The sequence below is a fragment of the Crocosphaera sp. genome (assembly GCF_030064895.1).
Classification (GTDB): domain Bacteria; phylum Cyanobacteriota; class Cyanobacteriia; order Cyanobacteriales; family Microcystaceae; genus Crocosphaera.
This window is the reverse complement of record NZ_JASJEB010000001.1, coordinates 1-57,671: the sequence shown is the minus strand read 5'-3', so window position 1 is coordinate 57,671 and position 57,671 is coordinate 1. Positions and strand designations below refer to the sequence as shown.

Sequence of the window (57,671 nt, the reverse complement as noted above, 5' to 3'; positions counted from 1 at the left end):
TGATACCTCTAGCAATAAAAACCAAGAAGCCTTAGCCCACGGGACGGCCAATATTATCACTGGATTTTTAGGCGGTATGGCTGGATCTGCCATGATTGGTCAATCGGTTATTAATATTAGGTCTGGGGGGCGCGCTCGCCTTTCTACCCTCAGTGCCGGTATTTTTCTACTTATTTTTATTATTGTCTTTGGAAAATGGGTTGCACAAATTCCTATGGCGGCTTTAGTGGCAGTGATGATTATGGTTTCTATTAGTACCTTTAACTGGGGTTCTATTATGAATATTGGCAAGTTCCCTAAGAATGAAACCGCCGTGATGATAACCACTGTATTCATCACAGTTTTAACCCGTAATTTAGCTATTGGGGTGTTGATTGGGGTAGCAATGAGTGCTATTTTCTTTAGTCGGAAAATTGCCAATCTTATTCATGTTGATTCTTACTTAAAAGAAGAAAATAATGAGCGTATTTATAGTGTCAATGGCCAAGTGTTTTTTGTGTCTGTGGATAGCTTTTTAAGTGCCTTTGATTTCCGTGAAAAATTAGATAAAGTTACTGTAGACCTAAGCTATGCCCATTTATGGGATCATTCAGCAGTAGATGCCGTAGATAAAGTCGTCTTACGTTATCGTAAACGAGGGGTAGAAGTGCAAATAATTGGTTTAAATGAAGCCAGTGCCACCCTTTTAGAAAGACTAGCGACTCACGATCAAGACGATGCTTTGGAGGAGATAGCTAGTCATTAGATTTTTTTGTAGAGGCCATTGCCTCTACAATTAAGGTTAAGCACTGTATTGCCATTCTTGGGTTTTTTGTCTAACTTTTTCTAACTGATATACTAAGAGTTCTTGAATTTCTTGATAACTTTCTAGTTCAGTTAAATGGGGTTGTCCTTGTAATAATTGACTACGTTGTTCTAGTTTTTCTAGTCTTTGAGTCGTTTGGGCAATAATTTGATTAGCTAGAGCCAATTTTTCTGATAATTGGTTTTCATTTCCAGAAATCACAATAGGCGCATCTAAGAGGTTAATCACCTTCTTAATTTCTCTTAAACTAAGAGAAAGTTGTTCTTGATAATAGTTGAAAATGGCTTGTATGGTTTTATTGTGGTCAGTTGATAAATTATTCATGAAATTTAATCCTAACTAGACAACTTCTACAAAATAATCGGACTCGATACTAACACTGCTTTTTGATCCAAGATAGTATTTTTAGATATTTTTAAGAATTGCTGTTAGTAAAAAAGTTGACCTTAATCGAATTCAGATTCAGGCATCAGTTGTAAGATTCCCATAGCCAGGGCTTTTGGTTCAAGATATTGAGCTTCAAAGACAGCCAACATATCCTTGAGATTAGGATTACCCCGAGAACTACCAGTCACTCCCATCGCTACCACCAAACCGCAGTATCCCCCTGTTTGCTGACAACGTTGTTCCCATTTTTGCCTAGCTTGTTGATGTTCGGGATCATCCTGCATAAATTCGCCGAAAATAAATAAAGAATTATCTCCTGTTTGTAAAATGCCCAAATCGTAGATTAATTCTTCCCAAGGATCTTCACCTGGGTTAAAACAAACCCCCTGAACATTACCCGCTTGCTGGAGAGTTTCGATCAATTGTTTGGCTTTAGGGCGAGAAGTTTGTACAACAACCACAGGCATTCCCTCTCCTTTTGGGGTTGCTTGCTGCAAGGGATAATAGGTTTTCGGGTTATTTTGTAATTCCTCAAGAACACTCCAGGGAATCATCCCTAAACTTAAGAAAGAATTGTCGGGAATCAGATCATCGACTATAGGAAATCTGAGTCTGTCATTTTCATCATCATCCTCATCGTCTTCTAACCCTTCTAATAATTCTGCTGTCAGTTCAGGGAGAGTAGAAACCTTGAATTGAATGGTGTTGCTGGGATTGTCTTCTGAGAAATAAGTGAAGCGATGATATCTTTCGATCTTATCAATAATATCTTCACCTAATGACAATTGATTGCGTTTAAAGAATCTTAAGAAAGCTTGTATGGCAAAGGAAATAATTTTAGCTTCGTCTTCATCCAGAAAAGGACGGATACCTTCGTAGGGGTGAATACTGCCGTATCTAGGTAGGCTCAACTCCCCTTCAAGGTCTTCTTCATCGAAATCATATTCAGGAAATTCTTCTTCCAAATTATCAGGAAATTCAAAATTCAAAAACCAACAATCTTGAGCTAAAAAAGCTTGTTCAAGCTGATCGGTCGACTTTTCCTCCAGAGCGGCTCGACGAAACTTTTTAAGAGACTCCAAAGAGCGATAGAGAATGAGACCATATTCTTCTCCAGCCATTCCCATCACACAAAAATAAATCGTCTCAACTCCCCAACGATTCAATTCAACGGAAATAATATCGTGATCAGCTAGGAAATCCCAAGGAGCAGCTTGAGCCACATCATGAGCGACTTGTAACAATTCCGCTTCGTAATTTTCAGGCAAAGCCGGGGGACGAGTATCTTCAATTGTTTCAAAACTACGGAACAGTTGGTCAATTAATGGTAAATCTGGGGCATAATCAACGACAATATCTAAACTTTGTAAAGCACCTCGTAGGAAAAACTGTAATTCTCGGCTACGCACCACAATCTTTTGTGGTCGGCCCGGTTGGGAAGGAGTATGAGGGGACTCGATCGCTCGCAGGAGAGTTCTGACTACCGCTTCAGGCCCTGCCTCCGGGGCTGCTACATCCATAGCCCTAACGACACCTTGAGAACCATCAACCCAGATAATACATTCTTCTTCTGCATAGTTGCCAGAAACTCTACCTCTGAGACCAGCGACACAACGGCGATCGCCTTCCCAAACACTGGGAATTTGAGGGATTTTTTGTAGCCGACGTAGCGTGGTTTGAGGCAAATTATTCATAAAAATTGATACATACAGTGAAGTTATAGGAGCCAGCCGAGAAACCGAAAGTTAGATTTTTAGTAGTCGTAACCTTTCACACTCATTCTACCCTAAAAGGCAAGTGGCATAGGGAAACAGTCAAAATGTTATGTTTTTTAGATCACTTGATAGATAAAGCTTAAAGTTGACCAAGCTCGAACGTCAAGAATATAACTATCAGGGTTAGGCTCAAGGATCGTGTTAGTTGCGCTACTAGCAGAGGCCAAGTCTTTAAGGAGAGCTTGAGCTACTGCTAAAGGATTATCTAGAGTAAGAATTTGCTGTTTATCGGGTTTAAATTCTGGGATTTTTTGGAGGACTTTTAGGGTTTCCTCAAAAGGGGCGATCGCTGCGATCGCTAAAATTTGTTCCCATCCTTGGCTACTAGATGTTGTCAAAGTGAGTCCAGTAGAAGTGGGGGGAACAAAATTCTTTTTCCCTGGTTGAATCAAAGGCTGTTCATTGGGGTTAGCCTTTCTTTCTTGTTCGTAAGGAGGGATATAAGCGATGGCTTGCCCATTACTATTAATACCCAAAACTAGATAATAAAGGGGTTTTTGTCCAAGATTTTCTAATTGACAACGTAACCGAGTTCCTCTAGGTACTTGAGGGATATCTGGAACATTGGGGACTGGGGTTACACTATCGTTATTGTTTTCGCCGGTTGGCAGTTGTGCTGTGGTTGATGTTCCTCGAGTGGTTTGCCGTTGTTCGATGGCATAAGGTTCAGGATCGAGTGCTTCGAGAGTGATACGACAAGGGAGTTGAGAAGAGGCTTCATTAAGGGTTAGGCCCCATAATTTTAGGGCTAGGAGTTTTTCTAAAAAGGGACGTAATCGCCCAACGGCGGATTTAATGGCTTCTCCTGAGTTTCCGGTACTATTGGGTAGTTGGAACCCTCCGGGGAGAAAGAGGGCATAAGTTGCGCTTTCTTGGGGTTGATCTGATGGGGTTGCTACGGATGAGCGTAACCCTAAAATACAATCCACTGGTTCTTCTCCTTCGCTCAGCACATCAGAAACAATATCAATGGCTGAAAAAGCACTGGTGGCATCAACTCGTTCAATGCGTTGTAATTCAGGATCGAGAGCAACGGTTAGACCCATGCTGCTGGGGAGGCAACGAAGGGACTCTTGTAAGAGTTGTCCCACTTTTAAAGGGGGGTTCGGGCTTTGTTCTGGAGACAGTTGCCTTACTGTGGCCTTGAGACCATTGCGAGAACGCAGTTGTAAGGGAACTGAAGACAATGATTGGTCAGTTATGGCGTTAAAGACCGAGTTTATCCCATAATGTCGCAGAATATTGATGGGAAAACCTGTTAGGGTAATAGTCGCTGTATCTGCATCCTTAACCCCACTAATAAAAGCTTCTGCTCCTTGATTCGTGGTGGGCAAAAGATAATAGGTAAAAAGAGGTTGAGGGGGACTATTTTCTTGTTGGGGTTGTTGTTCTCCTCCCATAATAAGGAGTATTTGTTCTGCGGTTTTGTTGAGAGTGATATTGATAGAACTTGCCGGTGCTTTCGACCATAAATGTTGGGTCAAAGCATAAGTAAACAGTCCTGCACTAAAACCATTCCCTTTCATTTCCGTGGCTACTTGTTGTGGTCCAGCAGCAGTGAGGATAATACCTGGTTCCATTGAGGCTTTATTTTTGGGGAGTGTTTCGCTCAGTTTTGCCTGAAAGGTTAATTCTTCTGGGTCTATGCTATCGCTTGAGTATGGAAAAGAGCGAATTCTTAGATTACCTTGAAGGGTTTGACCGCTACTATGGTAACTGGTATCAAAGACCATAGTTACTTTCTCTGTAGAAAGCGATCGCCCTAATAACCTAATGGTTTCCTCGCAAATATTGTTAGTGCTGGGCTTTCCTATTCTTAATTTAATTCCATCTTGAGGAATAATTCCTGCTAGTTGTTTAGTCGGGGTAGCCATCAACTCAGAGGGAACGTTAACGTAATTCCCATAACCACTAAAGTGAAAGATGACCACATCCCCTGCTTTGGCCTGTTTGATTAAATGTTCCACAAAGGCCGTTTTAATGCCTTGAGTGGTGGCTTCTTTATCGGTCAAGGTCAGAATATCTTGGGGGTTAAACCCAAAGCGATGAATCAGTAAATCTTTTTGTAGTTCAACATCAGTGATACAGCCTTTGAGGTTGTATCTTTGTCCATAATTATTTATCCCCACCAATAAAGCTAATTTTCGATGGGTGGGTTCTGCTAAGGTTTGATAGTATTTTTGGACTTTTTGGTTTGGATATAGCCATTTCAGGCTTTCTTGAGCGACCCCCCAGGTGAGTAAGGTCTGTAAAAAAGTGCGCCGATCCCATTTCATTGTTTCTGTTTGCTCTCTTGGGAAGATACCGCTATCACCATTATGCAGGTTTCATTAATTCTATTACAAATTTGCTGTTTACGGGGAGTGGGGAGTGTGGGAAGAATTGGAAGTGTCAGTAGATCACAAAGTCAGTTTGAGACAAGCAGGGGGGGCAGAGGGGGAAGTACTCTTTGCCTCACTTAACTGGTTAACTGGAGTGTTTAGAGCAAAACCTACGAAGTATTGCCAGTCTCCCATTGCCCCAGTCTCCCCCTTCTTCTAATTAACTCTGCATGGCTTTAATTAACTCGGCGGCGACTTCAGGACGAGAAAACTGAGGGGGTGGCATTTCTCCTCGTCTTAACATTTCTCGAACTTTAGTCCCTGATAGATGAATACGTTCTTCTTTAGCACTGGGACTGGTTTTACTGGTGGCCATTTGTCCAGTGCGTTTACAGTAGAAGGCGTGTTCAAATTTCATTGGCACAATACCCAATGCTTCGGCATCAAATTCATCAAAAATATGTTGTGCGTCGTAGGTTCCGTAATAGTCTCCTACACCGGCGTGATCCCGTCCCACGATAAAATGAGTACAACCATAATTTTTACGGACGATGGCGTGGAAAATGGCTTCTCTGGGGCCAGCATAGCGCATGGCTGAGGGGTTAATGGCTAAAATTACCCGATTTTGGGGAAAATAACTATCCATCATAATTTCATAACAACGCATCCGCACATCGGCAGGAATATCGTCGCTTTTGGTGGCACCGACTAGGGGATGTAAGAAGAGTCCATCTACCACTTCTAAGGCACATTTTTGGATATATTCGTGGGCGCGGTGGATGGGGTTACGGGTTTGAAAGCCAACAACGGTGGACCATCCTCTTTCTTGAAATGATTTGCGCGACTCGGCTGGATCAATTTGATATTTGGGGAATAATGGGTGATCGTCCCGTTGTAATAACCAAACGGGCCCTGCTAAATTAACTGCCCCTTGCTCGTAAACGACTTTAACTCCGGGGTGTTTGCTTTCGTCGGTTTTATAGACGTTGACGGCTTCGTGGGTTTTATTGTAGTGATATTTCTGGGTTAGTTCGAGAACTCCGATAAAGTTACCGTTGGGATCGTCTAATCTTACCCAGTTTCCTTCTTTGAGGGAGTCGGCTACTTCTTCGCTTACGGATAGGGTGACAGGAATGGACCAGGGTACCCCGTTGCTTAAGTGCATTTCTTCGACTACGGTTTCGTAGTCGCCCCTTTCCATAAACCCTTTAAGAGGACTAAAGCCACCAATAGCAATCATCACTAAATCAGAGGTAGCTCGTTCATCTAGTGTAATTCTGGGTAATTTGTCGGCTTGGGCTAAAAATTCCTCTTTTTCTGCTGGCGTGGCGATACGGTTAATTAAATGACCCCCATGAGGGGCAATACCATCTGTATGTGTCATCTTAATTATATGTTTATAGTAGCTGTCAGGATTTATCGTACCAGGGTCTGGGAATTTTGGATTAACGAACCTAATTAATCGTCGAAAGAAGGCTTTAATGCTAAGATCTAAGCACTTATGTCTAAGTTGATCCTATAAATTAACAGTAAAGTTGTTAGCGGTGGAATCTTTGATTAGTCAGAAAAAATTTTCAGGAATTGTGCCATGAATATAATGGTGGTTGATGATGAACAAGATATTACTCTCTTGTTCAAACAAAAGTTTAGAAGGGAAATTCGACACAAAAAGCTAGATTTCTCTTTTGTTTTTTCTGCTGAAGATGCTTTAAAGACTCTTGAGCAAACTGAAAATCATTTAATTCTCATCTTAGCTGATATTAATATGCCCGGAATGAATGGCTTAGAATTGTTGAAAATAATTAAAGAAGATTATCCTACAATCAAGGTATTTATGGTGACTGCTTATGGCGATGATTACAATTATGATACTGCTATACAATATGGGGCTGATGATTATCTAACTAAACCGATTCAATTTGAACATCTCAAAGAAAAAATAAGTGAATTATTTTAAGTGAAAACTAAGTTCTATGGAAATTCCTAAAATTTTGGTCGTTGATGATGAATTAGATTTAGAACGACTAATGAGACAAAAATTTAGAAAAAAATTAAGGCAAAAAGAAATTGATTTTGTCTTCGCTCATAATGGACGAGAAGCGTTAGAATATATCGAAATTCATGGGAACATTGATATAGTGATAACTGATATTTATATGCCCGAAATGGATGGGATAACTCTCTTAACTAAACTACAAGAAATTGACCCTATTCTTAAAGCAATTATTATTTCTGCTTACGGTGATCTGGATAATATTAGGGCAGCTATGAATTGTGGTGCTTTTGATTTTATAACGAAACCAATTAATTTCAAAGATTTAGAAATAACTACTACTAAAACTTTAAATCATGTTCAACAGATTAAAACGGCTTTAGCACAAGAAGAAAAGGCAAAATTGGCTCAACAAAAGTCTTTTAAAGAGTTAAAACTAGAGATTGAAAAGCGAAAAGAAGTAGAGGCAGCACTACGAAATAATGAAAAGCAACTGGCTCAGTTTTTAGCAGGTATTCCTGTAGGAATTTTTATTATTAATGCTCAGAATAACTGCCCTTATTATGCAAATAATGAAGCTCAAAAAATGTTTGGTGATAAATTAAGAACTGATATAACTTATGATGAATTAATTGAAATTTATCAACCTTATTGTTTTGAAACTGGGGAGAAATATCCCATCGAGCAATTGCCAATTAAAAGAGCTTTAAGAGGAGAAAATAATACTATTTCGGATATCGAAATTCGTCATAAAGAAAAGCGTATACCTCTAGCAATTTCTGCTCAACCTATTTATGATGAAAAAGGTAATATTTCTTATGTGATTGCAGCTTTTCAAGATATTACTCAAAGGAAAAAAGCCGAAGCTGAAAGAGCCCATTTTACTCAAGAACTAGCTCAAAAAAATTTAGATTTACAAAAGGCTAAAGATCAATTGTCTAATTATAATGCTACCCTAGAAAAAAAAGTTATTGAAAGAACCCAAGAACTAACAGAAACCTTGGAAATTCTCAAAGCAACTCAAGCAGATTTAATGATAGAAAATGCTCTATTAAGGAGTGCTGAAAATGAAAAAAAATATGATTATCAAGTGGGAGGAAGTTTACCAATAGATGCACCTAGTTATGTAGTTCGTTCTGCCGATCGCTATCTTTATAAAGCCTTAAAATCAGGAGAATATTGTTATGTTTTAAATGCGAGACAAATGGGTAAATCTAGTTTACGGGTTCAAATTATGAAACGATTACAAGCAGAAAACTTTGCTTGTGTTGCTATAGATTTATCAGAAATTGGTAATCGAGAACTAAACATAAAACAATGGTATGCAGGATTCATTTATATATTATTAAGTGGTTTAGACTTATTAGATAAGTTTAATTTTAGACAATGGTTAAAAGAACATAATTTTTTATCTCCTGTACAGTGTTTAGGAGAATTGATATATCAGATAATTTTGCCTAATGTTGGTCAAAATATTGTTATTTTTATTGATGAAATTGACAGTGTTTTAAGCTTAAATTTTTCTCTGGATGATTTTTTTATTTTTTTGAGGAGTTGTTACAATAAAAGGGCTGATAATCCTGATTATAAAAGAATTAATTTTGCTTTGTTTGGGGTAGCTAGTCCTTGTCAATTATTAGAAGATAAACAAAGAACTCCTTTTAATATTGGGCAAGCAATTCATTTACAAGGATTTCAATTCCACGAAGCACAACCTTTACTACAAGGATTAAAATCTAAAGTTAATCGTCCCCAAGCTGTCTTAAAAGCTGTTTTGTTTTGGACAAATGGTCAACCGTTTTTAACCCAAAAAATTTGTCAATTAATTCATAAATCTCAAACAGAAATTATGAAAAATCAAGAAAATAAATGGGTCGCTAATTTAGTGCGATCACAGATTATAGAAAATTGGGAATCCCAAGACGATCCCCAACATTTAAGAACCATTCGCGATCGTATTTTACAAACATCTCTGGATAAAAAACAACTCTTACAAACATATCAAACCATATTACATCAACCGAATTATCCTATCTGTGATGATGAGGAAATAAAAGAATTAATTTTATCAGGATTAATTATTAAAGAGAAACAGTATTTAAAAGTTCACAATCCAATCTATGCAGAAATTTTCAATAATAACTGGATAGAATGTATGAAGAATAAATATCAGTAAAAAGTAAATAGTGAATAGTGGAAAATAAATTTAACTGATAACTGGTAACTGCTAACTGGTAACTGATCCAAAAAATCGTTAAAATTAAGAATAATGACAAAAAAAATCGAGACTTTATGATTCCAACCGTTATTGAAACCTCTGGCCGTGGGGAACGGGCCTTTGATATTTACTCTCGTCTCTTAAGAGAACGTATTGTGTTCCTTGGACAAGAGGTAAGAGATGAAAATTCCAATTTAATCGTTGCTCAGTTGTTATTCCTCGAAGCAGAGGACCCAGACAAAGATATTTACCTCTATATCAACTCTCCTGGGGGTTCTGTATCGGCAGGTTTAGGTATTTTTGATACCATGAATCAGATACGTCCTGATGTTTGTACCATTTGTATTGGGTTAGCTGCTAGTATGGGAGCATTTCTCCTCAGCGCAGGAGCAAAGGGTAAGCGCATGAGTCTTCCTAACTCTCGGATTATGATTCACCAACCTCTTGGTGGGGCCCAAGGCCAAGCAACAGATATCGAAATTCAAGCTAAGGAAATTTTGTATCTTAAGGGATTATTGAATAACCATTTAGCAAGTCATACTGGAAAACCCTTAGATACAATTGCTGAAGATACAGAAAGAGATTTCTTTATGTCCGCAGAAGAAGCTCAAGAGTATGGGTTAATTGACCAGGTGATTAACCGTCGTCCTTCAGCAAGTAACCCTCCTGTTATTGCTGGATAAGAGACGATTTCATTCTCGTTCATAGTTCGGTTGTGGTGGGCAATGTTGAACATATTTTGATTAACTATTCGATTATTCCATTTGCCCACCCTACTGGCTCAATCAAATATCTGGGTTTTAGGACTTGTTGTGATCGTGATTTCAACATCTTGATTGAGCCAACTCAAAATCACAATAAGTGGGTCCATGGTTTCATCAATTAGATGACGTTTAAGAAAATAACAAGTTAATCTAATGTATATTTTTTAAAAATATCTCCTCTTACGACTCTAGCTTTTCTATGGTTGGTTCCCGAACACATACATCTGTAATATTCACCAAATTCATTGTCTTTATGTTTATTATCCATAATATTTTGTTCTAATGCTTCTAATTTGCTGGCTAAATTTTGACAAATATTTGCTCCAACTTTTGCTATTTCTACTACCATTGTAAAAAAGTTAGATTTTCGATACCAAATCGAATCATCAGCAAGTTGAAAGTCTTTAATAATAGCAAAAGTTTTAATTAACAAAGCTTTAACATGGTTTTTATTGGAATACTCGTCATTAAATTTGACAATGTAGGGTTCTATTTCTTTGTCTTGAGGAAAATAACCCTCTTCTTCCAAGGTTGACATAACTAATAAAATAAAGTACAAGTCTGCCATGCGAGTAAATTCTGATTCACGAAACACAGGAAAATTACTTAAATCAATATTTTCTAATATATCTTTACCTGTTTGAATAAATTCACCATCATAAACAGCATTATGAATCTCTATATCTTCAAGTTTGAATTTAGTTAAATTAATTCTCCTAAATACTTCTTTAATATCACTTTCATTCACTTTACCGATATCTCTAACTACAACTTGGTAGGATAAAAAATCTGACCTTTCGTCATCAGTTAACTCCTCAAATTTTGTGATTTTTTTTAAAAGTTTATCATGTTTTCCATCAATATACTTTTTAATTGTTGTTAATCTTTGTTGTCCATCTATTACCCATTCTGTTGTTCGCATTTTTTTTGTATCCACTTCCCCTTTACAAACGTAAATTTCTGGAAAAGGATACCCTTTTAAGATAGTATCAATAAATTCTTCTTGATGATCATGAGTCCAAACAAACTTGCGCTGAAAATCTGGTCTAAGAATTAATTTACCGCTTTCTATATTTTGGTAAATATCAGCTATAGTGGGGTTGGTTACTGATGATTTAATTTGTGTTTGCATTTTATCTTATTCGTGTTTGTGAGTTGATAATTCGTTTTAAACTACTGATTGTATATCGTTCAAAATAAGAATAACTTTTGAACACTCCAGCAGAGACTTTATAGTTCCCCACTTCTGATCTACCATAAGAAATGGATTTAAAGAAATCAAACCATGAATCTTTTAAGATTCCTACATCAAAAGAGAAAGGAAGTTTATCAGGTCGAATCCAACCAATTGCTGTATATTCAAGAAAAGAGTGATATTTTTCTAATTCTCTTATGGTTATACTTTTTCTTGCTTTTCTCAATTCCATTTGATATTCGTAAATAGGTTCTAACATTTTTTCGTATAATTGAGGGGAAATGATAGCAACATCAATATCTGAATCATCATCAAATTTCTTTTCTTTAAAAGGACTAAATCCTAATTTTGCTGAACCTGTAATATAGATTTCATAGAAGTTAATGTCAAATTGATTGGCGATTCTTTTTCTAAATTCATAATAGTTATCTTGGTTATCAGTAAATATATAGGGAATTCCATGTATTAAATATTTACGGCAAAAATCAGTTATTTCCTCTTCATTTTTAAGTTGTCTTACGTTGTCGAAGAATGTTTTTAACTCTTTCATCAGAGAAAGTTATCGGATTTTTAAACCATTATATAGCATTTCTCAGTCTAGTGAGGTACAATAACAACAATGAATAAACCAGTTACGAATATCATCTCCAGAGATTTGGTTTAAGGCATATTCAATAGCGTTTGCTAAATCAGGATATGTTCTTGCACCAATCTGACGTAAAATACTTTTAAGCTTTGACGAACAATTCTCGATGGGATTGAAATCGGGAGAATAAGTAGGAAGATAGAGTAACTTAGCTCCGGCCTCTTCAATTAAAGACCTAATTTTTTCTCCTTTGTGAATAGAACAATTATCCATGATTACACAAGCTCCTTTCCACAGTTTGGGGACTGATTTTTGAGAAATAAATGCCTCAAAAGTGAGTGCATCAGTTCCTCCCATTAGACTAGATTGAGCAACAATACCATTTAAAGTCATTGCACCTATAATAGATACATTCATCCCTCGTTTTGATGGTCTTTGTCCATAAGCTCTTTGTCCTTTCTCAGACCTTGCACATAAACGAATTAAAGCTAAATTAACTCCCGATTCATCTAGAAAAACCAGGTCTTTAGCTAGTATTTTCTGAATAGTTTCCCAGAATTCTAATCTTTGCTGTTGGACTTTTTCACTCCCTTTTTCGGTTGGATGCAGTGTTTTTTTTTGAAAGTTAAATTAAAACGATGCAACATTCTATCTACTGTTGAACGACTAATGATAATACCTGTTGTGGCTATGAATTGGTCACGAAGTTCTTCTAGAGTCGCATCATTATTATTTTTGACTAACTCTTCAAGAACTTTTAATTGTGTTAAATTAAGTTTTGTTGGTGTTTGTTTCTTTCGTTTAAGTGGAGCAATATTTCCTGTTTCTCGATATTGTTTAAGCAACTTTTGGACAAAGCTTTTGGCTACATGGAATTGTTTGGCTAATTGACGTTGAGATAGATTACCTTCATTATAAACATCAATAATTTTTTGTCTGAGGTCAACAGAATAGGCTTTCATCTCAAAGTATATTGAATAAACAGGGAATTCGGCGATCGCTCACAGATATTTTCCCGTAAGGGCTATTCAATTGTACCTCACTAGCCTGGGAAATGCTATATAGCCTTTCTCGGACTCATGAGGTACACCTAATACCTAACTCCGAACTCCGAACTCCGAACTCCGAACTCCTAAAACTAGAAAACTCTGTACCTCACAAGTATGAGAAGTGCTATAGCATTATTTCTAGTAAAAAAAGCTTTAAAATGCAAGGTGGGCAATGGACATTAAAAATCTATAAACATTATCCAGAAACCACTTTAAAGCAGTTTTCATAGTTTCTAGGTTAATCATTCTCTAAACGAACTAAGCAATTTTCTCGTTGATAGGTTGCTGATAAAGCAACTTGCCAAGGAAAGGTAAATGATTGAAAAGACTCAGGACTGATTAAATCTTTATCTAAATCAACAATCACTTCATTTAACATAGCTAAAAGTTGCCCTCTTATCTTTCTTAACTGCTGTAAATCTTCAGTTTCTTGAATGTGATCGATGATTTTTAGTAACTGTAAATTATATAAATCTGCTCTATTTTTTTGTTTTCCTGTGAACCAGGAACGCATTTGCCACACCCCAGATATTAATAACATTGAAACCGATAAAACTAAGCCGATCGCTTCTGCATATTCTACCAAAAAACTAGGATTACCCTGATTATAATAATCCAATGCACCCGGATGAAATGTAAACCCTAAATGTGGGTTTTCATCCCAGGGTTCAATCATAGAAGCTTGGATAAATTCTTGCACCAATTCGTTCCTTGCTTCGTATAATATTCTCGTAATTTCAAAAATAATTTCTCGATTAATCTTTTTATTAGTAATTAATACCGCTCGCACTCCTACTGCTGGCAAATCTTCTGAGGGAGTGGGACTAGCACCATTATAACTTCCTTTCGGAATTGACATCACTTCTAATGCAGGAAGTTCTAGTTGTAAAGCGGCTCCTTGATCGATAGGAATTAGTTTGATTTGAGGATTGTTGAGTAATTGAACAACGGCACGACTTTCTAAGGAAACAACCCGAAATAACCCATCTACTTCTCCATTTTCTAATGCTTGATGTGCTTCGGTAATTGGCAAAGGAATAGTTTTGATTTTATCAATATCTAATTGATAGTGTTCTTGCAATCTCCAAAACATATTATACGAACCACTGCCTTCTGACATCAAAGCAATACGTTTTCCCTCAAGATCACTAATATCATCTATTTGAGAATCTTGACGAACTATTAAATGGAATACTTCGGGAAAAAGAAAAGCAACTGCTTTGGTAGAATTATTGATTATTGCATCACTTTGAACTAAGGCTAGTTGTGCATCTTTATTTTGTAATAATTCAAGATTTTCTTGAGATCCATTACTCTCTATAACTTTGATATTTATCCGATTATTATGATTATTTACAACCTTAGATAATGCTTGACCAAAAGCATGATATTGACCTTCTTTTTGCCCCGTTGCTAATACTAAAGTGTGAACTTTTCTGTGATCTTCAAATAATAAAAATGCAAAAGTAATTACTAGCAATACACTGCCTAAAGCCGCAACAATAGCTGATTTTCTGAAAATACTCTCTTTCATAGCATATTTATTTACATTTAAACTAAGCGATCGCCAGTGGATAAATTTTGACGAATATAAGGGGAATCACTTTCATCATAAATTTCTCCCACTAATTCTTCTAAAATGTCTTCTAAGGTCAGTAACCCTACAGTTCCCCCATATTCATCAACAACAATAGCAATATGAAATCGCTGTTGCAGCATTTCTTTTAATAAACTAGGAGCGCGCTTAGTTTCGGGAACATAGATGGGGTTATCCATTGCTTCTGTTACTTTAATTTGAGAGCGTCTTTCTTTAGGAACAGATTGCAAAGTTTGTAAGGCTTTTTTCAGATTAACAATACCCACAATATGATCTTTAGATTCTCCTTGCACGGGAATACGAGAATAGCCGGTTTGTAAGGATAAGTTAATTAATTCTTGCAAACTTAATTCATGGGCAATGGTAATCATTTCTAGGCGAGGTTTAACCACATCTTTAGCCATTAATTGATCTAACCTCAACGCTTTATTTAATAGTTGATGTTTATATAAATCAAGTTTTCCTTTACCTCCCAAAATTTCGATCATTAATTGTAGATCGGTCAATGATTCTCCTACCGGGATATTTTTGTCTGATTTTCCTTCAAATAACTGAATTGTTTTTTGGGTAATTCTCTCGAAAATCTGAACAATTCTCAGAAATGATAATACTTTAGATAACCAAAAAATGGGACGAATACACCAACGAAAAAACGCACGAGTATTGAGAATAGCTAAAGATTTAGGGGTAATTTCTCCAAAAATCAAGACAATAATTGTAACCACCGCCGTAGCAACTCCTAAACCAGCACTTCCCAACCACATGGCAAATAAATTACTGGTAAGAATAGCTGAAAAATTATTGACCAAATTATTACCAATCAATAAGCTAGTAATAAAGCGGCGACGATTTTCCAAGACTAAACGATAAACTCCAGACGAATCGCCCTCCTTGTCGATTAGTCCCCGTAACTTGAAATTATCAAAGGCCGTAATGGCTGTTTCTGAGCCAGAAAAAAAGGCCGATAGCAGCAACATAATAATAATTACTGCTAAGTCAAGCCAAACCTGCCCCAGTAAAGGAGTGGGTTTGGCGATCGTTAGGAAATTAGCGTTTAAGCTTAACAAAATTTTATTGTTAGTAAGAAACTATCAAGAAAACTTAACCAACGGTATAGGCCGTTTTCAAGGCCCAGATAATGAGAGCAGTAATAGCACCGAGAACTAAAAAGGCTGAAACAGCTACCAAGAAAGGTTTATCAGCCCCTTCAAACTTCATAATGCCACGATTTAAGTCCGACATAGCATTGATCCTGATTAACGAATAACAAAGGCTTGATTAGCCTCTTTCCCTATCTAGGTTAGCGAACATTTCACCCTAATGAGTCTAAGAAATTGTAACAAAATTCTAATGTTTCCAGGAATATGATCCCAATCAATGAACCTTTCAAATATTGTCATCGTCTAAACGAATGAGCTAAAATACAAACAAGTTAAAGTCATACCGACTTCACCTTGTAGCTTTTCTTTCTAGTCTTTCTGTATTAACAAAGACAATTTATGCGAAAGATAAGTTTAGCAACAGACTTTATAAGCAGGTTTAAAGGAGTCATATAGTACCAATGCCCACTGCTAACGTTAACACCAAAACCAAACAGCCCATGTATTCAGCAGATATGGTGCGGACTTATCTGCATGAGATCGGGCGGGTACCTCTGTTAACCCATGAACAAGAAATTATTTATGGCAAACAAGTCCAAAAAATGATGAATTTTTTGGAGAAAAAAGAGGAATTAGCTCAAAGCTTAGAGAAAGAACCCACAGTCAAACAATGGGCTAAAGAGCTAGATGTAGACGAAAAAGCTCTTAAAAAAGCCTTAGAACAGGGTGAACGGGCTAAGAGAAAGATGATTGAAGCCAATTTGCGCCTAGTGGTTGCCATTGCCAAGAAATATCAAAAGCGCAACATGGAATTTCTGGATCTTATTCAAGAAGGAAGTTTAGGACTGGAAAGAGGTGTGGAGAAATTTGACCCCACCAAAGGCTATAAATTTTCTACTTATGCTTACTGGTGGATTCGCCAAGCCATCACACGGGCGATCGCTCAACAGGCGCGCACCATCCGTCTCCCGATTCATATTACCGAAAAACTGAACAAAATCAAGAAAACCCAGAGAGAACTCTCTCAAACCTTAGGAAGAAGTGCCACACCGGCCGAAATTGCCCAAGAATTAGAAATTGAACCAGCACAAATTCGGGAGTTTCTCAGTATTGCCCGTCAACCCATTTCTTTAGATGTGAGAGTGGGGGATAACCAAGATACGGAACTTTCGGAATTATTGGAAGATCAAGGAGTATCTCCTGATATTTACATTACCCAAGAATTATTGCGTCAGGATTTGAGTAATTTAATGGCGGAGTTAACTCCCCAACAAAGAACTGTCTTGACCTTACGTTTTGGTCTAGAAGATGGCAAAGAACTGTCCTTAGCCAAAATTGGTAAACGCATGAACATTAGTCGGGAACGGGTTCGTCAATTAGAACATCAAGCTTTAGCCCAACTGCGGAGAAGACGGGCTAACGTGAAAGAATATTTAGCTGCTAGTTAGCACAAAAACCGAGGATAAGCACAATTAGAACGCTTATCCTTTTTTTATGGGCGACCAGGCAGAAAACCCCACAGTTGCTGAGTCTGCTTAGAAAGTAATCTAAAAAAAGTAAGAATATCCCGTTACTTAACAGATTGTAACAAGAGTAGGTGAAATGGTAAGGTTGTTGGAGATCCTTTCTGAACTGAGAATTATTCTCAGACAGAATAAGGATACATAATAAAGGCTTACTGCCTTAAATCTTTCAACAAGTTCACCTAATTTACCTTAAATATGTTGGTCAAAAAAAGAATCGATTACTATCCTGTCACTGTAATTTTGCTAGTTTTAGGGATAGATTTGTTTATATTTTTCTTTAGTCATTCTCTGTGGCCACTGCTTATTTGGATGCCCCTCAGTCTTAATATTAAAGGATGGATTTGTTGTTGGAATCATCATCATCAACACTATAATTTCTTTACTGTACCTTGGGCTAATCGTCTCATTGAACTCATCATGGGTATGCAAACAGGAATTGTCGGAGAAGCATGGGTTTTGCACCATACCCTAGGCCATCATCTTAATTATTTAGATCAATCCCTCGATGAATCAGCTTGGAAAACTCCTCAAGGTCGCTTGATGTCGCGTCTTGAATATACATTTAAGGTAACTTTGATGTCATATCCTAAAGCATTTAAGGTGGGACAAAGACATACTAAATCTCGCAATAAACTGATTCAAAATTTGTTGTTAACAGCCTTAGTTTTGGGTGTATTATGTTACATCGATTGGGTTAAAACATTAATCATGTTTATTATCCCAATGGTCTTTTTGTTATTTATGTCTGTCCATGAAACCTATGACCATCATGCCGGTTTAGATGAAGAAGATCCCCATAAAGCAACCTACAACATTATGGATCGCTGGTACAACTTGTGTACCTGTAATTTAGGTTATCATACTGCTCATCACATTCAATGTGGTCGCCATTGGAGTGAATTACCTCAGTTACACGAAGAAATTAAACATAAAATTCCGGCTCATTTATACCGAGAAGGAACTTTCCCTTTTAATTTAATGACAAAAATGGAGCAGCAATTTTTAGAACTTCGACACCAACGCGGTTAGAAGTATGGGGTGGGCATTGCCCACCCTAGGATGTGAAGAAATATAACAAGATTACCAAACATTGAACATTGAACATTGAACATTTTGGTTTCAAGCCTCTCCCGTCCCGGAGAAAGAAGTTTGGGAGAGGTTTCAAGTAGGGGCGAGGTTACCTCGCCCCTACTTCCAAACGAATGATAAATGATAAATGATAAATGATAAATGATAAAGAGGAATGCTCTTGACATAAATGTAATTTCCGCTACACTGGCAAGTGTCAAAGAGTTTTAGGAAATTATTTAACTTAAATAGTCTCTTGATTAAGCTTTTGTCATTTTTTAACCTTTTTTTAACCTAATAGGAGTTTTTTTCATGCGAAAAGCCATGAAAGCAGGGATTTGTATGCTACTTTCCCTGTTGTTTGTGCTTTGACACTCCCCGACCTAAAGGTACGGGGATTCTTCAATCAACGACTCGTCTTGCTGATGCAGGATTACTCCAACAACAGTAGAGGAAAAATCTCCTGAAGCGTTCTGATCTAAGATCCAGGTTCCTGTATGCCCTACAGTACCCAAGGCTCGATTAAGAATATTTATGGCTGCGTTTTCATCCCGATCTAATTGACATCCACAAGCACAAACATGAGTCCTTGTAGATAGAGATTTTTTAACAACAGCACCACAATTAGAACAAATTTGGCTTGTATAAGCAGGATTAACTGCAACAGTTACTCTGCCCATTTTTTTGCCAAAATACTCTAACCATCTTCTAAATTGATACCAACCAGCATCATTAATAGACTTGGCTAAACAATGGTTTTTAACTAAATTTTTAATCCTCAAGTCTTCGTAGGCTACCAAATCGTTAGATTGGATTACGCAACGGGCAAGTCTCTTTGCGTGTTCTTCACGTTGCCTACTTATTTTGAGATGTTTACGACCAAGTTTATTAATGGCTTTTTTACGGTTAGTTGAGCCTTTCTTTTTACGAGAAACACGACGTTGATGAAACTTTAATCTTTTTTCTCCTTGACGATAAAATCTAGGGTTGGGTTCAGTTTGTCCCATTGAGTCAGTATAGAATTCCTTTAAACCAACATCTAAACCAATGGTTTTATGAGTTGGATGTAATTCCTCTTTGACATCAACAGAGATGCAGAATTGACAGTAATAACCATCTGCTCTACGCACCAACCTAACTCGTTTAATTGTATCTTCAGGATAAAAAGCCAAATCCCAAGTTCCAATCAACCCATTGGTTCTTGGGAAACAGCACTGATTCACCAGATTCTGGACCCCTTGAGTCCCTGGCACCCACGTTAATCATTTGGGCCCCCCAATAGAATTCGTCATTAAAAGTAGGGGTCAATTCACCGATTAATGTGCCATTAAGTAACACTTTGGTAGGCTCAACAAGCCCCTGAACACTTACCATTAATATTGAAGGCTTAGAAGTATTTGGAGGAAGGTCTTGGTCAAATTGAAACCCGCCTTGATATGGACTAGAATCAAGTTTATGGGGAATGTCCCCTAACAATACAATGAATGAAGCAGACATAGTTTCTCCTGATTTATTCAAGTAAACAATCTTTGATTACCAGAATACATTGTACATTGAATTAGAATCAAAAATTATCTTCAATCTTCACAAGAATATAAGCTATTGAATGTACCTATAATCTTAGTTGATTACTTCTCAAGAATAACTCTGTAGGGTGGGCATTGCCCACCAAACTATTTAAGCTTTAAACTGCTCTGTAATGCGTTTCATGGCTTCTTCTACGTTTTCCCGACTGTTGAAGGCAGAAATACGAAAATAACCTTCTCCGGCTGCTCCAAAACCAGATCCAGGGGTTCCTACCACATTGGTAGTTTGTAAGAGTTTATCGAAGAAATCCCAACTAGAGAGGTTATGGGGGGTTTTTAACCAGATATAAGGTGCATTTATCCCACCATACACCTCAAAACCTGCGCTAGTAAGCTTGTCACAGATGATTTTGGCATTTTCGAGGTAAAAGTCAACTAATGCCTTGATTTGGGCTTTTCCTGCTTCGGAATAGACTGCTTCTGCACCCCGTTGCACAATGTAGGAAACGCCGTTAAATTTGGTGGACTGGCGACGGTTCCACAGTTTCCATAATTCTACCTCAGATCCGTCGGCTGCTTTGGCGGTTAACTGTTTGGGAACGACAGTGAACGCGCAACGAGTACCGGTAAACCCTGCATTTTTGGAAAAGGAACGGAACTCGATGGCACAGTCTTTGGCTCCTTCTATTTCGTAGATAGAATGGGGTAAACTGTCATCGGTGATAAAGGCTTCGTAGGCAGCGTCAAAAAAGATAATGGAGTCGTTGGCTTTGGCGTAGTCTACCCAAGCTTTGAGATACTCTTTTGTTGCTGTGGCACCGGTGGGGTTGTTGGGGAAACAGAGATAAATGAGGTCAACTTTTTCTGTGGGGATGTCTGCAAGAAAGTTGTTATCTGCACTGATGGGCAAATACACTAAACCTTCATATTCTCCGTCCTTGTTTTCCCCTGTATGGCCGGCCATAACATTGGTATCTACATAAACGGGGTATACAGGGTCAGTTACAGCAATTTTGTTATTTTTGCCAAAAATGTCGAGAATGTTGCCTGAGTCGCATTTTGCACCGTCTGAGACGAATATTTCGGAGGCATCTATATCACAGCCTCTAGCTTGGAAGTCTTGGGTTGCGATTTTTTCCCGTAACCAACCGTAACCTTGTTCTGGACCGTAGCCTTTGAAGCTACTGCGATCGCCCATATCTTCTACGGCTTTGATCATAGCAGTGCGACAAGCTTCGGGCAAGGGTTCGGTGACATCCCCAATACCTAGTTTAATGATTTTGGCATCGGGGTTACTTTCGACAAAGGTGTTTACCCGTCTTGCTATTTCGGGGAAGAGGTATCCTGCTTTTAGTTTGAGATAGTTATCGTTAATGGTTGCCATATTTTGTGTCGTTACAACTGCCTTTATTTAGCTTACTCTGGTTTGTGGCCTGAATTTTTAAGATTAACTAAAATCTTCTCTGCAACGATGAAGCAATGCTAATGAAAATTTCTTGCTGCTATGGTTATAGAAAAAATGTCTATACTCATCAGTGATTTAGTTAATAAGTTTGATTATGATTGCATTATCCTAATGAGAATAGTGAGTTAATCAATGAAAACAAAAATCAGACAAGAAATTCTTGAAATATTAAACATCGATATTGATTTATTTATAAAGAAATTAAATGAAATCACTGATTCAGGAGTATTTGATGAATTTCGTGAGGATATTATTGGTTTATATTTATTAGGAAATTCCCGTAAAGAAGTAGCTCAAATTTTGTTAGGTCATACCCGTCAAAAAATAAAAGACAAAGCTAAAAGAGAAAAAAAATTATCCCAAGATATTGCTGATCCTCTTTCTAAGAATATTTATCCTAGAATAGCAAAATTAATGGGTGTTTATCAAGAAGAAATTGCTGGAGAGTGGGCTAAAATATTAAACTTTTTACTTGATCCTCAGAACAATTATAAACTTAATCCTCCTCCTCAACTGAATTATGATAATTTTCAAGGTAGTATAGGTAATCAATTTTTTATCTTTTCAGGAAGTCAAGATATAGTTCAGGATAAAATTGATGCAACAAACTTTTATCAAAGGGGTTTATTTTATCAAGCATTTCACTGTTTTGTATCAGCTTGGAATATAGAGAGAGAAAGTTATGGTTCAGGTAATCCAGAAACTTTGATTTACTTAAATAATTGCTTAATTGAAAAATATAAAAACAACTTAGAAGAACAAAAAATTAAAGTTTCTACATTAGCTGTTGTTGTTCCTTTTTATCATAATCAAGGTAAAGTTGCTACTGAAATTTTAAGAGGAATTTCTCAAATACAGTCCTATGTCAATTATTCCATCTATCAACAATTACCAGACTTAGAATATATATATGAATTTGAGGAATCATTTTTTAGACTCAATAATAATCACCAAAAAATAGTTATTAAAATTCTGATTGTTAATGAACAAAATAACATCCATTTCCCTACTAATAGAACAGCAGAAAGATTATGTGAATTATCTTCAGAATTAAATATTATTGCTGTGTTAGGTCATTATTCTTCAGAAATGACAAGACAAGCAATAACTATCTATGCAAATCATGGCATGGTATTACTGAATTTTAGTAGTACATCTAATGAACTTTCTAATTTCTCAACAGCAGAACAATTAAGCTTTTATCGACTAACAACTCAAGATAGTATTGCTGCTAGAAACTTAGTCGATCATTTGACTACAATTTATACAAATAGTGTCCCTCAAAATAGTTCTATTATTTATAATCAAAATAGTAGCTATAGTTTGTCTTATAAACAGACAATTGAAGATGCTTTACAACAAAATAAAGGTATATTTAACCACGTAGATGATTATCCTAATTTGGGGAATAGTCATAATCAAATTCGCCCCTATTTAACTGAAATAACAGAAAATAATGTTAATATTATCTTTCTGATTCCTGATGGTGGAATTGAACCTAATTCGCTGAAGAATACGGGATTTATTAGCAGGCTAAATGTCAATCATTGTTTGATTGCAGGTTCAGCAACTTTTTATCAAGAAAATGTTATTAATTGGATTGATGAACTCCATCAACTAGAATTAATTGAAAATCAAAACAGAAATATTATTGCTTGTATACCTTGGCATTTTAATAGTAATAGTAATGGTATTAATAGTAATAATCATATAGCACAAAACTTTTGTATACTTGGAAGCAACCTATGGGGAGAAAATAACTTAACTTGGAGAAGTGCGACTGCTTTTGATGCTGTGTTAACTGTTTTTAGAACTTTAGAAAGATACCCCATTAATAATCATCAAGAATTAGCAACAAATATGAATAATTTTTTGAAGATAAATCAAGAAATAATTAATGGAGTAACTGGTCAAATACAATTTTCAGAAAATGGCGATCGCCTTAATCCTCCTACAGAAATTGTTAAAATTAACTTTAATCAAAACAGACAAGAATGGGAATGGAATATTGTTTAACTATATTTATAGTTAATATTCCCTATAGTTATAGCAGACAAGTCTTTGAAGACTTGTTACTCTAACAATATGAACCAAATTCAAAGAGTAAACATCAATGAATAGTTTTCCAAATCAAACATCAACACCCCAGGAAGTTCGTGAACTGTTTAGAACAGGAGAAATTGTCAGACCTACCACTGGTTTATGTGATAACTATTTACAAGCTAATCTGGTTATTCTTCCTGAAAAATTAGCCTTCAATTTTTTACTTTTTTGTCAAAGAAATCCTAAACCTTGTCCTGTTTTGGATGTAACCGATGTAGGCAGTTCAGAACCAAAAATCGTCGCTCCAGGAGCAGATTTAAGGACAGACTTACCTCTATATCGTATTTTTAAAAATGGGGAATTAGTGGAAGAAGTAACTGATCTTCTCAACTATTGGCAGGATGATTTTGTTGCTTTTTTGCTTGGTTGTAGTTTCAGTTTTGAAGCACCAATGATAGCAGCAAATTTACCAGTCAGACACATTGAAGAAGGCAGAAATGTTCCCATGTATATTACTAATATTCCTTGTGAACCTGCTGAAAATTTTGCAGGAAATTTAGTTGTTTCTATGCGTCCTTTAACTCCAATTCAAGCAATTCAAGCGGTGGAAATTACCAGTAAATTTTCTAATGCTCATGGCGCACCCATTCATTTTGGATCTCCTGAAACAATTGGGATTAGTGACATTAATCAGCCTGATTTTGGGGATACTGTTAGCATTAATGATGACGAAGTACCAGTATTTTGGGCGTGCGGAGTAACACCACAAGTAGCTATTAGGAATAGTGGGGTTGAGTTTGCTATTACTCACTCACCAGGACATATGTTTATTACAGATATCAAAGCAAATTAGCCAATTTTTTCAACACCAATAGAAGTTATTTTAGTGTCAATTCAAAGAGAATCAATCAAGAAAATGAGTAAATTTTTTGTAGATCGTGGTGGAACTTTTACCGATATTATTGCGCTGATTAATGATGCAGAAATCATCAAAAAACTATCCCAAAAAACAGAACAATATTTAATTGTTACTTTGCCTAAAAAACAATCGATAGTTGTCTATAAATTACTTTCAGAAAATCCAGAAAGGTATCAAGATGCTGTCATTCAAGGGATTAGAAATATACTCTGTCTTGCTGATAATCAACCCATCCCAACCGAAACAATAGAAGTAGTAAAAATGGGGACAACTGTTGCTACAAATGCGTTACTAGAAAGGAAAGGCGATCGCACGGTTTTATTAATAACAAAGGGATTTAAAGACGCACTGAGAATCGGTTATCAAAACCGCCCTAATATTTTCGCTCGTCAAATAATTTTACCTTCAATGTTGTATGAATCAGTGATTGAAGTAGAAGAAAGATATGACAGTAATGGGAATGAGTTAATTACTGTAAACTTAGAAAAAGTTAGACAAGATTTACAACAAATTTATGACCAAGGAATAAGAAGCTGTGCCATTGTTTTGATGCACAGTTATCGTTATCCGAAACATGAAAATCAAGTGGCAGAAGTCGCTAAAAATATCGGTTTTACTCAAGTTTCTATTTCCCATAAAGTTAGTCCTTTAATGAAACTTGTTTCTAGAGGAGACACAACCGTAGTTGATGCTTATTTATCTCCCATTTTAAGGCGATATGTCGATCAAGTTTCTAGTCAATTACCTAACACAAAATTGATGTTCATGAAATCAGATGGAGGATTAATTGATGCTCATAAATTCCAAGGGAAAGACAGTATTTTATCTGGCCCTGCTGGTGGAATTGTTGGTGCAGTACAAACCAGTTTAAGAGCAGGTTTCAAAGAAATTGTTACCTTTGATATGGGAGGAACTTCTACCGATGTAGCACATTTTAAAGGGGAATATGAACGACAACTAGATAATGAAATAGCTGGTGCGAGAATGCGAGTTCCAGTATTAAGTATTCACACCGTTGCTGCCGGTGGTGGTTCTATTTTAAAGTTTGATGGTGCTACTTTTAAAGTAGGGCCAGAGTCCGCAGGAGCAAACCCAGGCCCTTCTTGTTACCGTCGGGGTGGTCCTTTAGCTGTCACTGATGCTAACGTTATGCTAGGAAAAATTCAGCCTCAATATTTCCCTCATATTTTCGGAAAAGAGGGTAATTTACCGTTAGATAAAAAGATAGTTAATGCTAAGTTTATCAAACTATCTCAAGAAATTTATCAAGGTACTAATCAGCAAAATACACCTGAAAAAATTGCAGCAGGTTTTATTAAAATTGCTGTAGAAAGTATGGCTAATGCTATCAAAAAAATTAGCCTACAACGAGGTTATGATGTCACTAATTATGCCTTATGTACCTTTGGAGGAGCAGGGGGTCAAGTTGCTTGTTTAATTGCTGATACTTTGGGAATTAAAACCGTATTTCTTCATCCTTATGCTGGTGGTTTAAGTGCTTATGGAATGGGTTTAGCTGATATCAGAGTTATTAAAGAAAGTGCCATTGAAAAACCTTTGAATCAAGACTTAGTTTCTGAGTTAAAATCAGTCATTAATATATTAGAAAATCAAGCTAGAAAAGAACTCGATGAACATGAATCTATTAAAGGAGAAAAAATTGTCCTTAAAGTCAGTTTAAAATATCAAGGAACTGACTCCACTTTATCAGTAGACTTTGCCGATGATGTTACAGTGATGCAAAAAAGTTTTGCAGAAGAACATCAGTTAAGATATGGTTTCACTCAACCCCAAAAAATGCTTATTTTAGAATCAATTTCTGTAGAGATTATTCAAATTATGGATAGTCCGGATGAACCTTTAATAACTCGTACTCGTCCCTTAAATGAGCTACCAAAACCCATAGAAATAGTTCCAGTATTTACAGATAATAAATGGCAAGATACTCCAATTTTTCAACGAGAAGAATTACAACCTCAAGACAATATTGAAGGGCCAGCTATTATTGTTGAAAAGATTAGTACCATTATGGTTGAACCCCATTGGAATGCAAAGTTAACTGAGTATAATCATTTAATTCTTAGTAAAAAAGATGATTATTAAGTGTGATCTTTTATTTTAGGGATTTAGTTTGGTGATAAATGTTTGTCACCAAACTATTTTTTGATTGGTTTAATTTCTTAATTTTATCCTTATAAAGTTAATCAGAGAATGGTTTGACATAGTTTGGCCATATCAAGCAGATAAGATTTGTCCTGATTCATAGATAATAGTAGTAGTTTCCAAAATGTTTTTACGACGAATCCAGTTATGACTATTTTCAATAGACCGTTTTTCAATTAGGTCTACTTTTCGTCTAATTTTTTCCTCTAGTTTGTATTGAATACCGACTAAATCAATTAAGCTTAGTTTAATTTGCGTATCGAAGACTACAAGGAAATCAATATCGCTTGTTTTGGTAAAATCTTCTCTGAGAACAGAACCAAATACCAATAATTGAAGGATATGGTTTTCTTGACAGAAATTAGTCAGTTCTAACGGTGAAATATTTAGTCTATTGAATATTTGTTTATCCATACTTTTTTCATGTGTTATATAATAGTAAATATCGTCATATATAATTATAGATTTCTATATGAATGAAGTTCCAACATACGACTCAATGATTTTACCTACCCTTGAAGCTTTACATACTTTAGGTGGCTCTGGTACTAACAAGGAAATTTACGAGCAAGTTGTACAACTTCTAAACATACCAGACGATATTCTAGAAATCTCTCATGGAAATACATCACAAAGTGAGGTTGAATATAGACTTGCATGGAGTCGAACCTATTTAAAACAATACGGACTATTAGAAAATTCATCTCGTGGTGTATGGTCTTTAGTATCAACACCTATTAATCTTAATGATATGGATGTAAAAGAGATTGTTAGGACAGTTCAAGATACCTATAAAAGTACAGATATCTCTCCAAAAACAGTAAATCATATTACCACTTTAGAAACTTTAGAAGAAGAAGAGCTTTCATGGCATCAGCAAATTCACAAAAAATTACTATCTTTAGAACCATCTGCTTTTGAACGTTTAACCCAACGTTTATTACGTGAATCTGGTTTTATTCAAGTACAAGTTACAGGTAAATCTGGTGATGGAGGAATTGATGGAGTTGGTATTGCTCGAATCAATGGCTTTTTAAGTTTTCATGTTCTCTTTCAATGTAAACGTTATCAAGGTTCAGTCTCGGCAAGTCAAATTAGAGATTTTCGAGGTGCTATGCAAGGACGGACTGATAAAGGTTTATTTATAACAACTGGAAGGTTTACTAAAGATGCTATTAAAGAGGCAACAAGAGACGGCGCACCACCCATTGATTTAATAGATGGTGAGCAATTGGTTCAACGTTTAAAAGAGTTGGGTCTTGGTGTTAAAATAACAATGATTGAGTCTATTGAAGTTGATCTAGATTGGTTTACAAATATTTAATTTTTTAAGTTATTAATGAAAACTCAAACTAAAATTATTCATGAAGGAGAATATATGGCTGAAGTTGAAGTCATGATGACTTACAGTGATGATGAATGGTCGCCTTATTTATCTATTGAAGATGCAGAAAAATTAGATGCCGTTCGTTTAGCTTTATGTCAAAATGACTTGGAAACTGCTTCTAAGCTGGCAAAAATTTATCGCCTAACACCGATTAATTGTTAGTTTAAATTCTGGATTAGGGAGTTGCAAAATCTGTAAATTGTCGATTAAACGGAGAACGAAATCCTAAAACAATATTCTCTTTAGACACTCCTAATTTTAATAACTGACTAGCAATTCCCTGTTCTGTCAAATCTCGTTGAATCCAAAACTTATTATCTTTAATATCAACATGAATAGCACAACCATAAATCTGTTTTTCCCCTTGCCATCCCACGTATAATACTAAATAATGATTGTTAATAGTATCACAAATTATCTGTGTTTCAATTTCATCATCTTGAGGATGTTTATTGGCATAATCTTGAATGATATCTTTAATTAATTGTTTATAAGTGATGGTTTCCATAAGATAATCTCTCCTTGTTGTGGATTAATTATTAGTGATTTAATAGAATAATTATCAATTACTTTTTGAATAAAGATGTCTTGAAAAAAGTTATGATAGATATCATCTCTAACAATCCCATGAACAATATCTTTAGCAGACATTAAAATTGATAGTAAACTCCATATTTAATATAGCATAGTTAAAACTATAGGTATAGAAAAATCTAATATAATTATAGTAGAGTCTTACTTCAAAATAGTATTAAACTGACAATAATCATTCAAATCTATGATTCACTATGTTAAATCTATCCCAACCAGACCCCATTTACCTCGAAATCTTCAAAAATCTCTATCAGTTTATCGCCGAACAAATGGGAATTACTCTACAAAATACAGCTTCTTCAGTTAATATTAAAGAACGTTTAGACTTCTCCTGTGCTATTTTTGATAAAAAAGGATTATTAGTCGCAAATGCACCCCATATTCCTGTACATTTAGGGAGTATGAGTGAAAGTGTTAAAAGTCTTATTCAAGATAAGAGAAATAAGCTAAAATCTGGAGATGTTTATCTATCCAACAATCCCTATAATGGGGGAACTCATTTACCTGATGTAACCGCTATTACCCCTGTTTTTGATGATAAGAATCAAGAGATTTTGTTCTATGTTGCATCTCGTGGTCATCAAGCAGATATTGGTGGAATAACACCCGGTTCTATGCCTCCTAATTCTACCTCAATTTTAGAAGAAGGTATCTTATTTGATAACTTTTTATTGGTGAAAAAAGGACAGTTTCGAGAAGAAGAAGTCAGAGATATTTTAGCGAATAATTGCTATCCTGCGAGAAACCCTGATCAAAATATTGCCGACTTCCAGGCACAAATTGCAGCCAATAAAAAAGGAGTACAAGAACTAAAAAAAATGGTCAATCAATATGGATTAGAAACGGTACAAGCTTATATGAAATTTGTTCAAAATAATGCAGAAGAATGTGTTAGAAAAGCAATTGATGTTCTAACTGATGGAGCATTTAGTTACAAAATGGATCAGGGTTCGATAATTAAGATTAAAGTAACTATTGATAATGAAAATCGGAGCGCAACGATTGACTTTACGGGAACATCTGAACAATTAAAGAGTAATTTTAATGCCCCAAAAGCTGTTACTCAGGCTGCTGTTTTATATGTGTTTCGTACCCTAGTTAATGATAGTATTCCTCTCAATGCTGGATGTTTAAAACCTCTACATTTAATCATCCCTGAAGGAAGTATGTTAAACCCTCAATATCCTGCTGCTGTGGTAGCAGGAAATGTGGAAACATCTCAAGTTATTGTTGATACTTTATATGGTGCATTGGGGGTGTTAGCTGCTTCCCAAGGAACCATGAATAACTTCACTTTTGGTAACGAAAAATATCAATACTATGAAACAATTTGTGGTGGTTCTGGTGCCGGTATTAACTTTAATGGAACTGATGCAGTACAAACCCACATGACTAACTCCCGTTTAACAGATCCAGAAGTATTAGAATTTCGTTATCCTGTGTTAGTAGAAGAATTTAAAATTAGAGAAAATAGTGGAGGAAAAGGTCAATATTCTGGAGGAAATGGTGTTATCAGAAACATAAAATTTTTAGAACCTATGACTGCTAATATTTTGTCTAGTAATCGGGTTATTTCTCCCTTTGGTTTAGCTGGTGGAGAACCAGGAAAAGTAGGAAAAAATTGGGCAAAACGGAAGGATAGAAGGGAAGAAATATTAAATAGTACCGCAAGCGTAGAAATGGACTCAGGAGATAATTTTATTATTGAAACCCCCGGAGGTGGAGGGTTTGGATCTTCTGATTTATAATAACAAAACTTTTGTGATTGTGCGCCGTTTAAGGTGGGGAAACTCCACCCCTACTTTTTCCGTAAAACCTTATTGAGATGAGCTTATCCTGCCTCTAACATAACCTAAAAACATTTCATAATCACCCTATCAAAGTCAGAATAGTCCTTCTTTTCTTATCATATTTACCTTTAAATTCAACTCTTGCTAATGAACAAATTAATGTTAGTCCTCAAATCTGGTTTATCAAAGGAAGAATTATGTGAAATCTTCGACCCAAAATTTCCTTTCATTTTAATTGAAAGTTTTGAACCAAAAGGTCTTAGTAAATGGTGGCAAACTGATCTAAAATTTCTAGGAACTAAATTTAAAAATCTATCTATTCGCCATATGATATTTGATATTCAAACTGATTTAGAAGGATTTAAAAAAATCTTTCAATTAAATACTCCACATTATTTATCTATCTACCAGTTTGACAAACCAATTCCTGACACCTTAGTACCTAGATTTTTGCCAGATAATAATAAGGAACGAATCCTCAAACAAAATGGTCTTAAACATCATTATTTGTTCAACTTTGAGTTTTTAACCATCACCAGTTTTGAAGAAGAATTTTTAACAGAAATCAAAATGAATGAAGAGAAATTTGGTGTAATAGGATAATCAAAGTTGGGAGTTTCAGTCTTGAGTTTTATCAAGAAGAGCATATAGTATAACCTTTATCAGAAATCACCTAAGTTCTTTTTTGATGATATAATTTTCTTCTACTTCTAACATGATTTTACCAGGAAAAGAAGAAGTCCGAGACTTTCTGGGTGCATCAATTAAATTAACAGTTTCTTCTATTTGTTCAAAATTTGGTTTTGTTACCATAATTTTAGCTAAAAATTGGCGTATAACTCTTCTTTGTAAAGCTAAGGGAATACCTTTTAAAAAATCTCTATTTAACTTAGAATTATTGTTATTTAATGCTCCTAATAAAATCTTCTTTGCTTCTGCTTCTAAATAGTCAGATTCTACCTTTAAAACTTCTGATGTTTGGGATAAAGTTGTTTCTACATTGGGGTTAAAATTTTCTTTTAAATAAGGTAGTAATTCCTGACGAATACGGTTACGCGCATAATCTAAATTAGCATTCGCTGCATCTTCCCAAATAGGTAAAGTAAACTGTTGACAAAACTCTAAAGTTTCCCCCCGAGAAACCTTTAATAAAGGACGCACTAAATTAATATTATTGCTTAAAGGACGTTTCCAAGTTAATGCACCCAGTCCATTACTACCAGCACCTCTAATTAAATTATATAATAATGTTTCACTGCGATCGCTTAAAGTATGACCAGTTACTATTTCCCTAAACTCATGTTCTTCTGCTATTTCAACTAAACTTTTATATCGCCATTCTCTTGCTACTGCTTCTGTTTCTTTCATTGCCTGAGTTACTTTTAAATAAAAAGGAATATTCCAATTATTAGCTAATTCTTGTACATGGTCAGCAATTCCTAAATCAGAAGACCAACCATGATCACAATGAGCAATAGCAATTTTCCAGCCCCATTTTGATTGTAAATCTATCATCAATTTGAGTAAACAAAGAGAATCTTGTCCCCCCGAAACCGCAATCAATAAGTTACTTCTTTGAGGCAAAATTAAACTATCTTTTAGGGTTTGATGTACCCTAGCATGAAGAGATGTCCACATTTTTAATAATTAATCAATTCTCATACTTAAATCTAACCAACTTGAGCGAGTAATGGTCGCACTACTAGAAATATAATCAACTCCAGTTAAAGCAACTTGTCGAAGATTATCTAGAGTAATATTCCCTGATGCTTCAATTTTTATCTGTTTATTTTCCCCCCGAATATAATCAACAGATTCTTTCATTAATGCTATATTCATGTTATCTAACATGATAATATCTGCCCCATACTTTAAAGCTTCTTTTACCTCCTCAAACTTCGTTGTTTCTACTTCAATGGTAAGAGGATAGGGAATAGTTTGACTAATAGTTTGGATGGCCTCTTGAATACTGCCAGCAGCCTTGATATGATTATCCTTTATCATCACCCCATCATCTAAACCCATACGGTGATTTTTTGCCCCTCCTACCTGGATAGCGTACTTTTCAAGTATCCGTAACCCTGGAGTTGTTTTGCGAGTGTCTACCAACTGGGTTGGTAAATCAGCTATAATTTCTGTATATTGTCGGGTCATGGTAGCAATACCGCTTAATCTCATGGCTAGGTTTAAAGCCACTCTTTCCCCCGTTAATAACCCATTTAATGGGCCGTTTAACTTAGCCACAACTTGACCAACTTTAACCCTTTGTCCCTCTTCTATGGTTGGTTTAAATTTGATATTGGGATTTAATAATTGAAAAACTCTCTCAGCAATTGGTAAACCCGCCATAACCCCTTCAGCCTTAGCAACCCAGTGGCCCGATCCAGTTTCCTCCAATCCTAAGCCATCCGTTGTGCGATCGCCTCGGCCAATGTCTTCTTGCAACCAAGACTTTAATAAAGGATCAATAATCAATGATGAAGGTATCACAATTGTTGTATTTTTTCAAGTTATTTTCTGTTTTTCATCATACCCTAGTAATTGATAACTAAATTATAAAATTGTTATAAAAGTATATAGAGCATTACAAAAATAAACAAAACAACTATCCGTCCTGCACAAAGTGCATTTTGTCTGTATTATACTTAACAATTTTCTCCCATAAATAACGATGATAACGATTATTCTCTGGGATTATTATTCATAATAATCATGGATGGTTGCATTATTAGAATAAAACCAAGTTATAAATTGATAACACGAACAGAAAAAAGAACACAATTCTAGTAGAATGTTCGTGGTAAACATAAGCCCAAACATTCCTTAAATATCATAACAATAGTTAGAAGCGTTACATCACAAACTAGCACAATACCAGTGAATTCATAGTAAATGTATAGACATTTTACTATGTAAAAGATTGATAAATACTATCAAGATCGAATTTTTGTTGTGTGAGAGATAAATCAAATATTGTGCTGAAAATGCTTGAGCAGAGAACAATTATTAGGTGAATAATTTAATCTAATAATTGCTAAATATAGTCATAGTTTGCTTCATTTGTCACTCTTCATAAACCATCATGTCTTATACAATTTCTGATAGTTGTCCAACCTGTAATAATTGTCGAATTGAATGTCCAACCGATGCCATTAAAACAGAAAATGGAGAATATTGGATCGATCAAGAAAAATGTAATAGTTGCGAAGGTTATTATGAAGAACCGCAGTGTGTTATCCAATGTCCAATTAGTAGTCCAACCCCCACCCAAGCCAAAAAAGGAAGATATAAAAACGTCACGAGAATACCCACATCTCCTGAAGTATTTATCAACGGAAAAAATACACCTTTTGCCTCATCAATGATCATCTGGGAAGCTTGTACAGTCTTAACTTGTGCCTCAGTGCTTCCTTGGGAAAAAGACAGCGAAGGAAACCTTTATTATGAACGGCCAGTAAAACAAGGACAAGGAACAATTATCTTTCGATTAGACGATAATTTAGACACACAATTATCAGAAGAAGTTAACTATTTATCCGATCCTATTAAACTAGAATGTATTGATATTCGAGCAGCTTGCTTACATCTTTTATTTGCTGGATATGCAACAACATTAGAAAAACCTTGGGAGGAAAAATTTGTTATTAGCGATCAACAAATTGAACAATATTTAGGACTAGATAAAAGAAAAGACCTAAGTAAAGCCTCGAAATTAAGCCTAATTAAACTATTAATCCAACAAACCTGTCAAATATTAGCCACAATTGACTGGCCGCAACAAGGAAAAGTGAAAGAGTTTACCGTCCCAGAAAGTCGCATTTGGGAACTATCAGAAATCAAACATCACTTCCAAGAAGATGATTTAGGCTGTCAACATTTAATCGGTTTAACCTTTACCTTACAACCAGGAATATGGGCAAAATACTTCTTAAATAAACAAGGATATAGTAAGAGAGTCGCCTTCTATCAATATGGATCTTTACCCCAATTTTTGTTAAGTAGTGTCATGAGTATTTGGCAACAACATCCGGGGGCAGTAAGAATGATGCTCTGGTTACTATTTAAGAGTAAAATGGGGCGCAAACAATGTATTACCATCCCTACCCTAATGCGTGTAGCTTATGGTCAACAAAGGATCGCCCAAGCAGACATTCAACGAGAGCAACGAAAACGGCTTATACGCACCTTTGAAAGCGATCTAGAAGTATTAAACCATTACGGACTAAAACCCCTATTTGACCCCGTTTCCTACCCAGAAAGCATACAACCCCTCTGGGTAAAATTAGAGCAACTCCCCGACGATGCAGACGAAGCACTAGACTTTTGGATTAACGATGGTTGCCAAGAACATCGTTTAACCGACTCCGGACCGCGAGGAAAATGGAATTGGTTAATGAAAGCAAGAATGCTCAACTTTGAACTTCCCCCAGAATGGGAAGAACAATTAATTAAATTTGAACAAAAAAAACAACGGAAAAATAAGCGTAAAACCCTTACCAAAAAACCCCCTGAGTTCACTGCACAGCAAATCTTAGACGCAAGAAAAAGTAAAGGATTAAGTCAACGGGCCCTCGCCAAACAAATCGGTAAAAGTCAAAGTTGGATTCGGGATCTCGAAAATGGCCGTTTTTCCGCCAAACCAGGGGATCGCGAAATGCTCCAAACTGTTCTAGAATTGTATTAATGGTAAATTATTATTATATTATTAAAAATGGCCGAAAAAGGTTTATCATAGTACTTATGTTCTGAAAATCAGGGAAACTGTATGGAACCTTTAACCCCGGCCCAAAAAGAATTGTACGACTGGTTGATCAAGTATATTAGCGAGAATCAACACGCCCCTTCCATTCGTCAAATGATGAAAGCCATGAATTTGCGATCGCCCGCTCCGGTGCAAAGTCGCCTAGAAAGGCTGAGAAACAAAGGCTATATCGACTGGATAGAAGGTAAAGCCAGAACCCTAAGAATTTTACACTATCAATCCCGAGGAATTCCCATTTTAGGAGCGATCGCAGCCGGGGGGTTAGTGGAACCCTTCAGGGATGAACAGGAACGCTTAGACCTCTCCCATGTGCTTCATGGTAGCAATTATTGGGGTTTAAGGGTGACAGGGGACAGCATGATTGAAGATTTAATCACCGATGGGGATCTCGCCATTATGCGTTCCTTAGACCCCGACGAAACATTAAAAAATGGTGAAATTGTTGCCGCCAGAGTAGAAGGAGTAGGAACCACCTTAAAGCGATATTATCAAGAAGGAGAAATAGTCATGTTGAAGCCTTCAAATCTCAATTATCAACCCATAGAACTCAAAGCGAATCAAATAGAAGTTCAAGGAATCTTAATCGGAGTTTGGCGAGGCTATTAAATTGAATTTGTCGAAACAACTGTGATCTTCAAGTCGCCAAATGAGTTTCTTCTAGAAGACAAAAGTAGGGACTTAATAGTATTAAGTCCCCAAGTGGTGAAAAATAATGTGTGGTACACTGAATAATGGCGGTAATGTCCGTAAGAGTGTCAACGGCCTCAACTATTTAGGTAATGTAAAATATATGGAAAATATACCCAATCACCTCAGCAGAATTGATGGGCAGTTAGGAAAATTAATCATATTAGGATTTCCCTTTGAAGAGCTTGCTACTAATGCTTCCTTTGAGGAGATGATTTACCTATTTTTACATAATCATCTTCCTAACAAAAATGAACTAGATAACGTCACCAAAAAACTATTATCCCATCGGTATCTTGACGAAAAAATATTAGATGTTCTCAAAAATGCAGCCGCTCAGAAGATTGAACTGATTGAAGGAGTGAGAATAGGTGTTAGCTGTCTGACAATGGATATGGAGTCCCATCGCATCGATAAAGAAGGGATTAACGGCGCACTAAAAATTATTGCCTCAGTTCCGATTATTACAGCAGCCTATTGGCGGTTACTTCAAGGTCAAGCGGTTGTCACCCCCCACCTGGAATTAAGCCACACAGCTAACTACTTATATATGCTCACAGGGGAAGAAACCTCCCCCGAAGATGTCAAAACCCTAGAAATTTATCTTAATACCGTCATTGAACACGGCATGAATGCCTCTACCTTTGCTGCACGGGTAGTCATGTCCACTCGCTCCGATTTTGTTTCTGCTGTGACGGCGGCCATTGGTGCTATGAAAGGAGTATTGCACGGAGGTGCGCCAGGCCCTGTATTAGATATGTTGCTAGAGATGCAAAAATCAGGGGATATCGAAGGTTATTTGCGTCATAAGTTTGAGAACAGAGAACGGTTGATGGGGTTTGGTCATCGGGTGTATCGGGTCAAAGATCCCAGAGCTATTTTACTCTCACAAGTGTCAGCCGATGTCTGGAAACGTAGAGAAGATAAGGAATTTTGGGGTTTAGCCGTTGATGTGGAAACCACTGCACTAAGGTTACTCAAGGAGTATAAACCCAATCGCAGAATTGAAACCAATGTAGAATATTACACAGCCTTAGTGTTGCATGGGTTAGGACTGCCCACTCCCTTGTTTACCTCAACCTTTACCGTCAGTCGGGTTGTTGGTTGGTTAGCCCACTGCTTGGAACAGTTAGAACTCGATCGCATTATTCGTCCTGGTTCCGTTTATACAGGCCCCACTGAGCAAAAATGGTGTCCCATAGAAGATAGATAATTCTTGCAGTTTGACGGGGAAAGGGGAGACGAGGAGACACAGGGAAGAAAAATATTTCTTCCCAAGAAACCCAATAAAATCAACAATAAATATCAGAAATTAAAGAAAAACTTTAGGTTTATTTGTTCCAATCTCTGCCTTAATTTTTTATAATAAATTGTAAGAAATAACTTCAACTCGCCACAGGAACTTATCTAATGAGTAGCGATAAAAATGGAGAATTGCCCCTCTGGGTAAAAGATCGAAATACAGTCTTAGCCCATGATCAAGGAGTTAAATGGCGTAACGGAGAAAAGCCAGACTATTCCCACACCGACCAATATTTACACAAAGAAAGTAAACACAATCATGCCCCAGGTTCCTTAGAGGCGATCGCTCAAAATTTGGTGAGAACCTTTGAAATGGAAGCCTCCCATAAAGCCGATCCTCAGCAATGGTTATCCATTGTTGTCGATAAATTCCAAATGAGTAGCAACGGGGGGCCTATTTACAGCGCACAAGATGTAAGTGATCAAGGGACTTATAACCTGTTTATCGATAAAACTCCAGGTTACGATCCAGACGCAGAAGACTTTGAATCTTCCTTTGAACTGTTTCATAAAGCCTTTCCCAATGGCTTTTTATGGGAACTGATCGAAGTGCTATCTGGTCCACCAAATGTTACCTTCAAATGGCGACACTGGGGAACCTTTAGCGGTCCATATCAAGACCATCAACCCACAGGAGAGACCATCGAAATTAGAGGTATGAGTGTGGCTAAACTCACCGACGATCTCAAAATTCTCTCAGTCGAACACTATTTTGATAATAGCACCTTCCTCAAAAAGCTAACTTCCGGTTGTCCGGTTGCCCATTAACTAGGATTTTCTAATTTTTGGGAGTTAGAGTAGGTCAAAAGATAAATAAGTTGAATCTATAAAGAGAACTGAGAAAACAAGTTTTTCTCGGTTCTTCTTAATTGTGATTCCAAAGAACGAAAAATATAATAAAATATATAATTAATTTTTAATTGTTAATTGTTAAGATTCAGCAAAAAGATACAATAAGTAACCCCCCATAACCAAGCCCAAAATATTTGGTAGCCAACCTGCTAAAATAGGGGAAATTAAACCCATTAACCCTAAACTTCCAATCAGGAAACCTAACAAATAATAAGCAAAAATAATCACCACACTTAAACCGAAACCAGTTCCCCGACTCATCTGTTGAGGAGTAGATCCTAAAGCCGAACCAATAACCCCAAACACCACACAAATAAAAGGAAAAGCTAATTTTTGTTGAATTCTGACCTGAAACGTCCGTAATTTTTTATCATCTCCCATCATCTTTAAAATTTTCATATACTGCCTAGCCTGAATAATATTCATTTCGTAGGGATCACGACCTTGTAATGCAAATTCAAAGGCAGCCTTACTTAAAGGTAACTGTCGGTGTTCAAAAGGATCAGCCTCTTGATAAGAAGCATCAGGAGATAATTGATAAATAGTTCCGTTAAAAAAATCCCAAGTTTCTTCTTGTCCATTCCAGGTTGCTGAGTCTGATACCACAATACGATTTAATCTTGCTTCTAACCACTCTAAAACCGTTAAAGTTCTCAGATGTTGACCATCAAACTGTTCCGCAAAAAAAAGATGTTTTAAGCGTTTTGTCTTGTCTCCATTGGGTAAAATAACCTGTTCATAATCAGGATAAAAGATGTCCTTATTTTGCCAATAAGGATGTTCTTCTTGTAAATACTCCACTAAAATCGCTGTAGCCCGATAATTGGCTGCCGGAACCACCAATTCACTCACCAAAAATGTCACCCCTGTCACCAATAAACTCATCACCACAGCCGGAATAATCAGACGATAAAGACTTACACCACAACCCCGAAAAGCAATTAATTCGCTATCATTACTCAACCTTCCGTAGGTTAATAACGTACTTAACATCACAGAAATAGGCAAAGCATAGGCCGTAAACTCCGGCACCTTTAACAGCAAAATTTCTGAAGCTTGTATTAAAGGCAAATTAGAATCTACTACCTTATCGGCTAAGTCTGATAAATAGCCGATGGCTACCCCCAAAACAGAGACTAAACCCACAGAAAACAGCAACGGATTAATCAATTGTGAGGCAATATAGCGATCCATCAGGGATAAAGACCAACCACCCCATAGCGATCGCATAAAGCGACCTATATCTCTAATAACTTTCATGGCCATGGGTTTTCGGGTCATTGTTCATCTGTGTTAGTGACGGATAAGGAAAAGGTGAGTTGCAAAAGCACTAGAAGAACCTTAACTCTTGGATTATTTTCCTTTGCTTGCGTTACAATTTGTAACAATAGTAACTCCTCTTAGATTGTAATCATAATGGTAATCAAAACCGCTCTAATTACCGGCGCATCTTCGGGCATTGGACAAGCATTTGCCGAAGAATTAGCAGTTTCTGGGACTAATCTCATTTTAGTTGCTCGCTCCCAGGACAAACTAGATAAATTAGCTAAACAGTTAAAGGAAACGGCATCTATCAATGTTGAAGTCATTGTACAAGATTTAACCGAACCCCAGGCAGGGCAAAAGGTGTATAAGCAGGTTCAAGATCAGGGGTTCAGGGTAGATTGTTTGATTAATAATGCCGGATTTGGGGATTATGGTCCGTTTGCTGAACGAGAATTATCGAAACAGTTAGAGATGATTCAACTCAATGTGACTGTTTTGGTGGAGTTAACCCATTTATTCTTATCTCCAATGCAACAACAGGGACAAGGTAGTATCGTCAATGTAGCTTCTATTGCTGGTTTTCAAGCTTTACCATATTTATCCACTTATGCAGCTACAAAGGCGTTTGTTCTCAGTTTCACAGAAGCATTATGGGCAGAAAATAAGGACAAAGGGATCAATTGTTTAGCCTTATGTCCGGGGCCAACAGAATCAAATTTCTTTGAAGTTGCTGATTTTCCTCAAAGTTTTGAAAATAAAAATAATGGCAGTTTAACATCAGCGCAAACTGTGGTTAAAGATGCACTCAAAGCTTTAGAAAATAAGCAAGCAAATGTAGTAACAGGAGGCATTACTAATAACTTAATCGTCAATAGTTCTCGCTTCTTTCCTCGAGAATTTTTGCTCCAGGCTGTAGAAAAACAATTTAGAGCATAACTAATTACCTTAGCATTTAAAAGAAAAGGGTTATCTACTGTGAAAAACAATAAATAACCCTGTGCATCTTCATGCACTTGCTTTTTGAATCTGAGATAATTATCTTCTGTTTTTCCTTTAGCATCAATAGTTTAGATAACAGCAATCATGTGATTATTGTCAATATATAAAAAATAGAAAAAAGGGTTTATTTATTGTAAAAAACAATCAATAAACCTTTGCTGTTTGTATGCACCCGCTTTTTGAATCCTGTATTTATTATATTCTCTTTTTCTATTAGCCTCAATAGTTTAGATCACAGCAATCATATAATTAATATCAATATAGAAAATAGATAGAAAAGAGGCTATTTACTGTGAAAACAATAAATAACCCCCTGGTGTTTGTATGCACCAGTTTTTTGAATCCTGCGTTTATTATCTTCTCTTTTTCTCTTAGCTTCAATAGTTTAGATCACAGCAATCATGTGATTAATATCAATATAGAAAATAGATAAAAAAATGGGTTATCCATTGTGAAAAAATAAATAACCCCCTGGTGTTTGTATACACCCTCTTTTTGAATCCTGCATTCATTATCTTCTCTTTTTCTCTTAGCCTCAATAGTTTAGATCACAGCAATTATGTGATTAATATCAATATAGAAAATAGATAAAAAAAATGGGTTATCCATTGTAAAAAACAATAAATAACCTCTTGGTGTTTGTATGCACCCGCTTTTTGAATCCTGCATTTATTATCTTCTCTTTTTCTCTTAGCCTCAATAGTTTAGATCACAGCAATTATGTGATTAATATCAATATAGAAAATAGATAAAAAAAATGGGTTATCCATTGTGAAAAAATAAATAACCTCTTGGTGTTTGTATGCACCAGCTTTTTGAATCCTGTGTTTATTATCTTCTCTTTTTCTCTTAGCCTCAATAGTTTAGATCACAGCAATCATGTGATTAATATCAACCTTGGGTCAAAATTCGTTGTAAAATAAGCACCGAAGGAAAGATTATGGACTATCTTCCTTAATCAAAGTAATTAGTAAGCATTCGGAGAAAATCGTGGACTTATCACTCATTCCGGCTCAACCTGAACCTGGTCTAATCAATGTTTTAATTGAAATTCCTGCAGGAAGCAAGAATAAATACGAATATGACAAGGATATGAACGCCTTTGCTCTCGATCGCGTTTTGTTTGCCTCGGTACAGTATCCTTACGACTATGGGTTTGTTCCCAATACCTTAGCGGATGACGGTGATCCTTTAGATGGGATGGTGATCATTGATCAACCCACTTTCCCCGGCTGTGTGATTGCAGCTCGTCCCATTGGTATGTTAGAAATGATCGATGGTGGCGATCGCGATGAAAAAGTGCTTTGTGTCCCTGTAGAAGATCCACGCTTTGCTGAAGTAAAATCTCTTAAAGACATTGCTCCTCACCGTTTAGAAGAAATTGCGGAATTTTTCCGTACCTATAAAAATCTGGAGAAAAAAGTCACAGAAATTTTAGGTTGGAAAGACGTTGATGCTGTAATGCCTTTGGTTGAACAATGCGTCCAAGCTGGAAGTAAATAATTACTTCATGGGGATGAAGAATTAAACCTTTATCCCCTAATGCTAATCTCGATCAAGTTTAATTGCTGTTTAAAACAGAAAGCATTACTATCTAAATATAAGTCTTTATTTTTGTTTATCCACTATGTTTGTCAAATCTACAACTCGTCACGTTCGTATTTATACTGCTGAAATTCAAAACAATGAATTGGTAGAAAGTGATAATATGCTCACTTTGGATGTTGATCCCGATAACGAATTTAACTGGGAGGAAGATGCTTTACAAAAAGTTTATCGTAAATTTGATGAGTTAGTAGAGTCTGCCAGTGGTGAAGAATTAAGCGATTATAATTTACGTCGTATCGGTTCAGATTTAGAACATTTTATCCGCAGTCTTCTTCAAAAAGGTGAGATTAGTTACAATCTAAAAAGTCGTGTCCTTAACTATAGTATGGGACTACCTAAAGTTGAAAGTCCAGACACTGAAGGAGCTTACAATCTCTAATATTTAAAGTTTCAAAGTTCCAATAACTTGAACAATGAGAATAGACGATTATTGTAGTCACTAGACTTACAATACAATCGAAATTCTCTTTTTTTTTAACATTATTTCATATCCTTAATTGTCATTCCGAGGGAGGAGGAATCTTCTTAACTTCCTAACCATAATGCGTACTGCTATCTGAATGTTATCAATAAATAAAAACTATATAATTTAAAAAATTAATATAATCTCTATTGATGATTTACACTTGTTTACAAAGATAACTTTTCCTGGATTTTGCCAAAATATGACTAAATTTGAGATTTGTGTTTTTTTCAAAAAATGCTAAAGTGGAAATGTAGAGTTATCTCTCGAAATCTGTCTAGAAATCGAGAAAACACCTCAAACCCTCCACGTTGCGTTGAATCAAGTAATTGGGGCGATCTCGACAAATATAAACCAGAATTATCCAAGCTAAATATTTATATAATCTATTTAAACTAATTTACAGTGGTTTACAAAACCAACTTTTCCTTAATTTTGCCAAAATATGACTAAATTTGAGATTTGTGTTTTTTTCAAAAAATGCTAAAGTGGAAATGTAGAGTTAACCCTCGAAATCTGTCTGGAAATTAATAAAACACCTTAAACCCTCTGTCTATTATCAATTATCAATTGTCCACGGGGAAAGACCATCCTAAACGAGTGGGTTGCTCATAAATTTTTTTTAAAGTGTTGACATCCCTAGAAGAAATAGGAATTGATGAACTAACTTGTGAAAAATAAAGGACATCGTTTTCTTCTAAACTATGACCCCAAATTCCCAACCCGTGACCTAACTCATGACGTGCAGCAGATAGAGTAGCAACTTTACTTAAACGGGGGCTAATTTGTATTATCATCTTGTGCAAAAGCTGATTGTCGTCAATATAAAACTCATAGCGAGCTTGAGCAGTTCTAGCACGAGGAATGTCTAATTGTCCTGTTTCTGGATCGATTTGCACATCCATAGGAGGATCATTTCTTTCTATGATAATATCAGCTAATTCTGCTCTGTCAACTTCCGTCATCGGTAAATAAGTATTCCATTCAGTAATGGACGTTTCAACGGCATTAACCCATTGATTAAAGCGACGAGTTGTAGCAGCAGTATCATTAGGATTATTGGGACGATCAAAATAGATTTTTATAGGAAATTTTGACCACAATAAATGTCCCACTACACTGGGTTCAATTTGGTCAAAATAGTCTCCTGAATAGGGTTGATCTTGCCATTGATTTAATGAGGATGGGAAGGGATGGTTTTGTAGAGGAGGTAAAGATTTTTCTAAGTCTTTGTCTAACCCAGAAGATGGCGTAATTGTCAATAAAAATAGACAGATAATTACCAAAATTTTTAGTAATGGTTTCAAATTGGACTTAGATTTTTTCTTCTTTGTAGATAAAAATTTTAACATACAAATAGTAACACACCTTTCCAAGCTTTAACAATCAATGATTTAAAATTGAACTTGACGACGAGCTAATCTTTTTTTTATCCAGTTAATACAACTATCAGCATTAAGAAACAAAGTTGGTGCAGCAATATTTCTCAATTCATGAGAAGGATAATGATCATAAGAACATCTTTTTCCTTGTTGATGAATAATAATTAATGTATTTTGATAAGTATAACGTTGCTCAAAATAATCATCTTCTTTTAAATTAACACTGTATTGATTAAGATGTTGTTGAGCAATTTCTCTAATATCACCTAATGTATTAGAACAAATTCCTGCTGGATTTTTTGCTTTATGAAATTCATCATCGTACCCTTGTGATGATAATAAAGCATAGGAATAAATCAACTCACCACTAACTTTTGTCAACAGAAAAGGAATAATTAGATATCCTTGATAACTACTGGATTTTTCGTAAAAAAAACGATTCATATTTAACTTTTACTTAGGTTGAATAAATTTAAAGTACAACAACAAAAACTGAATTAATTACCTAGAAAATTCTTAATAGAAATATTCCTCTATAACACTGACACAATTCTTATATTTGTAAGAGTAATTTTCAAATAGTTCTTACAAAAAACATAACTCACTCACAGTCTGTGTCATATTCGTTATAAATTTGAGGCTATGGTCAGTATATCAAAAAATGTACTCTTGGCAAATACCCAAATTAAATCATTTACTTATTGGTGATTAATAAATAAGGTACTTATTGCTTTGAGAGTACCATTAAATTGTAAATTCATCAAATTTAATAACATCAGAATTAGGTTGACGAGTATCAAAATAATAACTACTGACTGTTCCTTTTTCTGTGTCTAAAATACTAAAGACTGTTATATTGTTACTAGCAATATAAGGTAAAGGATTATTATTTTCATCTGTTAAAGGTGATAAATTAGGAATAATTGCTTTAAGTCCATTAGGATCACCTAGTTCAACATAATTTGACGGAGAGTAATCAGGAGGTATTTGTCTTTTATTATCCCCTAAATGTGCGCCATAACTATTACCAACATTAGAAGATTCTAGAAAATTCAGACCATTTACATTTAAAAAACGGTTCCAAAGATGAGAGTGACCATAGAAAACTAAATTAACTTTTGCTGTTTCTAAAAGTGGGATTAAATCCCGAATAATATAATCATTTTTCTTGGGATATTGATAGCGAATTTCTGTTATATTGCCATCACTATCATAATTAGTATTGGGGATGGGATTAGTATAAGGTGGAACAATATTTCCTCCCAAAGTATGGGCGGGATGATGAAACATAACAATTGTGTATTTTGCTTCTTTAAATGCTTCGCTTTTTAGTTCTTTTTCTAACCATTGATATTGTTCACTTCCCTTTTCAATTGATTCAAAAATATGTTGACCATAACCCCAATTTTCAGGCTTATTTAACTCCCTGTCTGATTCTTGATATCTTCCTTCAACACTATTTCTTAGATTAGGAGAACGCCAGATATTAGTTACTTGTAAAACTACTAAACGAATATCCCCAAAAGTAATAGCATAGTAATGACTATTATCAGATTCATTTTGAGGTAAAGAAAAAATTTCTTCATAAGTATCCGTATTAAAAGAATTATTTTTTATCCAGTTACTTTCAATATCAGGATCAGCATCAGGATTAATACTATCAGCTTTTTGTAAGTAAATATTTTTAGCAACCTGTTTAGGTATAGCATTAACAAACTGTTGACTTAATCTCTTATTGTCTGACCATTTACCCATGACTTCATGATTACCAATGGCAGGAAATAAAGGAGCAAATTGAATCAATTGGCCACCTTCATAAACTGTATTGTCTATACTATAGTTAGCCAAACCTTGAAGACAGGGAAAAAATGCACCACCCCTTCGATCATCAAACCATTCCGAAGAGCGATCGGGAATATCCACTAAATCACCAGCTAAAAAAATAGCATCAATTTTACCAATAGTTTCCACAACTTTTTGTAAATTTGCTGCCACCATCGGCTTTAATTGATGGTCAGAAGTTAATAAAATTTTTAAAGGTGTTTTCTTTTTGGGAGAAGAACTTAGAGAAAAAATATTACTTTCAACTTGCTCATTATCAATAAGACTAGCAACTTTATAAGGAACTTTCTCCCCTTGATTTAATCCGATAATTTCTCCTTCATGTCGCCAGATATTTCTTCTTGTGGTCTGATAATAATCCTCTTTGACGTTTGAACCTTGATCTTCTCTGGTACGACTTAATAAAGTGGTATTAGCTATGATTTCCTTATCTAAATTCTGTCCATAAATTATTTTGTGATCCACTCCAGCAAATTCAGTAAACCAAACAACTTTAACCGATGAAGTTGTCGGAAACTGTAAAAAAGGATCGGTTAGTAAAGAATAAGAGGAATTAGAATTAGTAGAAGGCATTTGTATAACCAGAAAAAAAGTAAGGATAAATAATAGAGTAGGAATAATTTTAAAAAAATGGAAGTTTCTGAGCAACATTTAACTTTCACAACTCAATCTTAAACAGCTAAAAAGATAGTAGAGGAGGAAAAATAAAGAAAAAAATTAATAATATCTGGGAAAAACAGGTTACAGATCAAGAAAAGCTTGCTAAACTAAACTAGATAGCTAATGAATCTACCTATGAAGATTCTTGTCATTTCATCCCTTTTTCCCTATCCCCCAATACAGGGAAAAGCCCAGGTGAGAACCTTTTCCTTTCTTAAACATCTTAATACAAACCATGACATTACCCTAGTAACCCAAGAATCTGAACAAGTCTTAGAAGAAGATATTGATGCGCTGCAAGAGCAGATAAAGAACTGCGTTGTCTTTCCTCCCGTTACCCATCCAGAAAATAGTAAAGGTTTCTTAGAAACAGCTAAACAACTGGGGGTCTTTGTGCAACAAGGAACACCACCTGGAGTTTTGTCTAATTATTCCCAAGCCATTCAAAAATGGATAGATGAAGCGATCGCATCTGAAAAATTTGATCTTTTATTATGCGAGGGTAGTGCCAACGAAATCTATTTTAGACCCGAATGGCAACAAAAAATTCCCACAATTATTGATATCCACCGTTCTGTTTATGGAATATATAAACATCAAGTCGAAACCAATGGTAATGATAGTGGATTAAAAGAACAATTAAGTTTACCGATATTACGTCGTTATGAAAAACAATATTGTTATAAATTTGCTGCTGTGATAGTAGCAAATCAAACCGAACAAAAAATCCTAAAAAATTTAAAAATAGAAGTTCCCATAACCCTTGTACCCAACGGATTAAACTTACAAGTCTTTCCCAAACGTCTCAGCAACAAGTCAGGACACCGCATTACGTTTGTTGGTACAATGGATAAACCGGCTAATATTGATGCAGCGCGGTTTTTTAGCTTAGAAGTCTTCCCAAAAATTCGTCAACGCTATCCCGATGCAATCCTTGATATAGTAGGAAGTCGTCCTGTCCCAGAAGTCTTGGAATTAAATAAACTCTCAGGGGTAAATGTCACCGGACAAGTCCCTTATCTTCTCGATTATCTTCATAACACCACTGTCTGTGTCATTCCTATTCGCAACAGTATTGGTACAAAAATGCGAACCCTAGAAGCATTGGCCACAGGAACCCCAATAGTAGCTAGTGATTATGGTTTAGAAGGATTATCCGTTGATAGTCCAGGACATCCTTTAGCGGCCATGCGGGCCAACGATGTGGATGAATATGTTTATGCAGTCGGTCGTCTCTTTCAAGATGAAAAACTGCGGGAAAAATTATCCAACAATGGACGCGCTTTAATAGAAAATGAATATACTTGGGAACAAATGACTCAACGCTATGAACAAGTATTGCTAGACACCTATAGTAAGTTTCAGTGAAGTGGGAAGGGTGAGAAATGTCCAGAGTGTGGGGAGTGTGGGAAGGGTGGGGAGTGTGGGAAGACAAGAAACAACATTAATATTTTCCCCCCATCTCCCAGTCCCCCAGTCCCCCAGTCTCCCAGTCCCCTATCCCCCAGTCCCCCAGTCTCCCCTATCCCCCATCTCCCAGTCCCCCATCTAATCATGTCTAATCCTCAAATTGCTGCTATCATCTGTACTCATAACCGCGATCGCTATTTAGGTGATGCTATCGAAAGTCTTTTGGCCCAAGAGGGTGTTAATTATGAAGTCCTGATCGTCGATAATGGCTCCATAGACAATACAAAAGAGGTTGTCAGCCCATTTTTATCAAAATCTCAAGTTAGATACGTTTATGAGCCGATTCTAGGGTTATCAGTTGCCCGTAATCGTGGGGCAAAAGAAACCACCGCGCCGATTTTAGCTTATCTCGATGATGATGCGATCGCCTCTCCTCAATGGTTACGAGTGTTAGTTGCTGCTTATGAACAGAAGGAAAAATTAGCGATCGCAGGGGGTAAAGTTACCTTAATCTGGCCCGACAAGCTCACCCCTCCTAATTGGATTTCTGAGGGGTTAGCAGGGGCTTTAGGGGCTTATGATTTAGGGGAAAAAGTAGTTTCTATTAGCAACCCTCAACTGACCCCCAGAGGCTTAAATTATTCGTTGCGACGGTCATTTTTAGAGAAAATTGGTGGTTTTGATGCTAATTTAGGAAGAGTCGGCAAAAAACTGCTTTCCAATGAAGAGTTATTTATGACAGAATTAGCCTTAAATCAAGGATGGGAGGTTGCCTATCTTCCCGAAGCCCTGGTTGCCCATAATGTTGCCCCAGAAAGGCTACAGCGTAGTTGGTTTTTAAGTCGTAGTTGGTGGCAAGGAGTGAGCGAATGTTATCGAGAAGAAATTGCCGGACGAACCGGTATTGAGCAGTTAGGAAGGGGAGGAGAAAGATTAATAAGAGGTCTATATAAATCCTTAAAATATGTTAGTAATCCTGCACAAAGTTTTGATAATTTAGTTTACGCTTACGGTCAAATTGGCTATTTAAAAGAAGCCCTACAATTACTCTTTCAACCTTCTCAATCTTCAAAAAAATAACAAAATAAAATGGGACAAAAAACAGCTTTGATTTGTGGTATTTCTGGACAGGATGGTGCTTATTTAGCTCAATTTCTTTTAAACCAAGGTTACATCGTGTGTGGAACCTCACGGGATGCCCAAATGTCCTCATTTCAAAACTTAGTTCGTTTAGGAATTCGAGAGCAAGTAAAAGTGGAATCAATGGCACTCAATGACTTTCGTAGTGTGCTACAAATTCTTTATAAAATTGAACCAGATGAAGTCTATAATTTAGCTGGTCAAAGTTCTGTGGGATTATCCTTTCAACTACCGGTAGAAACCTTAGAAAGTATTGCCACTGGTACTTTAAATTTACTCGAAGCCATTCGTTTTACTGGCGCAGCAATCAAATTTTATAATGCAGGTTCCAGTGAATGTTTTGGGGATATTGGCATAACTCCTGCCGATGAATTAACTCCTTTTCGTCCTCGTAGTCCTTATGCTGTAGCTAAATCTGCGGCCTTTTGGGAGGTAGCTAATTATCGAGAAGCTTACGGCATTTTTGCTTGTTCTGGTATTTTATTTAACCACGAATCTCCCTTACGTCCCCAACGTTTTGTTACTCAAAAAATTGTTGCTGCTGCTTGTAAAATTGCTCAAGGTAATTCCCATCAATTACAACTAGGAAATGTTAACATCAAACGGGACTGGGGTTCGGCCCCTGAATATGTTCAAGCCATGTACTTAATGTTGCAACAAACCCAAGCTGATGATTATGTTATTGCTACAGGGCATAGTTATTCTTTAGAAGAGTTTGTCATCGAAACCTTTAATTGTTTAGGTTTGAATTGGCAAGATTATGTTAGCAGCGACCCCAATTTATTTCGTCCCACCGATATCAGTTATAGTTGTGGCAACCCAAGCAAAGCAGAACAAAAATTAGGTTGGAAAGCGCAGCATAAAATGCCAGAGGTAGTTAAAATGATGGTAGAAAATAGACTTAAAAATCAGAAGGGGTAGGAACCAAGAAAACTCCTACCCCTTAATTGATTAATTCAAGAAATTGGACTTAAAAACGGCCACCACCACCACGATTTTCTCTTTCTCTGGCTTTATTAACCTTTAAAGTCCGACCCATCCATTCAGCACCATCTAAGTCAGCAATTGCTTTTTCTTCTTCCTCGTCAGATTTCATCTCCACAAAAGCAAAGCCACGCATACGCCCACTTTCGCGATCCGTAGGAATGTGAACACGTTTAACTTGGCCGTACTCAGCAAAGACGTCATTAAGGTCTTCTTTGGTTACTTCATAGGATAGGTTTCCTACATAAATTGACATTTTCGATTATCTCCGTATATCTAGAAGGATTGTAGAGCTTTAGTCGTCGGAGAGAATCGTACAAAGGCTGAAAGGGGTATACCCGTCAATGCTGATAACAAAATCTACTACCGAATACTTAGTTGTCTCGACTTATAATATAACATATTTTTGTCATCCCTATCAGAAACAATTTGCTGTTAATTTTCATTCGTCGAGATTGAAGAACTAAAAAAGATATAAAATAGGATCGATTTATGAAAACAACCAGGTTGTTATTTTTTGGGATAAACAATGAAATTATTAATGATTTGTGCTACTTTTCCTTATCCTCCTAGTCGAGGGGGAACTCAAGTCAGAACATTTAACTTATTAAAACAGTTAAGTCATCATCATGAGATTACTTTAGTTACCCAAAAGGCTGAAGATGTTACTGAAGAAGAAATAGAAGCTTTAAAGGGTTGGATCAAAAGTTTAATGTTATTTCCTCGTCCTAATAATCCCAACTCAGGAATTGTAGAAAAAGTCAAGCGGTTTTGTCAATTTTTCCTGACAGGAACTCCTCCGAATGTTTCTTTTTTATACGATAAATCGATTCAAAACTGGGTTGATGAAGCTGTTAAAAATAATGATTTTGATGCTATTACTTGTGAACATAGTGTTAATGAAATTTATATTCGTCCTCATTGGAAAAACAAAATAAAAACAGTGATTAATAGTCATAGTTCTGTTTATCGTACTTGTCAACACCAACTAGAAACCAATACGTCAGAAAATCATCAACGAGATCGCCTTTATTTACCTTTATTAAAACGCTATGAAAAACGGGTTTATCAAAAGTTTTCTAGTATCGTTGTTACTACAGATGACGATTATCAACAATTAAAAGAATTTAAAATAAATAGTCAAGTTTCTGTGCTTCCTAATGGGGTTGATTTAGAGATTTTTCCTCAGCGAAATAATGATCCAGGAGGTCATAATTTGATTATTACAGGAGGGATGGACTATGTAACTAATATTGATGCTGCTTGCTTTTTTAGTCAAGAAATTTTCCCTTTATTGCGTGAAAAATATCCTGATGTTACTTTAAGCATTGTTGGGGCAAACCCTTCTGAATCTGTACTAAAATTAGGAGAAAAAATAGGAATTACAGTAACAGGAAAAGTGCCATCAATGGCCGAATATTTACACAAAGCAACGGTGTGTGTTATTCCTTTAAGGTCAGGATTTGGTATTAAAAATAAGACCTTAGAAGCAATGGCCGCAGGGGTTCCTATTGTGGCAAGCGATCGGGGTTTAGAAGGAATGGAAATTGATGGAGAGAATACGCCTTTAAGAGCATTACGAGCTAATACAATAGAAGAATATGTTACAGCAATTAGTAATTTATTTGAAGATGAAAAATTGCGTCAAACTTTATCACAAAATGGACGAAACTATGTTGAAAATAATTACACTTGGGAAAGTATAGGGAAAAAATATGAGAAAATAATTATTTAAAATAACTCTAAATGAAGAGACTTTTCCTAAACAAAATATTAAGTAGGGTGCATTAGGAAAACTATATTTTTTTGGTAGTTACTATAATTTTTTTGTGCCATAATGCACCAAAAACTTGCTTTTTGGTGTATAAGATAACAGTTTAATTGATTGATTTGTAGGGAAATAATAATATTATGTCCTTATTTTTTATCTTATTATTTCACAACAAGTCTAAAAATTCATCAATATTTAACTCACAATCTTTCAAAATCTTAGCAAATAATCCTTTTCCAATGGTTTCTTTCCCATGAACAGGAATAACAGTTCTTCTTCCATCAGAATGAATTAAGAAATGATGACTTCCTTTGATTCTAGCAACAGTGAATCCAGCTTTTTTCAAAGCTGATATCATTCTTTTTCCTGTTATTGCTGGAATATTACTCATGAGTTAATTGTGATTCTTTGTACTGCAACAAACTCTAAAGGTTCAAAGTCTTGGTTTTCCATTTCTAAGCATAATTCGATAGCTTCTTTTATCCTTTCTATTAATTCATCATAGCTTTTTGCTTGAGTATGACATCCTTTTAGAGCAGGAACAGAAGCAACTAAATAGCCATCTGCATCTTTTTCAATGATTACATTAAACTGTTGTTTCATTTCTAATATAATTGATTACTTTATTTTTGCGTGATTTTTTATGTTCTAGTCTTTCTAAACTATTATATCATTGTTATTTGTAAATATTTTTAAAATTATCATCTAAAGATATATAATTACCGCTTCTTTTTCAACTTGATGACGAAAATAACGACTTAATTCTGCTGAAGTTGTTAAATCAGCTTAATAAATACATAGTTTCTTTATAAGAATTATAATCGGACAGAGACATTAAAATAACAGGTTCTTGATCATTGTCAGCAAGAATAATCGGAGTATTATCTTGACAAACTTTTTCCATTAACTTTGGTAATTTTTCCTTGATTTCTGTGTAATTGAATTGTTTCATATCAGAGGCTAGAAAAATATTTTGTTAATATTTACTTACTTTTTATTATATCAAACAATTAAAAAGAGTAAAATAATAAAAGAAACTCAAAGATTGAAACTTCATGAAGACTAAAAAAGAAACATGGAAATGTGTAGAAGGGTGTGGGGCCTGTTGTAACTTAGATCCAAGCGATCGCCCCGACTTAGAAGAATATTTAACCCCAGAAGAATTAGATAATTATTTCAGTTTAGTAGGAGAAGAAGGATGGTGTATTAATTTTGACCATGAAACCCGAAAATGTTTAATTTATGAAGAGCGTCCCCGTTTTTGTCGCGTACAACCCGATAGTTTTCAACAAATGTATGACATTGATCCCTCTGACTTTAACGACTTTGCCATTGAATGTTGTCGCCAACAAATAGAAGGAGTTTACGGAGGCAAAAGTACCGAGATGAAACATTATAATAGAGAAATTACTCAAAACAACTAACCACAGTAAGGAGGTTCGCCCATCGATACCATTTACGGAAACCTGCAAGGGTTAAAAAGCAGTCAAATTAAGCAGTTAAAACGACTTTATCATCAAAAACTACGAGGCGATCGCTTCACGTCTCCAGAGTTTGCCCAAAGACTGGCCTCCGTCAGTTCCGATCTCGGTCAAGGAGTATGCGCCTATATTAACCGTCGTGGCCAGGTTATTCGGGTGGGAGTGGGGACTCCTCGACAAACCCAAATACCTGCCCTAGAACTGCCACGTTATGGGGCTGAACGGCTTTGTGGTATTCGCTGCATTGCCACCCAACTAAAAAGCGATCCCCCCAAAGAGTCCAGTTTGACCGCGATGGTACTGCAACGTCTGGATAGTTTGGTGATGTTATCCGTCACCTCAGAAGGGAAAATGCGACGGGGTGGAGGGGCAACCGGATACGTCAAAGAGGCTTATATTGCCCATTTACTGCCCCCTTCAGAGTTTAACCCCAACCATGCCTATTATTGGACTGTTTCCCCGGCCATGACCCTAGAAACCCTCTCAGAACAGGACTTTTTCGGCTTGGTGGAAGGGTTAGAAGCGGAGTTTCGTCGGGAATATGTTGCCCAGCAGGTAGAAGGAGATCACGAACGAGTGGTTATTGTTGGCTTACAAATGGACAAAATGAGCGATCGCACCTTTGCCGAGGAGTTGGCCGAAGTAAAACGACTGGTGGACACTGCTGGTGGAGAAACAGTAGAAACTATCGGACAAAAACGCCCTAAACCCCATCCTCAAACCCTTGTGGGAAAGGGTAAGGTAGAAGAGATCGCTTTACGGGTGCAAACTTTAGGGGCTAATCTAGTGGTGTTTAGTTTGGACTTATCTCCTGCACAAGTTCGCAACCTGGAAACCCAGTTAGGTGTTAAAGTGGTTGACCGGACGGAGGTTATTTTAGATATTTTTGCCCAACGGGCCCAGTCACGGGCCGGTAAGTTACAGGTGGAGTTGGCCCAGTTAGAATATATGTTGCCTCGGTTGGTTGGTAGGGGTCAAGCTATGTCTCGTTTAGGGGGTGGTATTGGAACCAGAGGACCAGGAGAAACCAAGTTAGAAACGGAACGTCGGGCTATTCAACGGCGTATTTCTCGGCTGCAACAAGAGGTTAATAAGTTACAGTCTCATCGTTCTCGTTTACGTCAACAGCGTCAAAAACAAGAGGTTCCCAGCATTGCGATCGTTGGTTATACCAATGCGGGTAAGTCTACTTTGATCAATGCGTTAACCAATGCAGAAGTCTATACCGCAGATCAACTATTTGCGACTCTTGATCCGACAACTCGCCGTTTATCTGGTATTGATGATAACACAGGACAACCTTACACTTTTTTGTTAACAGATACGGTAGGATTTATTCATGAGTTACCCCCATCTTTAGTTGATGCTTTTCGCGCTACTTTAGAAGAGGTAACAGAAGCGGATGCGTTGTTACATTTGGTTGATTTATCTCACCCTGCTTGGCAACATCATATACAATCAGTGATGAATATTTTACAGGAAATGCCTTTAGTTCCTGGTCCTATTTTATTAGTGTTTAATAAGATTGATACGGTAGATGGAGAAACTTTAAAGGTTGCACAAGAAGAGTATCCTTTAGCTGTGTTTATTTCTGCCAGTCAAAGATTAGGTTTAGAAACGTTACGTCATAAGTTGAGTCAGTTGGTTCAATATGCGTTGAATAATTCTAGTTTTTAACAGTTATCAGTTACCAGTTACCAAACATTGAACATTGAACATTTTGGTTTCAAGCCTCTCCCTTTAGGGAGAAAAAAGTTTGGTAGAGGTTTCAAGCCTACTTCCAAACGAATGATAAATGATAAATGATAAATGAAATGACCAGTTATCAGTTATCAATTTAAGATTGTTTGACTGTCTATCTGAATATCTCGAAAAGCTAAGGGAGAAATAACCCCTTGAGTCAAGTTAAATTGTTTTAAATAACAATTATTTTCTGGTTTTTGAAAGACTATTAATTGACTGTTTTTAAGATCAACAATCCAATACTCCTTAATCTTAGCAAGAGCATAAATTTTTTGTTTGGTATCAAGATCATATTTTAATGTGGTGTCTGAAACTTCAATCAGTAACTCAATATCTTCTGGATAAGGATGACGATTATCATAACGTTCTAGGGGAAGTTTTGCTATGATAATATCTGGTTCAGGTTCAGAATCAAAAAGTGTAATCGGATGTGCCTCAAAAATGATTGCTTTTCCTCTTAATTTTTCTCTAAAATAGTCAGCAGTCTTAAAAGTTACTCTTCTGTGAAAGGGTTTTTCTGGAGTCATTTTCATTATTTCTCCTGCAATTAATTCCACCTTTTTTTCTGCTAGAATACCAGCAGTAATCATGTTATGATAATCTTCTATTGTCCATTTTACTAATGTTGGCATAGTCATAACCCAGGAAAACTCTTGGCTTTCATTATTATTCGTAAAGTTTAACACACTTTTTGATATTTACTTTCAATATGTAAAACAATACTGTACAATAAAAAATAGTCAAATAATTAAAGGTACTTGTGACTTTTGGCTAAACTGTCTCCCGAATCATTAACCAAAATTTTTAGTTGACAAAGACGATTAATAGAATTGATTGCTGAAATAAAAATAACAGAATTTAATCTGTTTGAACAATATGGTGAAACAGAGGAGACACTACCAGAATTAGAACAAATACAGAATTGTCTCGAAAGATTAACAAATCCTTACTCTCGCCTCTATACCTTAACTTTAAGAATTGCTGAATACTATCCCATCGCTCCTTCTGCTATCCTGGAATTATTGGATGAAACCATTGAACAAGCTGAAATCTCAGTGGATGTGGTAGAAGCCAGTCTTTCTGAAACTAAAAAAAACTAGGGTTTATCATGACTAATAAATCTTGTGTTCCCGATCTAGAAACAAGAAGTAAAAATGTTACTCAATGGAGAGAAGCTTGCAGAAAACTAGATTTAGTGACCTTGAAGTTTGATGAATTAATTGCCATGATAGAAGCTGATTTACGTCAGCAAAAGTTAGAAAAATTACAAAATAAAAATAAGTCAGAAATATAAACTATCACGACTAATTTTTGAATTTCTTAAAAAGCTTGTATCCATTCTTTTATTTCATAATCTGTCCAAATTCCATTTTTCCAATATGGATCATTTTCAATTAATGCCCTGACTTTTTCGTGGTTTTCTGCGTCATAAATCCCGAAAACTTTAGTATTATCTTTAGTGGGTCCGAGGGTAACTAAAATTCCTGCTTCTTTTTGCTGTTTTAAACCCTCTAAATGATCTTGACGGTAAGGGGTTCTTTTTTCTAAAGCATTTTCGCAGTAACTACCAAACAAAATGTATTTAGCCATAATTTTAAACTATCAGAAATAAGATAAGACAACTAACATTCAATTGTCTAAGTGTTTTGTTGACTATACCATATTATAATAATCTTACAAAATCTTGAGTTAAGGTTTAGCTAATATAAAATCAATGTAATGACTGAAACTCCTCCACCTAATACTAATCAATCTGAGGATAGTGGTTCTCTTGTTCCTTACTCTCAATCATTGTCGGATATTGATATAATTAAGCAAGATATTGCCCAGAGTATTGTATCAGCTAAAAATCTAGAAGAAAAGAGAGAATTATTAAAGATGAGGGCTGAGTTAGAATATCAAATAGAAACCTCAAAAAATAATCAATATCAACGTGACTTACAACAAGCTAACGAAGTTACACTAAAATTAGGTAGTGTATCAAGTATAGTAATAGGTTTTGTATTCATTGGACTTCAGATTTTTGTTAAACTATATTCTACTGGATATGTTGGGATATTTTTTATTTTACTTGGTTTGGTTACGCTTCTCGAATACTCACCCTCAGATGTTTCAAGTTTATTAGAAAGTTTTGGCAATTATATGACAAAAACTAACAAAAATTTACCACCATCTAATTCTGAAGAAAATCAAAGTTAATAAGAGGAATATTACAATGGATGAATCTAAAAAAAATAAAAAAATTTCCTTACAAGATATAGATGAATATGATTTACAAGATGTAAATGATTTCCATATATTGGGAAAAACTAAGAGTAATTTTTCTTTGCAAGACGTATTAAAATTTGACAAAAACGTATTTATTGGCTTTGGTTTACTTATTTTTGCTATTTACTTAATTAATATATTAACTCGTCCTGAGATTTCTCAAGACATACAAGGATTTTTAGTAGTAATTATTGGTTTATTATTGATTGTAGCTATTGACTTTTTTAAGAAAGCTTCAAATTATACAAGTTCTAATCTTCAAGTACCTTATCCAACAATAGAGAATAATTATTACTACAATTACAACGGAGAAAATGTATATCACAATACAGTAAATACTTATTATTCTTCAAAAGAAAATCTCCAAAAAGTTGCCACAGAAATTAAAGAAATTATTGAAACAGTTTCCCAAAATATAACAGATTTAGATGTTGAAGAAATGCAAATTATTGAGGCAGAATTAATTGAAAAAATTAAACATAATGAACCAGAAATAACTAAAGATTTAACAGCTAAAGACTTGTCTATTGTCGCTAAAACTATTGAACGAATGGAACAAGATCAACCTTTAAAACAAAGAGTTATTGGTGCTTTAAAAGCTGGAGGTCATGAATCATTATTAGAATTGACAGATAATCCTTTAGTTGCAACTGCAATAAGTTCTATCAAAGGTTGGATGGAAAATAAAACAGATATCAATAATTGAGATATTAAAAGTAAAAATGAGAATTATGGATAACTTTTAAGGTACTAAAATGGTGGGTTACGACGGATATTTAT

The 57,671-nt window shown here is 35.8% G+C and carries 56 protein-coding genes and 1 pseudogene (1 of these 57 running past the window's edge); 30 read left to right on the top strand and 27 right to left on the bottom strand.

Annotated features, from left to right (window positions below; genetic code table 11):
• Positions 1-745 carry the end of a SulP family inorganic anion transporter gene (locus tag QNJ66_RS00285; protein WP_300501858.1) on the top strand. 746 nt of this gene lie to the left of the window's left edge, so 745 of the gene's 1,491 nt are visible here — the last part of the coding sequence; the start codon falls outside the window, past its left edge; the stop codon is at positions 743-745.
• A 36-nt stretch (positions 746-781) separates the two neighbouring features.
• Here QNJ66_RS00285 and QNJ66_RS00280 read toward each other — a convergent pair whose 3' ends face one another.
• The 4 genes from QNJ66_RS00280 to sat all read right to left on the bottom strand — a co-directional run bounded on the left by QNJ66_RS00280 (position 782) and on the right by sat (position 6,672).
• Positions 782-1,129, bottom strand: coding sequence for a hypothetical protein (locus QNJ66_RS00280; RefSeq protein WP_300501857.1), 348 nt, complete (start codon positions 1,127-1,129; stop codon positions 782-784).
• A gap of 122 nt (positions 1,130-1,251) precedes the next feature.
• Entirely contained in the window at positions 1,252-2,886 is a 1,635-nt protein-coding gene (locus QNJ66_RS00275; RefSeq protein WP_300501855.1) for a hypothetical protein, read from the bottom strand.
• 137 nt (positions 2,887-3,023) lie between these two features.
• Positions 3,024-5,243 carry a caspase family protein gene (locus QNJ66_RS00270; RefSeq protein WP_300501853.1) on the bottom strand — a complete coding sequence of 740 codons (2,220 nt, stop codon included), beginning with the start codon at positions 5,241-5,243 and terminating at the stop codon, positions 3,024-3,026.
• Positions 5,244-5,508: 265 nt separating this feature from the next.
• Positions 5,509-6,672, bottom strand: coding sequence for a sulfate adenylyltransferase (gene sat, locus QNJ66_RS00265; protein WP_300501851.1), 1,164 nt, complete (start codon positions 6,670-6,672; stop codon positions 5,509-5,511).
• A 204-nt stretch (positions 6,673-6,876) separates the two neighbouring features.
• Here sat and QNJ66_RS00260 point away from each other — a divergent pair, with 204 nt between their 5' ends.
• The 3 genes from QNJ66_RS00260 to clpP all read left to right on the top strand — a co-directional run bounded on the left by QNJ66_RS00260 (position 6,877) and on the right by clpP (position 10,182).
• Positions 6,877-7,245, top strand: a complete 369-nt coding sequence (locus QNJ66_RS00260) for a response regulator (RefSeq protein ID WP_300501850.1) — start codon at positions 6,877-6,879, stop codon at positions 7,243-7,245.
• Between the two features lie 16 nt (positions 7,246-7,261).
• Positions 7,262-9,457, top strand: coding sequence for an AAA-like domain-containing protein (locus tag QNJ66_RS00255; protein ID WP_300501848.1), 2,196 nt, complete (start codon positions 7,262-7,264; stop codon positions 9,455-9,457).
• Between the two features lie 83 nt (positions 9,458-9,540).
• Complete coding sequence (gene clpP / locus QNJ66_RS00250; protein WP_300501965.1) at positions 9,541-10,182, top strand: ATP-dependent Clp endopeptidase proteolytic subunit ClpP; 642 nt, start codon at positions 9,541-9,543, stop codon at positions 10,180-10,182.
• A gap of 226 nt (positions 10,183-10,408) precedes the next feature.
• Here the strand turns inward: clpP and QNJ66_RS00245 are convergent, their stop codons facing one another.
• The 6 genes from QNJ66_RS00245 to QNJ66_RS00220 all read right to left on the bottom strand — a co-directional run bounded on the left by QNJ66_RS00245 (position 10,409) and on the right by QNJ66_RS00220 (position 15,932).
• The gene (locus QNJ66_RS00245; RefSeq protein WP_300501847.1) at positions 10,409-11,395 is read right to left on the bottom strand and encodes a DUF262 domain-containing protein; all 987 of its coding nucleotides are present in this window, start codon (positions 11,393-11,395) and stop codon (positions 10,409-10,411) included.
• Position 11,396: 1 nt separating this feature from the next.
• Positions 11,397-12,008 carry a hypothetical protein gene (locus QNJ66_RS00240; protein ID WP_300501845.1) on the bottom strand — a complete coding sequence of 204 codons (612 nt, stop codon included), beginning with the start codon at positions 12,006-12,008 and terminating at the stop codon, positions 11,397-11,399.
• Positions 12,009-12,050: 42 nt separating this feature from the next.
• Positions 12,051-13,006 (bottom strand): IS630 family transposase gene (locus QNJ66_RS00235; RefSeq protein ID WP_300501844.1). Its coding sequence is split into 2 segments (ribosomal slippage): positions 12,051-12,673 and positions 12,673-13,006, totalling 957 coding nucleotides; the frame shifts between segments, so codons are not numbered across the junction.
• A 325-nt stretch (positions 13,007-13,331) separates the two neighbouring features.
• On the bottom strand, positions 13,332-14,627 hold the full coding sequence (locus QNJ66_RS00230; RefSeq protein ID WP_300501843.1) for a TAXI family TRAP transporter solute-binding subunit: 1,296 nt from the start codon (positions 14,625-14,627) through the stop codon (positions 13,332-13,334).
• Positions 14,628-14,644: 17 nt separating this feature from the next.
• The gene (locus tag QNJ66_RS00225; protein WP_300501963.1) at positions 14,645-15,667 is read right to left on the bottom strand and encodes a hemolysin family protein; all 1,023 of its coding nucleotides are present in this window, start codon (positions 15,665-15,667) and stop codon (positions 14,645-14,647) included.
• 124 nt (positions 15,668-15,791) lie between these two features.
• On the bottom strand, positions 15,792-15,932 hold the full coding sequence (locus QNJ66_RS00220; protein WP_300501841.1) for a hypothetical protein: 141 nt from the start codon (positions 15,930-15,932) through the stop codon (positions 15,792-15,794).
• Between the two features lie 319 nt (positions 15,933-16,251).
• On the opposite strand from QNJ66_RS00220, the gene QNJ66_RS00215 reads away from it, so the two are divergent.
• Positions 16,252-17,238, top strand: coding sequence for an RNA polymerase sigma factor, RpoD/SigA family (locus tag QNJ66_RS00215; protein WP_300501839.1), 987 nt, complete (start codon positions 16,252-16,254; stop codon positions 17,236-17,238).
• A gap of 273 nt (positions 17,239-17,511) precedes the next feature.
• Positions 17,512-18,345 (top strand): fatty acid desaturase, encoded by an 834-nt coding sequence (locus QNJ66_RS00210; RefSeq protein WP_300501837.1) that lies wholly within the window; start codon positions 17,512-17,514, stop codon positions 18,343-18,345.
• Between the two features lie 422 nt (positions 18,346-18,767).
• Here the strand turns inward: QNJ66_RS00210 and QNJ66_RS00205 are convergent.
• The 3 genes and pseudogenes from QNJ66_RS00205 to QNJ66_RS00195 form a co-directional block, all read right to left on the bottom strand.
• A pseudogene (locus QNJ66_RS00205) lies at positions 18,768-19,574 on the bottom strand (transposase); the annotation flags it as partial.
• The gene (locus QNJ66_RS00200) at positions 19,540-19,881 is read right to left on the bottom strand and encodes a hypothetical protein (protein ID WP_300501835.1); all 342 of its coding nucleotides are present in this window, start codon (positions 19,879-19,881) and stop codon (positions 19,540-19,542) included. The pseudogene QNJ66_RS00205 and the gene QNJ66_RS00200, both read right to left, overlap by 35 nt.
• A 180-nt stretch (positions 19,882-20,061) precedes the next feature.
• Positions 20,062-21,294, bottom strand: a complete 1,233-nt coding sequence (locus QNJ66_RS00195) for an LL-diaminopimelate aminotransferase (RefSeq protein ID WP_300501833.1) — start codon at positions 21,292-21,294, stop codon at positions 20,062-20,064.
• A gap of 213 nt (positions 21,295-21,507) precedes the next feature.
• Between QNJ66_RS00195 and QNJ66_RS00190 the strand changes: the two genes are divergently transcribed.
• The 3 genes from QNJ66_RS00190 to QNJ66_RS00180 all read left to right on the top strand — a co-directional run bounded on the left by QNJ66_RS00190 (position 21,508) and on the right by QNJ66_RS00180 (position 26,440).
• On the top strand, positions 21,508-23,391 hold the full coding sequence (locus QNJ66_RS00190) for an ABC transporter substrate-binding protein (RefSeq protein ID WP_300501830.1): 1,884 nt from the start codon (positions 21,508-21,510) through the stop codon (positions 23,389-23,391).
• A 97-nt stretch (positions 23,392-23,488) separates the two neighbouring features.
• Positions 23,489-24,271: a putative hydro-lyase gene (locus QNJ66_RS00185; protein WP_300501828.1), complete on the top strand. Its 783-nt coding sequence runs from the start codon at positions 23,489-23,491 to the stop codon at positions 24,269-24,271.
• Positions 24,272-24,334: 63 nt separating this feature from the next.
• Positions 24,335-26,440 (top strand): hydantoinase/oxoprolinase family protein, encoded by a 2,106-nt coding sequence (locus QNJ66_RS00180; RefSeq protein WP_300501826.1) that lies wholly within the window; start codon positions 24,335-24,337, stop codon positions 26,438-26,440.
• A 132-nt stretch (positions 26,441-26,572) separates the two neighbouring features.
• On the opposite strand, the gene QNJ66_RS00175 is transcribed toward QNJ66_RS00180, so the two are convergent.
• Positions 26,573-26,914 carry a nucleotidyltransferase domain-containing protein gene (locus tag QNJ66_RS00175; protein ID WP_300501824.1) on the bottom strand — a complete coding sequence of 114 codons (342 nt, stop codon included), beginning with the start codon at positions 26,912-26,914 and terminating at the stop codon, positions 26,573-26,575.
• A 58-nt stretch (positions 26,915-26,972) separates the two neighbouring features.
• On the opposite strand from QNJ66_RS00175, the gene QNJ66_RS00170 reads away from it, so the two are divergent.
• Positions 26,973-27,824, top strand: coding sequence for a restriction endonuclease (locus QNJ66_RS00170; protein WP_300501822.1), 852 nt, complete (start codon positions 26,973-26,975; stop codon positions 27,822-27,824).
• Positions 27,825-27,839: 15 nt separating this feature from the next.
• Positions 27,840-28,049, top strand: a complete 210-nt coding sequence (locus tag QNJ66_RS00165; protein ID WP_300501820.1) for a hypothetical protein — start codon at positions 27,840-27,842, stop codon at positions 28,047-28,049.
• Between the two features lie 13 nt (positions 28,050-28,062).
• On the opposite strand, the gene QNJ66_RS00160 is transcribed toward QNJ66_RS00165, so the two are convergent.
• On the bottom strand, positions 28,063-28,395 hold the full coding sequence (locus QNJ66_RS00160) for a XisI protein (protein ID WP_300501818.1): 333 nt from the start codon (positions 28,393-28,395) through the stop codon (positions 28,063-28,065).
• A gap of 280 nt (positions 28,396-28,675) precedes the next feature.
• On the opposite strand from QNJ66_RS00160, the gene QNJ66_RS00155 reads away from it, so the two are divergent.
• Positions 28,676-30,229 (top strand): hydantoinase B/oxoprolinase family protein, encoded by a 1,554-nt coding sequence (locus QNJ66_RS00155; protein ID WP_300501816.1) that lies wholly within the window; start codon positions 28,676-28,678, stop codon positions 30,227-30,229.
• 201 nt (positions 30,230-30,430) lie between these two features.
• Positions 30,431-30,874 carry a hypothetical protein gene (locus tag QNJ66_RS00150; RefSeq protein WP_300501814.1) on the top strand — a complete coding sequence of 148 codons (444 nt, stop codon included), beginning with the start codon at positions 30,431-30,433 and terminating at the stop codon, positions 30,872-30,874.
• 66 nt (positions 30,875-30,940) lie between these two features.
• Here the strand turns inward: QNJ66_RS00150 and tilS are convergent, their stop codons facing one another.
• Together tilS and nadC are read right to left on the bottom strand one after the other, a co-directional pair.
• Complete coding sequence (gene tilS / locus QNJ66_RS00145) at positions 30,941-31,909, bottom strand: tRNA lysidine(34) synthetase TilS (protein ID WP_300501812.1); 969 nt, start codon at positions 31,907-31,909, stop codon at positions 30,941-30,943.
• 9 nt (positions 31,910-31,918) lie between these two features.
• Entirely contained in the window at positions 31,919-32,761 is an 843-nt protein-coding gene (nadC, locus tag QNJ66_RS00140; protein WP_300501810.1) for a carboxylating nicotinate-nucleotide diphosphorylase, read from the bottom strand.
• A 592-nt stretch (positions 32,762-33,353) separates the two neighbouring features.
• On the opposite strand from nadC, the gene QNJ66_RS00135 reads away from it, so the two are divergent.
• The 4 genes from QNJ66_RS00135 (at position 33,354) to QNJ66_RS00120 (ending at position 37,790) form a co-directional block, all read left to right on the top strand.
• Positions 33,354-34,955, top strand: coding sequence for a helix-turn-helix domain-containing protein (locus tag QNJ66_RS00135; RefSeq protein WP_300501808.1), 1,602 nt, complete (start codon positions 33,354-33,356; stop codon positions 34,953-34,955).
• 81 nt (positions 34,956-35,036) lie between these two features.
• Positions 35,037-35,639 carry a transcriptional repressor LexA gene (gene lexA, locus QNJ66_RS00130; protein WP_300501806.1) on the top strand — a complete coding sequence of 201 codons (603 nt, stop codon included), beginning with the start codon at positions 35,037-35,039 and terminating at the stop codon, positions 35,637-35,639.
• A 106-nt stretch (positions 35,640-35,745) separates the two neighbouring features.
• Positions 35,746-36,933, top strand: coding sequence for a citrate/2-methylcitrate synthase (locus QNJ66_RS00125; protein ID WP_300501804.1), 1,188 nt, complete (start codon positions 35,746-35,748; stop codon positions 36,931-36,933).
• A gap of 197 nt (positions 36,934-37,130) precedes the next feature.
• On the top strand, positions 37,131-37,790 hold the full coding sequence (locus QNJ66_RS00120; protein WP_300501802.1) for an ester cyclase: 660 nt from the start codon (positions 37,131-37,133) through the stop codon (positions 37,788-37,790).
• A gap of 162 nt (positions 37,791-37,952) precedes the next feature.
• Here QNJ66_RS00120 and QNJ66_RS00115 read toward each other — a convergent pair whose 3' ends face one another.
• Complete coding sequence (locus QNJ66_RS00115) at positions 37,953-39,104, bottom strand: LptF/LptG family permease (protein WP_300501961.1); 1,152 nt, start codon at positions 39,102-39,104, stop codon at positions 37,953-37,955.
• A gap of 186 nt (positions 39,105-39,290) precedes the next feature.
• On the opposite strand from QNJ66_RS00115, the gene QNJ66_RS00110 reads away from it, so the two are divergent.
• The 3 genes from QNJ66_RS00110 (at position 39,291) to QNJ66_RS00100 (ending at position 42,126) form a co-directional block, all read left to right on the top strand.
• Positions 39,291-40,076 (top strand): SDR family oxidoreductase, encoded by a 786-nt coding sequence (locus tag QNJ66_RS00110; RefSeq protein ID WP_300501800.1) that lies wholly within the window; start codon positions 39,291-39,293, stop codon positions 40,074-40,076.
• Positions 40,077-41,129: 1,053 nt separating this feature from the next.
• Positions 41,130-41,642, top strand: a complete 513-nt coding sequence (locus QNJ66_RS00105; RefSeq protein ID WP_300501798.1) for an inorganic diphosphatase — start codon at positions 41,130-41,132, stop codon at positions 41,640-41,642.
• A 124-nt stretch (positions 41,643-41,766) separates the two neighbouring features.
• On the top strand, positions 41,767-42,126 hold the full coding sequence (locus QNJ66_RS00100; RefSeq protein WP_300501796.1) for an NAD(P)H-quinone oxidoreductase subunit M: 360 nt from the start codon (positions 41,767-41,769) through the stop codon (positions 42,124-42,126).
• Positions 42,127-42,776: 650 nt separating this feature from the next.
• Here QNJ66_RS00100 and QNJ66_RS00095 read toward each other — a convergent pair.
• The 3 genes from QNJ66_RS00095 to QNJ66_RS00085 all read right to left on the bottom strand — a co-directional run bounded on the left by QNJ66_RS00095 (position 42,777) and on the right by QNJ66_RS00085 (position 46,007).
• Complete coding sequence (locus QNJ66_RS00095) at positions 42,777-43,562, bottom strand: peptidase (RefSeq protein ID WP_300501794.1); 786 nt, start codon at positions 43,560-43,562, stop codon at positions 42,777-42,779.
• 42 nt (positions 43,563-43,604) lie between these two features.
• Entirely contained in the window at positions 43,605-44,036 is a 432-nt protein-coding gene (locus QNJ66_RS00090; protein ID WP_300501792.1) for a hypothetical protein, read from the bottom strand.
• Between the two features lie 300 nt (positions 44,037-44,336).
• Positions 44,337-46,007 (bottom strand): metallophosphoesterase, encoded by a 1,671-nt coding sequence (locus QNJ66_RS00085; protein ID WP_300501790.1) that lies wholly within the window; start codon positions 46,005-46,007, stop codon positions 44,337-44,339.
• A gap of 222 nt (positions 46,008-46,229) precedes the next feature.
• Here QNJ66_RS00085 and QNJ66_RS00080 point away from each other — a divergent pair, with 222 nt between their 5' ends.
• The 3 genes from QNJ66_RS00080 to QNJ66_RS00070 all read left to right on the top strand — a co-directional run bounded on the left by QNJ66_RS00080 (position 46,230) and on the right by QNJ66_RS00070 (position 49,565).
• Positions 46,230-47,462 carry a glycosyltransferase family 4 protein gene (locus QNJ66_RS00080; protein WP_300501788.1) on the top strand — a complete coding sequence of 411 codons (1,233 nt, stop codon included), beginning with the start codon at positions 46,230-46,232 and terminating at the stop codon, positions 47,460-47,462.
• A 186-nt stretch (positions 47,463-47,648) separates the two neighbouring features.
• Complete coding sequence (locus QNJ66_RS00075) at positions 47,649-48,584, top strand: glycosyltransferase family 2 protein (RefSeq protein ID WP_300501786.1); 936 nt, start codon at positions 47,649-47,651, stop codon at positions 48,582-48,584.
• Between the two features lie 9 nt (positions 48,585-48,593).
• Positions 48,594-49,565, top strand: a complete 972-nt coding sequence (locus QNJ66_RS00070; RefSeq protein WP_300501784.1) for a GDP-mannose 4,6-dehydratase — start codon at positions 48,594-48,596, stop codon at positions 49,563-49,565.
• A 49-nt stretch (positions 49,566-49,614) separates the two neighbouring features.
• Here the strand turns inward: QNJ66_RS00070 and QNJ66_RS00065 are convergent, their stop codons facing one another.
• Positions 49,615-49,884: an RNA-binding protein gene (locus QNJ66_RS00065; RefSeq protein ID WP_300501782.1), complete on the bottom strand. Its 270-nt coding sequence runs from the start codon at positions 49,882-49,884 to the stop codon at positions 49,615-49,617.
• A 273-nt stretch (positions 49,885-50,157) separates the two neighbouring features.
• Between QNJ66_RS00065 and QNJ66_RS00060 the strand changes: the two genes are divergently transcribed.
• Complete coding sequence (locus QNJ66_RS00060; protein ID WP_300501780.1) at positions 50,158-51,363, top strand: glycosyltransferase family 4 protein; 1,206 nt, start codon at positions 50,158-50,160, stop codon at positions 51,361-51,363.
• A 202-nt stretch (positions 51,364-51,565) separates the two neighbouring features.
• Here QNJ66_RS00060 and QNJ66_RS00055 read toward each other — a convergent pair whose 3' ends face one another.
• The 3 genes from QNJ66_RS00055 to QNJ66_RS00045 form a co-directional block, all read right to left on the bottom strand.
• Positions 51,566-51,790, bottom strand: a complete 225-nt coding sequence (locus QNJ66_RS00055; protein ID WP_300501777.1) for a type II toxin-antitoxin system HicA family toxin — start codon at positions 51,788-51,790, stop codon at positions 51,566-51,568.
• Positions 51,787-52,002 (bottom strand): type II toxin-antitoxin system HicB family antitoxin, encoded by a 216-nt coding sequence (locus QNJ66_RS00050; protein WP_300501775.1) that lies wholly within the window; start codon positions 52,000-52,002, stop codon positions 51,787-51,789. The genes QNJ66_RS00055 and QNJ66_RS00050 overlap by 4 nt, the downstream gene beginning before the upstream one ends.
• Positions 52,003-52,180: 178 nt before the next feature.
• Positions 52,181-52,351 (bottom strand): type II toxin-antitoxin system Phd/YefM family antitoxin, encoded by a 171-nt coding sequence (locus QNJ66_RS00045; RefSeq protein WP_300501773.1) that lies wholly within the window; start codon positions 52,349-52,351, stop codon positions 52,181-52,183.
• 103 nt (positions 52,352-52,454) lie between these two features.
• Between QNJ66_RS00045 and QNJ66_RS00040 the strand changes: the two genes are divergently transcribed.
• Together QNJ66_RS00040 and hflX are read left to right on the top strand one after the other, a co-directional pair.
• Positions 52,455-52,823: a YkgJ family cysteine cluster protein gene (locus QNJ66_RS00040; protein ID WP_300501771.1), complete on the top strand. Its 369-nt coding sequence runs from the start codon at positions 52,455-52,457 to the stop codon at positions 52,821-52,823.
• Positions 52,824-52,844: 21 nt separating this feature from the next.
• Entirely contained in the window at positions 52,845-54,557 is a 1,713-nt protein-coding gene (gene hflX / locus QNJ66_RS00035) for a GTPase HflX (RefSeq protein ID WP_300501959.1), read from the top strand.
• Positions 54,558-54,712: 155 nt separating this feature from the next.
• Here the strand turns inward: hflX and QNJ66_RS00030 are convergent, their stop codons facing one another.
• Positions 54,713-55,255 (bottom strand): Uma2 family endonuclease, encoded by a 543-nt coding sequence (locus QNJ66_RS00030; RefSeq protein ID WP_300501769.1) that lies wholly within the window; start codon positions 55,253-55,255, stop codon positions 54,713-54,715.
• A gap of 198 nt (positions 55,256-55,453) precedes the next feature.
• Here QNJ66_RS00030 and QNJ66_RS00025 point away from each other — a divergent pair, with 198 nt between their 5' ends.
• Together QNJ66_RS00025 and QNJ66_RS00020 are read left to right on the top strand one after the other, a co-directional pair.
• On the top strand, positions 55,454-55,723 hold the full coding sequence (locus QNJ66_RS00025) for a hypothetical protein (RefSeq protein ID WP_300501767.1): 270 nt from the start codon (positions 55,454-55,456) through the stop codon (positions 55,721-55,723).
• Positions 55,724-55,731: 8 nt separating this feature from the next.
• Positions 55,732-55,917, top strand: coding sequence for a hypothetical protein (locus QNJ66_RS00020; protein ID WP_300501765.1), 186 nt, complete (start codon positions 55,732-55,734; stop codon positions 55,915-55,917).
• A 26-nt stretch (positions 55,918-55,943) separates the two neighbouring features.
• Here the strand turns inward: QNJ66_RS00020 and QNJ66_RS00015 are convergent, their stop codons facing one another.
• On the bottom strand, positions 55,944-56,213 hold the full coding sequence (locus QNJ66_RS00015; RefSeq protein WP_300501763.1) for a YciI family protein: 270 nt from the start codon (positions 56,211-56,213) through the stop codon (positions 55,944-55,946).
• A gap of 129 nt (positions 56,214-56,342) precedes the next feature.
• Between QNJ66_RS00015 and QNJ66_RS00010 the strand changes: the two genes are divergently transcribed.
• A complete protein-coding gene (locus QNJ66_RS00010; protein WP_300501761.1) occupies positions 56,343-56,822 on the top strand; it encodes a hypothetical protein in 480 nt (159 codons plus the stop codon).
• A gap of 16 nt (positions 56,823-56,838) precedes the next feature.
• Complete coding sequence (locus QNJ66_RS00005; protein ID WP_300501759.1) at positions 56,839-57,597, top strand: hypothetical protein; 759 nt, start codon at positions 56,839-56,841, stop codon at positions 57,595-57,597.
• Positions 57,598-57,671: the final 74 nt, after the last annotated feature.

Bases quoted from the DNA above. Each gene is read 5' to 3' on its own strand.
- QNJ66_RS00280 (WP_300501857.1), bottom strand. From the start codon at position 1,129: ATGAATAATTTATCAACTGACCACAATAAAACCATACAAGCCATTTTC.
- QNJ66_RS00275 (WP_300501855.1), bottom strand. From the start codon at position 2,886: ATGAATAATTTGCCTCAAACCACGCTACGTCGGCTACAAAAAATCCCT.
- QNJ66_RS00270 (WP_300501853.1), bottom strand. From the start codon at position 5,243: ATGAAATGGGATCGGCGCACTTTTTTACAGACCTTACTCACCTGGGGG.
- sat (WP_300501851.1), bottom strand. From the start codon at position 6,672: ATGACACATACAGATGGTATTGCCCCTCATGGGGGTCATTTAATTAAC.
- QNJ66_RS00260 (WP_300501850.1), top strand. From the start codon at position 6,877: ATGAATATAATGGTGGTTGATGATGAACAAGATATTACTCTCTTGTTC.
- QNJ66_RS00255 (WP_300501848.1), top strand. From the start codon at position 7,262: ATGGAAATTCCTAAAATTTTGGTCGTTGATGATGAATTAGATTTAGAA.
- QNJ66_RS00245 (WP_300501847.1), bottom strand. From the start codon at position 11,395: ATGCAAACACAAATTAAATCATCAGTAACCAACCCCACTATAGCTGAT.
- QNJ66_RS00240 (WP_300501845.1), bottom strand. From the start codon at position 12,008: ATGAAAGAGTTAAAAACATTCTTCGACAACGTAAGACAACTTAAAAAT.
- QNJ66_RS00230 (WP_300501843.1), bottom strand. From the start codon at position 14,627: ATGAAAGAGAGTATTTTCAGAAAATCAGCTATTGTTGCGGCTTTAGGC.
- QNJ66_RS00225 (WP_300501963.1), bottom strand. From the start codon at position 15,667: ATGTTGCTGCTATCGGCCTTTTTTTCTGGCTCAGAAACAGCCATTACG.
- QNJ66_RS00220 (WP_300501841.1), bottom strand. From the start codon at position 15,932: ATGTCGGACTTAAATCGTGGCATTATGAAGTTTGAAGGGGCTGATAAA.
- QNJ66_RS00215 (WP_300501839.1), top strand. From the start codon at position 16,252: ATGCCCACTGCTAACGTTAACACCAAAACCAAACAGCCCATGTATTCA.
- QNJ66_RS00210 (WP_300501837.1), top strand. From the start codon at position 17,512: ATGTTGGTCAAAAAAAGAATCGATTACTATCCTGTCACTGTAATTTTG.
- QNJ66_RS00200 (WP_300501835.1), bottom strand. From the start codon at position 19,881: ATGTCTGCTTCATTCATTGTATTGTTAGGGGACATTCCCCATAAACTT.
- QNJ66_RS00195 (WP_300501833.1), bottom strand. From the start codon at position 21,294: ATGGCAACCATTAACGATAACTATCTCAAACTAAAAGCAGGATACCTC.
- QNJ66_RS00190 (WP_300501830.1), top strand. From the start codon at position 21,508: ATGAAAACAAAAATCAGACAAGAAATTCTTGAAATATTAAACATCGAT.
- QNJ66_RS00185 (WP_300501828.1), top strand. From the start codon at position 23,489: ATGAATAGTTTTCCAAATCAAACATCAACACCCCAGGAAGTTCGTGAA.
- QNJ66_RS00180 (WP_300501826.1), top strand. From the start codon at position 24,335: ATGAGTAAATTTTTTGTAGATCGTGGTGGAACTTTTACCGATATTATT.
- QNJ66_RS00175 (WP_300501824.1), bottom strand. From the start codon at position 26,914: ATGGATAAACAAATATTCAATAGACTAAATATTTCACCGTTAGAACTG.
- QNJ66_RS00170 (WP_300501822.1), top strand. From the start codon at position 26,973: ATGAATGAAGTTCCAACATACGACTCAATGATTTTACCTACCCTTGAA.
- QNJ66_RS00165 (WP_300501820.1), top strand. From the start codon at position 27,840: ATGAAAACTCAAACTAAAATTATTCATGAAGGAGAATATATGGCTGAA.
- QNJ66_RS00160 (WP_300501818.1), bottom strand. From the start codon at position 28,395: ATGGAAACCATCACTTATAAACAATTAATTAAAGATATCATTCAAGAT.
- QNJ66_RS00155 (WP_300501816.1), top strand. From the start codon at position 28,676: ATGTTAAATCTATCCCAACCAGACCCCATTTACCTCGAAATCTTCAAA.
- QNJ66_RS00150 (WP_300501814.1), top strand. From the start codon at position 30,431: ATGTTAGTCCTCAAATCTGGTTTATCAAAGGAAGAATTATGTGAAATC.
- tilS (WP_300501812.1), bottom strand. From the start codon at position 31,909: ATGTGGACATCTCTTCATGCTAGGGTACATCAAACCCTAAAAGATAGT.
- QNJ66_RS00135 (WP_300501808.1), top strand. From the start codon at position 33,354: ATGTCTTATACAATTTCTGATAGTTGTCCAACCTGTAATAATTGTCGA.
- lexA (WP_300501806.1), top strand. From the start codon at position 35,037: ATGGAACCTTTAACCCCGGCCCAAAAAGAATTGTACGACTGGTTGATC.
- QNJ66_RS00125 (WP_300501804.1), top strand. From the start codon at position 35,746: ATGTGTGGTACACTGAATAATGGCGGTAATGTCCGTAAGAGTGTCAAC.
- QNJ66_RS00120 (WP_300501802.1), top strand. From the start codon at position 37,131: ATGAGTAGCGATAAAAATGGAGAATTGCCCCTCTGGGTAAAAGATCGA.
- QNJ66_RS00115 (WP_300501961.1), bottom strand. From the start codon at position 39,104: ATGCGATCGCTATGGGGTGGTTGGTCTTTATCCCTGATGGATCGCTAT.
- QNJ66_RS00110 (WP_300501800.1), top strand. From the start codon at position 39,291: ATGGTAATCAAAACCGCTCTAATTACCGGCGCATCTTCGGGCATTGGA.
- QNJ66_RS00100 (WP_300501796.1), top strand. From the start codon at position 41,767: ATGTTTGTCAAATCTACAACTCGTCACGTTCGTATTTATACTGCTGAA.
- QNJ66_RS00095 (WP_300501794.1), bottom strand. From the start codon at position 43,562: ATGTTAAAATTTTTATCTACAAAGAAGAAAAAATCTAAGTCCAATTTG.
- QNJ66_RS00090 (WP_300501792.1), bottom strand. From the start codon at position 44,036: ATGAATCGTTTTTTTTACGAAAAATCCAGTAGTTATCAAGGATATCTA.
- QNJ66_RS00085 (WP_300501790.1), bottom strand. From the start codon at position 46,007: ATGCCTTCTACTAATTCTAATTCCTCTTATTCTTTACTAACCGATCCT.
- QNJ66_RS00080 (WP_300501788.1), top strand. From the start codon at position 46,230: ATGAAGATTCTTGTCATTTCATCCCTTTTTCCCTATCCCCCAATACAG.
- QNJ66_RS00075 (WP_300501786.1), top strand. From the start codon at position 47,649: ATGTCTAATCCTCAAATTGCTGCTATCATCTGTACTCATAACCGCGAT.
- QNJ66_RS00070 (WP_300501784.1), top strand. From the start codon at position 48,594: ATGGGACAAAAAACAGCTTTGATTTGTGGTATTTCTGGACAGGATGGT.
- QNJ66_RS00065 (WP_300501782.1), bottom strand. From the start codon at position 49,884: ATGTCAATTTATGTAGGAAACCTATCCTATGAAGTAACCAAAGAAGAC.
- QNJ66_RS00060 (WP_300501780.1), top strand. From the start codon at position 50,158: ATGAAATTATTAATGATTTGTGCTACTTTTCCTTATCCTCCTAGTCGA.
- QNJ66_RS00055 (WP_300501777.1), bottom strand. From the start codon at position 51,790: ATGAGTAATATTCCAGCAATAACAGGAAAAAGAATGATATCAGCTTTG.
- QNJ66_RS00050 (WP_300501775.1), bottom strand. From the start codon at position 52,002: ATGAAACAACAGTTTAATGTAATCATTGAAAAAGATGCAGATGGCTAT.
- QNJ66_RS00045 (WP_300501773.1), bottom strand. From the start codon at position 52,351: ATGAAACAATTCAATTACACAGAAATCAAGGAAAAATTACCAAAGTTA.
- QNJ66_RS00040 (WP_300501771.1), top strand. From the start codon at position 52,455: ATGAAGACTAAAAAAGAAACATGGAAATGTGTAGAAGGGTGTGGGGCC.
- QNJ66_RS00030 (WP_300501769.1), bottom strand. From the start codon at position 55,255: ATGCCAACATTAGTAAAATGGACAATAGAAGATTATCATAACATGATT.
- QNJ66_RS00020 (WP_300501765.1), top strand. From the start codon at position 55,732: ATGACTAATAAATCTTGTGTTCCCGATCTAGAAACAAGAAGTAAAAAT.
- QNJ66_RS00015 (WP_300501763.1), bottom strand. From the start codon at position 56,213: ATGGCTAAATACATTTTGTTTGGTAGTTACTGCGAAAATGCTTTAGAA.
- QNJ66_RS00010 (WP_300501761.1), top strand. From the start codon at position 56,343: ATGACTGAAACTCCTCCACCTAATACTAATCAATCTGAGGATAGTGGT.
- QNJ66_RS00005 (WP_300501759.1), top strand. From the start codon at position 56,839: ATGGATGAATCTAAAAAAAATAAAAAAATTTCCTTACAAGATATAGAT.